A 57,671-nucleotide genomic window follows, 5' to 3' on the forward strand; every position below is an offset into this window, starting at 1 on the left:
ATGGCTGTTTACCACCTTGTTGCTGCCACACTCGATAGATTGCCACTGACGCAGCCAGCAGCACGGGCTGCGTTTGCCAGCTTTTGTTCAGCTCTTCAGCTGGTCCGTTGCTAACTAGTTGCCATAAATCATATCCCAGCACCTCAGAAGCTTCGCAGAAGGTCTTTTTCAGTTGTGGATACACTGCTGCTAGCTCTGCTAACATGCCTACGTTCTGTGAGCCCTGACCAGGAAAAACAAATGCAAATTTCGCCATTTTTAGCCTGTGCATTAAAAACGAATCAATGCGGAACCCCAGGTGAATCCACCTCCGAAAGCTTCCAGCAGAATTAATTGTCCAGGTTTAATACGTCCGTCACGGATGGCCTCATCCATTGCGCTGGGCACTGATGCCGCCGAAGTATTTCCGTAACGCTCGAGCGTAACTACTACTTTGTCCATGTCCATACCGAGCTTTTTCGCCGTAGCGCTGATAATGCGCAAGTTAGCCTGATGTGGTACTAGCCAGTCGAGCATTTTACGATCAAAGTTATTAGCTTGCAGGGTTTCGTCAACGATATGCGCTAGTTCAGTTACGGCCACTTTAAACACTTCATTGCCTGACATAGTCAGATAGGAGGGTTCACTATGATTGGCGCGATCCTGATATGGCAGTGTTAACTGATGACCATAACGGCCGTCGGCATGCAGATGAGTGGAGATAATGCCCTGCTCTTTGCTCGCGCGCAATACAACTGCGCCTGCGCCGTCACCAAACAGAATAATAGTACCCCGATCCTTCGGGTTAAGAGTACGTGCTAGCACGTCGGAACCAATCATTAGAGCATGCTTCACTGCTCCGTTTTTAATATACTGGTCCGCTACGCTCAAAGCATAGGTGAAACCCGCACAGGCGGCTGCAAGGTCAAATGCAGCACAATCGTTGATACCTAGCATCTGCTGTATCATGCAAGCCGAGCTGGGAAAGGCGTGGCTAGATGATGTAGTTGCGACGATAATGAGCTCAATCTTGCTGGCCTCAACGTCCGCCATCTCCAACGCGCGCTGCGCAGCAGTGCATCCCATGCTGGCCACAGTTTCATTAGGTGCGGCAATGCGTCGCTCTCGGATGCCAGTTCGGGTGACAATCCACTCATCTGAAGTCTCTACCATTTTTTCCAGATCCGCATTCGTACGTACCTGGCTAGGCAAATAGCTGCCAGTACCGATAATTTTGGTAAACATCTAGGCTTTGTCACTCCTGCCTAATACAGTATTAAGGCGTGCAGCGATTCGTGCAGGAATCTGCCGCTGTACCGTTTGCGCTGCCTGCTCTATCGCCATAGTAAACGCGCTTTGATTTGCTGCGCCGTGGCTTTTGATAACTGTTTCTCGTAATCCTAACAAACAAGCGCCATTATATTGGTCGGGGTTGAGATGCCTGAAGTACTGCGCCAGATGTCTCTGGATCCATCCTCTAAAAAATTTCAGCCACCACGAATGTTTTTCTCTTTCTTCTGAGAACGGTAAGAGAGAAAGAAACATCTTTACCACTCCTTCCATGGTTTTTAGTGTGATATTTCCGACGAACCCGTCACACACTAGTACATCTGTCTTGCCAGTCAGTAAATCACTTCCTTCTAGGTAACCAATATAGTTAATGTGAGCAGATTTTTTCAGAATACTGGCAGCCGTTCGAATGCTCTCCAGTCCTTTAGTTTCTTCGTGACCAATATTTAGTAGAGCAACACGTGGATTAATAATCTCTAGTACCTCTTCCGCTATGACCGCGCCCATCATAGCAAACTGTACAAGCATATCACTGTCAGAATCTACGTTACCGCCCAAATCGATCATTACCGTTTTCCCGCGCTGCTGATTTGGTAGTAATGTCATCAATGCCGGACGCTTAATTCCGTCCAACGGTTTTAACATTAATTGCGCTAGCCCCATCAGAGCGCCTGTATTGCCAGCACTAATACAGGCCTGAGCTCGCCCCTCTTTTACTAGCTCTAATGCAAGACGCATCGAGGTACCGTGGCTATTGCGAAGTAGTTGAAAGGGACGTAAATCACTTGCAATAACCGATTTTGCAGGAATAACTTGCACACAACCTAGTAAAGAGGAATTTGTTTTAGCAAGCCATGGAGTTATAGTATCGGGAATACCGACGAGAAGAAGATCTAGATGCGATCGAGAACTGAGCGCCCGTAGAGCCGCAGGCACTGTCACACGAGGACCGAAATCCCCGCCCATGACATCAATTGCTAAAGTCAAACGTGCCAAGGTACCGGTTGATAAACCTAAGTTATTACTTGGTAATAACCTTACGACCTCGATAATAACCATCAGCGGTAATATGGTGACGCAGATGCGTTTCGCCAGAAACTTTATCTACTGACAGGTTTATACTTGTTAGTGCGTCGTGTGAACGACGCATGCCACGTTTAGAACGTGTGGGTTTATTCTGTTGCACGGCCATAATAAATTTACTCCTTTAATTTTTAACTTTCTACACTAGTTTATTTAATAAAATATATTGATTTCTTCTTGGGAAATTTGCCAAAGGCTATGTCAATGTATCTGAGACTTCAGTGTGTTCAGAGTAATGCACTGGTACCTCATTGATTATGATAGGATATTATACTAGGCATAGCCAGTATGGCAATTTTTCCAAAGGGATATCTAGTTGCAACATTAAGATTAAAATTAAGAAGTGAGAACTTAACTATCAATCGCAAATGAAATAATACATTCTACACTACAGGGCGCTTTGAAAACTTAAGACCCTCCTAATGGTTACTAAAATTTAGTATTAGGGAAGATTTCACATTCTGTATATAGCTTGTATACTAATTTTGTGAGGTGACGGAGTCAAAGACAAGAGTTCATTTTACAACATTTTCACCCGTTAGTCACTAGCCTATTGCCATCCTGATTTCCTAGTTTAGATCTGAATGCTCGACGGCGAGATTGCCGATAAATTTACATATTACCTTTACCATTCTGTAGCTACAGAATGGTAAAGTCTATTACTTTTTATACTACGTTACCTTTCTATACACCCACGGAGGAGGATGCGGTCGTGCGTTAAGCTTTTTATCATACGCTTTAGCTTACGTTGACAACAATATATCTACTGTTATACGTAGATACGTAAGGAGTAGTGTAATAAGTAGCAATTTGCATTACGCGAAAATTTTAAAAGTAACGACCGATGATATATATAATGTATTATGCTAAGAGAACTACCCCATAAAACTTGGGACTGTTAGTAGCAGCAGAACTAATCTATTTTATTTTTTCTCTGTCGTAGCACCTTTATACAGCGGTTGAGTGCATCATCAAGTGGCGCCTCTAAGCGAAGGGTTTTACCGCTATTGGGATGGGTAAAGACTAGTGCAGCGGCGTGTAAAAAAAGACGACGTAAGCCCGTATTTTCTAGTTGGCTATCGAAGTCACGTTCACCGCAGCGGCCATCAAACGCTATAGGGTGTCCAGCATGTAGGGCATGAACACGGATCTGATGTGTACGCCCTGTAACTGGACTCGCTTTCACTAGCGTAGCAAAAGAAAAACGCTCCTCAACTTTAAAGAGCGTCTCTGACGGTTTACCTTCGCTGCTGACGCGTACTACACGCTCACCGCTGTGTAGAATTTTCTTCAACAAAGGCGCCTGCACCACTTTTAAATTCGACGGCCAGCTACCGCGTACCAATATCAGATAATCCTTTTGCATAGATCTTTTGCGCAGCTGTTCGTGTAGAGTAAGCAGTGCCGAACGCTTCTTCGCTACTAGTAACACACCAGAAGTATCGCGATCAAGGCGATGCACAAGCTCAAGGAAACGCGCCTCTGGTCGAAGTGCGCGTAGCCCTTCTATGATACCGAAACTTAGCCCGCTGCCACCGTGTACTGCCGTACCAGAAGGTTTATTTAGTACCAGGATGTAATCATCTTCATAAAGGATGGCTTCATTCAATGAAGCCACCTTCTCTAGCTTTGGTGACACTGTCTGATTAGTACTCTTAGCTATGTGCACCGGAGGAAGGCGTATCTGATCACCCTCTTCAAGTTTGTAGTCAGGCTTAATGCGCTTTTTATTCACCCGTATCTTACCTTTGCGCATAATGCAATAAATCATGCTTTTCGGCACGTGCTTAAGTTGGCGATTGCATAAAAAATTATCAATACGCTGTCCGGCATTTTCAGCAGAAACATTAATGAATTGTACACTTAAATTCTCATTCTTCATGTTGATAATTCTAAATGGAATTCTGAAATAGTGCTATCCTTTTTTCTCTGCTTATTTTCTGTGATTAATTTTTTACTGATTTATTTCGTAAGAAAGTACATCTGGCGTCTACTTTTCAGCATTCCATTCAATATTAGGCAATATTTAAAACATTAAACATCACTAATCTTAATCAAGCTATAAAAGTCGCCTTGCTATATCAAGGTTAGCAATGGAATAATACTTGCATTTCTCACCTAATCTCCTTCAGGAGATAAATAGAGAAAATTAATCCTTTTGCCGAATAAAACAGACATGCATCAATAACGTAAGATAGAATGTTAATTCAGGAAGTTCTCAGGATGCATGTTACATGTATTGAGGGAATTTTGGAATGCAGGGGGGGGTTTTAAATATCTCTTAGGCATTTCAGCATAACAGCGCTGTTTTTTCTTATAAAAAACAGGCCAACGACGTTATTTCTCTCCTCGCACAGTTGATAACCGGAAGGTTAACGTAAAACATTTAAGCAAAGTGACCATCGATAAACATTCGTACATGGTAACTACGCCCCAGCTTTGTCACTCATGTGAGAATAACGAGTCAGAAACGATGAAAAGAATGTTAATTAATGCAACTCAGCAGGAGGAGTTGCGCGTTGCCCTTGTTGATGGGCAACGCTTGTACGATCTTGATATTGAAAGATTTGGACACGAGCAGAAAAAAGCTAATATATATAAAGGTAAAATTACACGTATTGAACCCAGCCTTGAAGCTGCATTTGTTGATTACGGCGCCGAACGTCAAGGTTTTCTTCCCCTTAAAGAAATTTCTAGTGAATATTTTGCAACCGACTCCAATGCGACCGGGCGTCAGAATATTAAAGACTTGCTGCGTGAAGGCCAGGAAGTAATAGTGCAAATTGATAAAGAGGAACGCGGTAATAAAGGTGCAGCACTGACTACTTTTATCTCCCTAGCAGGTAGCTATTTAGTGCTGATGCCAAATAACCCACGTGCAGGCGGCATTTCTCGCCGTATTGAAGGCGATGAACGAACGGAGCTAAAAGAAGCTCTTTCCTCACTAGAGCTGCCAGATGGCATGGGCTTAATAGTACGTACTGCTGGAGTCGGTAAATCTGCGGAAGCACTGCAATGGGATCTGAGCTTCCGTCTAAAACACTGGGAAGAAATCAAGAAAGCAGCAGAAAATCGTCCGGTAGTGCCTTTCTTAATATATCAGGAAAGCAACGTAATCGTTCGTGCCTTCCGAGACTACTTACGCCAGGATATCGGTGAAATTCTAGTCGATAACCCGAAAGTACTTGAGCTGGCGCGTCAACATATTATTGCTCTCGGGCGTCCAGATTTCATCAGTAAAATGAAACTTTATACAGGGGAAATTCCGCTATTCAGCCATTACCAGATAGAATCACAAATTGAGTCTGCCTTCCAACGTGAAGTACGTCTACCCTCTGGAGGTTCTATTGTGGTCGATACTACTGAGGCTCTAACCGCTATTGATATAAACTCAGCGCGCGCTACGCGCGGTGGTGATATTGAAGAGACGGCGTTCAACACTAACCTTGAAGCTGCTGATGAGATTGCACGTCAACTGCGGTTACGCGACCTTGGGGGGTTGATTGTGATCGATTTTATCGACATGACACCGATGCGTCACCAGCGTGCAGTGGAAAATCGCTTACGTGAAGTGGTACGTCAGGATCGAGCACACATCCAGATGAGTCATATATCGCGATTTGGACTACTGGAAATGTCGCGACAGCGTCTTAGATCTTCGTTAGGGGAGTCTAGCCATCATGTCTGTCCGCGTTGTAGAGGTAGTGGCACTATTCGCGACAATGAATCGTTATCATTATCGATTCTACGTTTGATTGAAGAAGAAGCGTTAAAAGACAACACTAAAGAGGTACATGCAATTGTCCCAGTGCAGATTGCTTCTTACCTCCTGAATGAAAAACGTGAAGCAGTAAACGCAATTGAGAAGCGACAAGGTGGTGTTCGCGCGATTATTGTACCGGACGACACCATGGAAACTCCGCACTACTCTGTAGTGCGTTTGCGTAAAGGCGAAGAAGTGCAAACTTTTAGTTACCTTCTACCGAAACTTCATGAAGCGGAAATAGCTCTACTATCAGAAGAAGAAAATGCCGAGCGTCGTAATCCAGAGCAACCTGGGCCGGGCTTTGCTATACCTGACTCATTTTCGTTACAGTCAAAACCCTCGGTGGAGCAATCCACTGCTATCGTGCCTACTATCGTAAACGGTAGCGGGTTCTTTAATCGCCTGTGGAAAAAACTGTTCAGTAACAGTGAATCCAAGCCGGTTCCAGTTAGCGCAGATAAGATACCACACAAAGAAATTCTTGAAGAGAGTGGAATCAAAAAAGATCGCAGCAACCATCTTAAACACTCCAACAACTGGCGTAATAATAATCTTTACGAGCATATAGCGCGTGAAAAAAGCGAATCTTCTTGCGACAATAGCAACTTGCGTGACAATAAGGGTCATCTTCCCCAGAACGAGACATGTGTAGAACACGGAGATATTATTTTAACCAACGTCACTAGTCAGAAACGAGAACAACACCATCAGTGTCATCGTGAGGAAAAGAAACGAACACAACAACAAAAAGTGAGTCAGCTTGTTGAACAAACTATCTCTGAAATTGTCGAAACAACACAAAAAAGGGAAGAAGGGCGCGTTCAGGTAATGCTGAGACGTAAAAGTCGTCAGCTAACGCAAAAAGTGCGTCACGTCGATGAGAGCGAGCAACAATCGGCAACAGAAGATGTCGAGGTAATGCTAGAGCTTGCATGTAGCACACTACAAAATAAAGAACTTTTGATTGAACAGAAGAAAGTACAAAACTGCGACGACAGCAACGTGCCGTGCCGTTCTCCTTATCATCTACGCGCCGGTGGCCAACGTCGCCGTCGTTACCACCGTGCCCGCTACCCTGCCAAGTCTACAATACCCTTGGCAGCTGCTTTTACTTCACCAGAGATAGAATCTGGTGAAGTTTGGGAACATCCTATCCCTAAATTAATTAAGGCGAAAAATACACAAAAAACGCTGGAATATAGACATGAAGGGGCCTGCAGAGCTATAAGGACACAGACCACCGACAACGAATATCAAGGTAAAATGCCATTAAGGCTCATTACTGATGACGCTATGCATTTTGATATTCTGGTCAACCACGATAATCATGCGGACATTCCAGATGATCAGTCAGGAGAAGAAACACAAGCAGTAGTGCCCGAAATAACTGCTGAATCCGCGCCGAAAGTTCCATCAGAGACAAGAACACAGATTAAGAAAGTGCTAAACACGCCGGTTAGCAACCTGTATGTATCACAGGATTTTATCACCCGCTGTTTCAAGAATCACGCTTTTGCACCAATAACTAAAGTGCCAGTGCCTAAATGGCAACCAGAACCAATACGCAACAGCGACTGGACACGTTCACCCTTCACTTTTGAAGGCAAAGGTGCGGCAGGAGGTCACAGCGCTACTCATCATGCAACCGCCCCAGTGACCCAACCTGAAACCGTTTAATCGGCCAGAGTAACAGACTTACATCTTTTTATATTTTTTTACATAAAAAACATTGCTTTAAAGCTGCATTTTTTAAACTATGATTTTTAAGTTATATGAAAAGGGTATATGTAAGTGGGTGTTGTTAACTTATATCCACAAACTTAGCAAGGCACGATTAAATACTCAGATTATTTTAGAACGGTCTTAATGAGTCCACCAAAATTTTATTTTAGTTATGAGCTGTGCTTATAAAGCATAAAATAGTCTGGATGAGAGAAGTAATGAACAATGGATAGAATAGCTCATTAGGATGAAAAAAATCCTGCGTGAAATGGGATATTTTCAGGTAAATCTTTTTTAAGATTTCTCAAAATCAAAAACTGCCTCATAGCCTAAAGAATAAATTAGTTTATAACATGAAAAAAGAAAGCATCATAGATCCGTCTGTTTCGCGAAATCACACAGCCGAAATCCAAGTAGTACTAACATTAAAAAATAGGCACTTCCTCCGGCTGCTAATACTTCCACTAGACGTAGCAGACGCCACAGCATGTTGCCCGTTTCCCAAGCCAACATCCTATAGAGGACGCTAAGCGTTGTAGCCATAACTCCAACAGCGATTAGCAGGCGTAAAAGAAAGCTCGCCCAGCCAGGCTGAGGTTGAAAAATTCGCTTTTTACGCATTTGCCAATAGAGTAGTGCAGCATTCAAACAGGCACCGAAGCCGATTGAGAGCGACAGACCAGCATGTTTCAGTGGGCCAATGAAAGTTAGATTCATCAGTTGTGTCATTACTAGAGTAATTATAGCGATCTTTACTGGTGTCTTAATATCCTGGCGTGAGTAGAAGCCTGGAGCCAATACTTTTACTATGATGAGTCCCATCAGCCCCACCGAGTAGGCAATGAGCGCATGCTGTGTCATTAAAGCATCAAAGGAAGTAAATTTGCCGTACTTAAACAGAACGATTGTTAAAGGACCAGAAAGAATACCCATAGCCACTGCGCTTGGCAGCGCTAGAAGGAAGCAGACACGTAGTCCCCAGTCCATCAAGCGAGAATATTCATCATTATTTCCACTGGTAAAATTCTTTGCTAGAGACGGTAGTAAAATAGTGCTGAGTGTCACACCCAGTACTCCAGACGGAAACTCCATAAGACGATCAGCGTAATACATCCAAGAAACTGATCCGGAGACGAGGAAAGATGCGAAAATAGTATTAATGATCAGCGAAATCTGGCTGACGGAGACACCGAGGATCGCCGGTCCCATCTGATGTAGTACTCGCCAAATACCTACGTTCTTCAGGTTAAGACGCGGCAACACTAACATACCAATTTTCTTCAGATACGGCAACTGATAGCAAAGTTGCAACACGCCGCCAACTAGAACTGCCCATGCTAGCGCCATCACAGGTGGATGAAAATACTGTGCGGCGAAAAGAGAAAAGCTGATTATACTGATGTTCAACAAAGTTGGTCCAAAAGCTGGAAGGGTAAAACAATTCCAAGTGTTAAGAATTGCGCCTGCCAACGACGCTAGAGAAATCAGTACAATATAGGGAAAAGTCACACGTAGCAGCGCGCTAGTCAATGCGACTTTATCGGAGGAAAAACCAGGTGCAGTCACTAATATCACCCAAGGTGCAGCAATTATTCCAAGTATTGTCACCAGTGCTAGCACCAGCGTTAATAAACCAGAAACATAGGATATAAAACGCCGTGTCGTTTCATCACTTTGCTGACTTTTGTACTGTGCAAGAATTGGCACAAATGCCTGAGAAAATGCTCCTTCCGCAAAAATACGGCGCAACAGGTTAGGTAACTTAAAGGCAACGAAAAAAGAGTCTGTGGACATTCCAGCACCGAATACCCATGCGACAATGGTGTCGCGGACAAAACCCAATACACGAGAAAGTAAGGTGACAGAACTAATTGCTACCAGTGATTTTAATAGATTCATAATTGGCGCACCTCCTAAAAAATTAGAAAATCAGCTAATTTAGAAAGAGCAGCCAACAGTACAGCTAATGGTCTGCTACCACAGCGAAAAATAATCATCACAGAACGTTACAGAGCGTGATGCTCTTGCATAATTGTACCACACTTTTCCACCAGAGGCTACATCAAGTAATTCTATAGTTCCGCTAGGCACCTGATACTTCACTCTTTCTGACAAGATCAGATCTCTAGTACAATAGTACACTAGTAATTACCAAATAGACTGGGTTTTTATACTGAATGTTTCACAGAAAAACCAGTGTACGTATATGAATTTTAGTTTTAAATTTGCAGCGTCTCCCAAGAAAAAAATTTATACTAGCTACATTAGTACTGTTCATATTATCATTTAAGGATTTATGAAAAAGGATTGGAATAGTACTGCTTACATACGCAGTGCCCCAGAGTTACTTAAAATGTCATGCACTTAAAATGTCCAGTACAACTGGAATAACCCTAATTCTTATTTACACCCCCTATCGCTTTGATAGTAATCTGCTGGATTGCTGGATTTGCCCTAATATATATATTTTCCCATTCTTCCAGCAATGTTCTAATTGGAATTAACTCAATTCATTTTAAATATGAAAAGGATACTAGAATGAAACTCTATATCTACGATCACTGCCCCTTTTGTGTCAAAGCAAGAATGATTTTTGGCCTAAAAAATTTACCAGTGGAGCTCATTATAATGCGTAACGATGATGAAGAGACGCCAACTATGCTCATTGGCCAAAAGATGGTGCCTATTTTGCAAAAAAATGACGGTAGCGTGATGCCTGAAAGTCTTGATATTGTGCGCTTTATTGATAAAAGTGACGGCAAACCATTACTGATAGGTAAAACTAACCCAGAGATAAACGCCTGGTTAGCACATGTAAATAGCTATATTAATAAACTTCTGTTTCCGTGTTTTGCTAAAGCCTCTTTCGTCGAATTTGCCAATCCAGAGGCAAGAGATTATTTTCGCAGGAAAAAAGAAGCGTCGGCCGGCAATTTCTTCGACCTAGAGAGACAAAAAATCCATTTGATTAAAAATATTAGCAATGATCTAAAACAACTTGACAAGATAATCGTAAAACCTAATGCAGTAAACAGCGAGTTATCGGAAGATGATATTCACCTCTTCCCGTTACTACGCTCGTTAACGCTGGTGGCAAGCATTGACTGGCCTAACCGCGTGGCGGAATACCGCGACAATATGGCTGTATTAACTCAGATTAACCTATTATTTAATTCTATTAATAGTAATGAGAAACCGTCATGAAAAGTACGAGGTTGATTCTCATAATCCTTGCTTATAATAAGTGCGGCATGGACCTAACATTCAGATACCATCAACCTATAGATACCTATCTTAGCTGATAAGCTCATAATATAATAGAGAATGCATCATCAGATTTTGATGGGCCTCTTTTTTCATTCTAATGTATTATTATAGTCAATGTACGGTAGTACAGCATTAGCAAACAAGTAATGCAGAAAATACTAGAAAGGTAAAGAGAGAGGGCAACGAATATAAAAATATATTAGTTAACTGTTCTAATTAACATTCATATTTCATCTAACTAATCTTAACTTAAAGAAGTCATAAAGAGCCTGTTCAGACCACGCTTTTTGATAAGAGCTAAGATCAATATTAGCCTTGCTGCTTCTTATACAGGACAGGTAGGAAGTATGAATATACAGCTAAAATGCAATATTAATAGGACATTATTAGCATAATATATACTAAAATTAGTAAAAAATTGACGTTCGTTCCATTACATTTATTAAAAATTTCATTTCCCCAGAAGTCTGCTAATATGCTGAACGAGCGTTGACCGGAGTAAAAAGGTTAAGAGCTTGTAAAAAAAATTCCTAAAGAAACTGAAACGGAAGTAAGAAGCCTGTCCAGATAACCATCCTTATACTAACTATGAAATACTTATAGAATAGGACTGAAACACAACTTCCTACTTTTTACACACTTAACTACATCCCATCTATGCATATTTTTTCTATAAGAAAAAATGTAAAGAAACATCCAATGCTTTATGCTTTGGAACCTACTTATCCTATCCCTTTGCATCTCCTAAAGAGTCGGAACTTCACTGATGACTGCACATTCTCAGCAACTTATCATTCGCCGCCCTGACGACTGGCATGTTCATCTTCGTGACGGCGTAATACTTAATACGGTTCTACCTTATACTAGTGCATTCAATGGACGTGCTATAGTAATGCCTAATTTAGTGCCGCCGGTAACCAGCATCGCCGCTGCATTGGATTATCGCAAACGTATTCTTTCTGCACTACCAGTTGAGCATCGCTTTACGCCTCTAATGACATGCTATTTAACTGATTTTTCAGATCCTGATGAGATTGAAAAAGGCGCTAGCACTGGCGTCTTTATAGCTGCAAAACTCTATCCCATGCACGCCACTACAAACTCTAACCATGGAGTTACCAGCATTACCGCTATCAGTAATGTTCTTGAACGTATGCAAAAGATTGGCATGCCGTTATTAATTCATGGCGAAGTAACCAACACAGCAATCGATATCTTTGATCGTGAAGCACGTTTTATAGAGAGTGTATTAGAACCGATGCGCAAGCAATTTCCAGAATTGAAAGTAGTACTAGAACACATCACCACACAGGAAGCAGCACAGTATATAGAAGCAGGCGACGAAAAACTTGGTGCTACGATTACACCACAACATTTAATGTTTAATAGAAACCACATGTTAGTAGGTGGCGTGCGACCACACTTCTACTGCTTGCCGATTCTCAAACGCAACGTACATCAGAAAGCATTGCGTAAAGTAATCGCCAGCGGCAATGTACGCTTTTTTCTCGGCACTGACACTGCACCGCACTTACGTCATCTTAAAGAAACAAGCTGCGGTTGCGCGGGTGTTTTCAACGCACCTATTGCGCTCTCTGCTTACGCAACAGTATTTGAAGAAATAGATGCTCTACACCATTTGGAAGCTTTTTGTTCAGAGAATGGACCGCGCTTTTATGGTCTACCATTTAATGAAAATTTTATCACTCTAGTACGTGAGCCTTGGAAGGTTGAAAAAGTCATTAGTATAGAAGAACATACACTTGTGCCTTTTCTAGCAGGAAAGACATTTCACTGGCGAGTGAAAATTTAATCTACGTTTCCATTAGATCTCCGACATAGTTATTACATAGAAGTGTGTAGTAGTTTACATTAATTCTTCTACGCACATATGAATCTTCTTATATTTAAGCTCATCTCTCCGGATAATCGGAGAGATGAGCTTACTGGCGTAGGAGGGTGTTTTTCTCTCTGTAGTACTGGAGATGCTTTTTCTTTAAAACTAGAAAATGATGTAAAGGCAGCTAACTCTCTGATGAACTAAAAGCTCAAACAAAGAGAAATTTGCAAGTATCAGAGGTATTTTTAGTGGCTCGAGAAAGCTCTAAGACCAAGTTCAGCACAGATAAAGTCATCAAGCAAAATTTCATTTTTAAGTCGCAAAATTCGTACTTATCGACCTAACATCAAACTTATACTAGAGAACTATTTTGATTTAGTACACTTCTCGATATTTTTTGAAATTTTTGAACCCATTAATAATAGTTAACGCAGTGACTTTAAGTATTTTGTTGCTTTCACTTCTCTACATAATAACTCAAACAACGCGATTTATTAAAAAACTTGTTGAAATTTACGGAATCAACACAATGCACTGGACTCGTCTTTCTTATCCGACAATAAATGCAATTTATCCATACAAAATACGGTACAGCACTTGTGATACTTTACTGCACAGTTTGAACACTGAATAAAGAGCGAATGACAGCTGTCATTGAAGCAATTTTTGTGTGTATCGCAAGGTGTACCACACTGATGGCAGTACGATAATACATCGTTAGAGATACGTTCACCCATACGTTCGTCGAATACGAAGTTTTTACCTTTAAAATGTACCGGTAACCTCTCTTCACGGGCACGCCGCACATATTCGATAATGCCGCCTTCAATGTGATAGATTTTTTTAAAACCATTGTGACGCATCCAAGCACTCGCTTTCTCGCAGCGGATACCGCCAGTGCAATACATGACTATTTTTTTCTGTTTCTGTTGCTGTAGCATCTCTACTACCATTGACAGCTGATCACGGAAAGTATTAGCGGGGATTGATATTGCGTTATCAAACCGACCTACTTCATATTCATAGTAGTTACGCATATCCACAAATACTGTATCTGGATCGCATAGCATGGCATTAACTTCTGCCGCTTTAAGGTAAGTACCAACATTATGGGCGTTAAAGCTAGCATCTTTGATTCCGTCTGCAACAATACTATCACGGACTTTCAGTCGCAACACCCAGAAAGATTTGCCATCGTCTAGCGCAATATTCATCCGCAGTTTATCAAGCTCTGGAGAAAAACCGTACAAAAAAGTTTTCATCTTTTTATAGAGTTTAGTCGGGACGCTAATTTGCGCATTAATGCCTTCATGAGCTACGTAGATGCGACCAAAGACCTTAAGTTCGTATAGGCTGAGATAGAGCATATCGCGAAAAGCTTTAGGATCAGCAATATAGAAATATTTATAGAATGAAACAGTAGTGCGTGGTTCGATCTCCGTCAACATACGCGCCTTTAATTCTTTATTATTAACAATGTTATATAACACTGGCATGGTATTCATTCCTATTTTTAAGAGAATTTCAACTCTAGATATGATACAGAAGTACACTAAGGCGCAAAGAAAATTTATATGGATATGATTTATTCATATAATAACTTCTTGACTTTCCTTTTTTAGTTTTTAATAGCATTTCGTTTATTTTATAGTAGGGGCAAGTAACTAAAGTTAGAAAATTAATAAGATACTTGTACTTGATCGGTGCAATATGTGAGGTAAAATTTTTACATAATCCTATAATTACGAATTTTATGATAAAGTTCTCTATACAATAATTTTTAGACTTGGCCTAGTACTTCTTTCCTTCATTTTCTGATCCTTACCCGTAAGATATATATGTTGGATTACGTTTGAGCTATCCACCCACTATGCGATTTCTGAAATGCTGAATGACTGCCCCTATCACAACTTAGAATATTAATTAATATAGAGTTAATTGAAATTAATATCACACAGTGTTAATGTCACCAACATATTTAAAGTTAATCTAAATACTTATAGATGGAGAATCTTCAGAAAGATAAAAACACATAGTAAATCTGCTTGTAAGAAGAGTATGCCTCCTAACACCGGAGTTATGTAATATACGTAAGCATATATCTCTTTGTAGAATATCCATCAGCTAATTTTAAGATAGGAACAATATGTTTATAAAAAACCGCACTTTTTAGTATCTACATACTATATATTTCCTTTAGCATCTTAAAAGTCACCAGAGGTACATTATGAAAGATGTAATGAATATTTAGTCGTTGCAACATTACAATCTTAACCGATGTTTAAGATTGTTATCAGATACACCTGACCTTAATAATTGCATAGATATCAAGGTGAGGTGGTGTGCCTTATTTCAAAATTAATGATCTACTTAGTATAGATTAGATTAATTGTAATCGTAAAAAGGAAGTAGTGTAGTAGCAATCTTAACAAGTAGATATTATAGAGCAAAAAGCACCACACCGAATACTAGTACTAAACTAAAAATAAAGAACCAACAATAAAGCTCCCGTGTATTTTACAAATAAGTGATGTTAACAGATGGTGTATTATATTATCTTTAAATAAAGAAATAGTATGTTATAAACCCACATAAGAAATTAATTTCAATTAAAGTTGTTAACGATGAGACCTTTTTATTGGTATTTAATATAAAGTAACTTACGTTAGGTGTAGAAATTATTATTATTTAAGAGAGTAGAAATTATGATGGTTTCTAACAGAGTGTGTCTGTTATTTTACTTTTTAGATTAGATCATACCATGTATGTTACATACATGGTATGATCTTTCTGACTATCCCAAAATTAGGGGGGATAATACTAAAATTAATCAGTTTATTTTATAAACGTATTGAATATAAACTAGAAATATAATGTAGAAACTCAGATAGAGTTGTTAGGATAGAAAGACGACAGTAGTTAATTTATAGTATTTTTGATCCACAGCGGTAAGGTAGTACAAACTTTGTTTTTAACTAAAGTCATGATGGAAGTAAGTACACTGCACATCAAGAGTGGTTAACAGAAAATATTTTGTAGAAAAAGAATAAAAGCGAATGGAGGTTTAATCCTCTGCTCAAAAACGAAAAGAACGAAACAGCAGAATGCTAAGGAAGAATAAGATTGCTTACTGTACATACTTACTCATAAGTAAGGCCCATATTGAGCATCAACCGGGAAAATCATAGTATTAACTATCATAAACATAGGCAAATCAAGTATAGTCAGCATCCTCCATAAGCCATCACCATGGACATCGCACTGTAAGCCAAAATAATATTTACGACCATGTCCTCCTCGTCCAGTCAGGCTGCGTCTGATAATACTGCCGTATCCACTTAGTGTCAGTGCAATTAACACTGCCCCAGTTTTTCATTAGATTTTTCACATGTGATACTCACTTTTAAGAGTTGCTATTGTCATTAATGTGCTTGGAATTTTTTCGCTCTTTTAAGTTAATAAAACGTATGAAGTTGTGAAAGTTACCAAACTTAACTAGCTTGTGGCGGTAGTGCTAATGGGTTAAGCTTCAGCTTTTGATAGTTTTCTAACCATTGATGATATTTATCACCGTCTTCCCACAAACGTGTGTGTAATCGTGCTAGTACCACTGGATCGTTAATCAATTGTAAACGTTGCTCAAGATTTAGCTTCTCTGGAGCGTTGCTCAGCGCTTGCTCAATACAACGATCTCGCGCGTAATCCAGTAACTGGCTCCGCTTATGACGAGATGTTGCTAGCGCCGTAGCTAGCGCATTGAACGCTGGATGGAATAGCGCATGCATAAAGCCGTGTTTCAGCGCACGTTCACGATTTATCTGCAGATAGCGATCGGTATCCAACAGCTCTTTTGGCGGATCGTGTTCTTCTGGTATCAGAAATAGCCTAGCACGCTTACTTTTTAAGCCTACCGTTGCACGGCTTGACATGACTGATATGAAGGGCGACAGAATCAGCGAAAAGACAATCGGAGCTAGCCACCACAGGAAGTTGATATACAGTGCACCTATACTAACCGCCCAGATGATGCCTAATAGCATTTGAAAGCCGTGACGACAGAATGCTTCGCTCCACGGCGTGGCGTAATCATCGCGCTGCGGAGAACTCCACACCACCTCCCAGCCCCAAAAGGCACCTATCACAAATACCGTATGGAATAGCATGCGCACCGGTGCCAGTAGCACGGAGAAAAGCATCTCTAACATCAATGAAATAAAGAGACGAAAAGCACCACCATAAGGCTGTGGACCCTTTAACCAAATCAGTACTACGCTAAGTAGCTTAGGCAGAAATAAAAGGAACATAGTGGTAGAGAAAAGTGCGATGGCTTGTTCGGGCCGCCAATGCGGCCCGAACAAGAATAGTTGTCTTGGCTGCAGAAAGTATGTTGGTTCTATCAGAGTATATACAACTTGTAATGCCGTAGAAAGCGTAAGGAACATGAACCAAAGTGGCGCCGAAAGATAGGACATCACTCCCGTCAAAAATACTGCACGATGAACTGGGTGCATATCTTTAACTAAGAACAGTCGGAAATTCATCAGATTACCGTGGCACCAGCGGCGATCGCGTTTCAACTCGTCTAATAAGTTAGGTGGTAATTCTTCATAGGATCCCGGTAAATCGTAAGCGATCCAGACTCCCCATCCAGCGCGGCGCATCAACGCTGCTTCAACGAAGTCGTGGGAGAGGATAGAACCAGCAAAAGATCCCTCTCCCGGAAGTGGAGCCAGTGCACAGTATTGAATAAAGGGCTTGACACGGATAATTGCATTATGCCCCCAGTAGTGGGACTCGCCAAGCTGCCAGAAGTGGAGACCGGCGGTAAATAGCGGACCATACACGCGCGTTGCGAACTGCTGGCAACGAGCATAGAGTGTATCCATTCCTGATGCTTTCGGCGAAGATTGGATTATCCCGGCATTTGGGTTCGCTTCCATCATGCGTACCAAACCAGTGATACACTCACCACTCATTACGCTGTCTGCATCGAGTACGACCATATAGCTATAGTTTCTACCCCAGCGACGGCAGAAGTCATCGATGTTACCACTCTTACGTTTCACGCGTCTCCGGCGGCGACGATAGAAAATTTTACCAGCGCCAATAACGTCTTGCACTAGCTCCATCCACGCTTTTTGTTCTGCAATGGCAATGTCAGGATCACAGCTATCGCTCAGCACGTAAACATCAAAATGTTCCTTGTTACCAGTACGTACAACCGATTCCCAAGTCGCACGTAGGCCAGCGAAAACGCGCTCTACATCTTCATTGCAAATTGGCATAATCAACGCAGTACGGTGTTCTGGATTCAGCGGCTCTTTGCTAATAGTCAAATATGTAATGCTATATTTACTACGCCCAATTAGTAATTGTAAAAAACCCATCAATGCGGTCCAGAAACCTGCAGAGACCCAGCAGAACAAAATCGCAAAAAGAAAGAGAATGATGGTCTGTAAAATATACGGCAGTATCTGAGTTACCGATTGCTGCCATTTCTGATCAAAAATCTCCATAAGAGAAAATAACTTCCAGCCTTGATAAGGCAGAATAGTTTTCATATACCAAGTTGCGACTACCGTCTGAAAAACAGTCAAAACCAAGAGCACGTAACGTCTTATTAAGCCAACATTACGCCACCTTTCTTCAGAGCTCTGCTCTTCTGCATTCGCGTAGCGATGTTTCAATTTTTTACCGCGTATCGAGTTCCATGCACGTACTATCGGATTAGTTCGCCAAGCTTCCGGAAACATTAGTGAACGTTTTACCTCAGGTGTCGCTTTCAGAGTAGTGCGATCCAGGTAATCTTTACCAAATTGCGCTCCGTTAGCCAACGAATCTGGCCATGCCATTTTAACCCGTGCTGACACGGACTTAAGCGGCGCATCATCAAGACGATCGCTGGCGGCTACATCCTGACCTAGCGTATTGTGTAGAAAGTGAAATGTCTCAGTATGCTGCAGCGAAGCTTTTAAATGTGCTTTACCTGCCGTATTCAGCGGTAAAGCTTCCACATAATTTTGAGAAATAAATGTCGGCTTATTCATTGGCAGGTAACTCATCGCTCCAAGTTTCCGTCAATGTCTTATATCCGCACACTAGTGCGGTGTATATTTTAGTAAACTGCTTTTTATTTATAACACTCAGAAGATGCAGCAGCACTAAACTCCAGCTTTTAGTAGCCTGGTTATAGTGCATGATTTTGCTCCATTAATTCACCGTTGTTGCCTACTCCGACTCTAGTTATAATCTGAGTATTCCCCTTATTGCTTGGCCTACGTAGTCAATGATAAAAGCAATAAGTCTGTTCAATTGACGTACTAGATTGGATTTCTTGACAGTTTTCGCCAAAAGCAGCGTATTTTTTATCCATGCGGTATAGTCATAATAAAGTTTTTTTTTCCGTCATGTGTAGAGTGTAAAAGGTAACTAAAGTACATCTCTTTCCCGAGATACAGTAATTTTTTTGGCGTCCAAAAGACAACAATATTAATCTTTGATTGAGTATATTGTCGGAATTTTAATCTGTGCCACACTGTCTTTACCCCAGTTGCTCGAAGGTACAACAACCCGCTAGAGCTAGAAGCCGTATAACATGCCTATCATAAAAATCCTGATAGTGGCTACAATAGCGGCTAATCTACAACAGCCCAAAAGCTTTTGGGATTTCAATTGTATAATCGCTCAATAAAACATTTTAAAATCTGTAAAATATAAATTTTAAATTGATTAATCATTATATTAAAAGTGATACAGATGAAATAGTCAGGGCTGTATTTAATTTTAGTACTCTATGATTAGCCGTCACTTCGCTGAATTTTACTAGCGTATCAAAATACATGTCCTGATGGTAGCACTCTCAATCTTTAACTGCATAAGTAGTCCACTCCAGTAAGCTTTATCGTGGTTAAACTTGATCTGCGGATAATCAACCAATGTTAATTTACGAAACTGATAGGGTAAATTGCTCTTATACGACTCAGAACTTTTCTCTGCTAGCATCTCAGATTTTTTTTTGCTATTGCTATATAGTTAAAGGTAAACATCGAGCTATTAAGGCACATAAAGTTAACAAAATTGGAGCATCACCCCAGTGCATCTTCATTTGTTCACCCTTATTTTTCACTGTAATTAGTAAATTTTCACTTTTATGTGCCAAATGTAACATTGTTTATGTTAAAGGATAATTCGATTTTCGAATAGCGTATCCTAAAGAATATTTCATGGTTTTATAAGGGCTATTTTTTCTTTTAGGAAAATTAAATGTTCTAGAATCAAATGGTAGTATACGCTGCTTATAATGAGTAAAAGTTTTCTTTTAGCAAAAAATCCGGTTAAGGAGAAAAATTGATAAAAAGTGCTAAAAACTGCAAGTATATATTTTCTCAATTCCATTCGCGCATATTTGATATTGCTTAAATTTATGTTTCACATCTTCCTAATTGACTCCACAAAAAAATGGGCTACTAACAGTCAGGGATACTTGCTTTAGTGAACTGCACTGAATAATTTTATTAATTCATTTCATGTGCAGTAAGACTGATTACCCCTCCGCAATTTTTTACATTAGGCACTTTCTCAAAGAGGATAAAGAACTAAACAAACCCTTACTTCTTACAGCAGATTCAATAATCTAATATGGAAATTAATTTCTTATGTTTCTTGTCGTACTAATCATATTGATCGTTCTTGGTATGGTTACTTTCAACTATCTATAGCAGTGGAACTGTTATTGATTACATCATGAAAGGATAGTATGGGCTCAGTTTGATATTGGTAGTGTTAAGTTATTTGCTGTTGTGGGATACTTTTTAGTAAGCGGTATATATTTTCATGAGCTACTGAGGGAGAACTTGTCTAGTATTCTACTGAATCAGACACTTTTTTGCCCTTTTTTATGCTTCGTGTACTGGCTTGGTAATCACACTTGACTCAATAGAATATTAATGAGCTTGCATCCGTTAATGTACTTCGGCACAATTCTGGCCTTTTTCACTTTAAAACATAAGCTAGTTTTATAAAAACGGCAGAGTCTCTTCTATGAGGTTGATGTATGTATTTCTCCTGATAGGGCCCTGCATGTTTAATGGCTACTGTATCTTTAAGTATCGTCTGAGTAACTCATATTCACAGTGTATTATCTAGCCGATGTCTCTTTATTTATCTAGTACATGTACATGGCTGCTCTACGGCATTTTATTACGCTACTGATATAAAAAATACTGGGTTTTCTCATTGTTTTGATGATTGTATTGGGTGTGATATTTATACTCTATAAGATAGATCTATTGAAATTATCGCTATGCTTTCTTTTCTATTTATTCTTCTTTAGATAAATAGATAAACCGTTAGTTTTGGAGAATTTTGGATATCTATAAAAACGAGCAGCGCTAAACTTTAAAAGTTATTTAATCACAGTAACCACTAAACTAGACGCGCCTTTTATGTTTGAGAGAACATAATATTAGTTAGCATCATTAAGAAAGATATGGATATAAGAACTAGTACCCGGAGCGGGACTTGAACCCGCACAACCTAATGGCCGAGGGATTTTAAATCCCTTGTGTCTACCGATTTCACCACCCGGGCAACGGAGGCGCGTCCCGGAATCGAACCGAGATAGACGGATTTGCAATCCGCTGCATGACCACTCTGCCAACGCGCCTTTATTCTTTGTGCCAATCAGGATAACCCTCCTGACCTGCTAACCTGGAGCGGGAAACGAGATTCGAACTCGCGACCCCGACCTTGGCAAGGTCGTGCTCTACCAACTGAGCTATTCCCGCGTTATTCAGCAAATACAGTACCTACTGCTTCTTATCCTATAGAAGCATTGCTGCCATTTGATAGCGACATATTCTACTGACTTGACGCGCTGAGTCAATAAAATAATTATCTGCACAGATTATCCATTGGATGTTTTTTTAAATTTGATTGATCAGCTATCGAACAAATCGCTATGTGCGGCACTTAAGTATTGATACATCGACCAAAATGTAAGCATAGCAGCAACATAAAGCGCCACAACACCAACAGAAATGACCAGAGTATTAGGTCTCCACAATAGCGCAACCAACGACACCATCTGTGCTGTAGTCTTTATTTTACCGATAGAAGAAACAGCGATGCTACTGCGTTTTCCTATTTCAGCCATCCACTCGCGTAGTGCTGATATAATGATTTCTCGGGCAATCATAGCGGTAGCCGGCAAAGTGATCCACCAAGCATGAAAATATTCTGCTACTAGCACTAGCACAATCACCACCATAACTTTATCAGCCACTGGATCAAGGAAGGCACCAAAGCGTGTGGTTTGTTTCCATCGCCTCGCAAGAAAACCGTCAAACCAGTCGGTTGCGGCGGCAATAATAAACACTAATGCGGTAACGCATGGCGCCCAATGGAACGGGAGATAGAAAGCTAGAACGAAAAAAGGTATAAGCACAACTCGAAATAGGGTGAGACATGTCGGAATATTAAATTGCATATGCTAGTCACTGTTTGGAATAGGTATGATTTATTACCCTATATCCCTACATTATCCCCCCTATTTAAATGCTAATGTTTTAGTGAATGATATATTTTTTCAGCTAGAGTAAACGAAATACTAGGTACATTGGCAATTTCTTCCACTGTAGCGTTCATTAGCGGCCGTAGTCCCCCCATATAATTTAGTAATTGCTGGCGGCGTTTAGGTCCGATGCCTTCAATATTCTCCAATGTGCTTGTATGCTTTACTATTGCTCGTTTTTTACGGTGCCCAGAAAGAGCATGATTATGAGCTTCATCACGAATATACTGAATAATGTGCAATGCGTCGCAGTCTGGCGGCAGCATAATGCCATCGCCTTTAGATTCAAAAAAAAGTGTTTCAAATCCTGCTTTACGAGCATTATTTTTCGCAATGCCCAACATAATTGGTTTAGATTTATCCCAGTCGACTTTTAGTTCTGAAAAAACCTGTTGCACCTGAGAAAGATGACCTTTACCTCCATCAATCAAAATAACATCAGGGATTTCATCCTCATTCAATGCCTTGCAGTAATGACGCTGTATCACCTGGCTCATGGCCGCGTAATCATCACCAGGTGTAATATTTTCAATATTATAACGACGATAATTACTACGTAGCGGTCCATTGGCATTAAATACTACACAGGAAGCTATAGTCTGTTCACCCATAGTGTGGCTGATGTCAAAACATTCCATGCGGTTAATGTCATGTAGATCCAGAAACTGAGCCAACGCTTTTAGCCGCTTCTGAATAGTCGAGTGATGAGATAGCCGCATAGTTAAAGCAGTCATTGCGTTAGTGCGTGCTAACTTGAGATAACAAGAACGATCACCGCGCGGCTTCTTGCTTTGAATAATAACATGGCGTCTTGCCAGTTGGCTTATAGAAGTAGAAAGTAGTTCATATCCAGGCAATTTGCGGTCTAGTAAAATTTCCCCTGGAAAACTACGCACTTCGCTACCTTCTTTTAGGTAAAATTGTCCGATGAAATTCAGAATAATTTCACTAAGATCAGTGTTAGGCGGCACCTTTGGGAAGTAGCTGCGACTGCCTAGAACTGTGCCATGGCGCATAAAGAGCACATGTATGCACGCTATTCCATTATTGTACGCTGTACCTACTACATCCAGATCATCCACTTGATTGGATATAAACTGTTTTTCAGTGATACGGCGTACTGCCTGAATTTGATCGCGAAGATGTGCTGCCTCTTCAAAGCGTAACGATATGCTTGCCTCCTCCATGCGTTTTATTAGCATATTCAACAAATAATCGTTTTTACCAGAGAGAAAAAGGCGCACATATTCCGTCTGCTGCTCATACTCTTTTTTACAACTGAAACTGGGCATACATGGACCGAGGCAGCGTTTCATCTGATATTCAAGGCAGGGTCTAGAGCGATTGCGATAGACACTATTTTCACACTGACGTATCGGAAAGACTTTTTTTATTGCCGCTAATGTTTCGCGTACAGCATAACTACTAGGAAATGGACCAAAATATTTGCCTTGAGCACATTTAGCTCCGCGATGATAGGAAAGACGCGGACAGGGGTCTCCGCTAAGAAAGATAAATGGGTATGATTTATCATCACGCATTAGCACATTATAGCGTGGTCGGTAGAGCTTGATATAATTAAGCTCCAGTAATAAAGCTTCAGTTTCCGTATGCGTGATAGTCACATCTATACGTTGGATGCTACCCACCAGCGCCTTAGTTTTTCGACTTCCTATGTTTTTGCGAAAATAGCTACTAAGGCGCTTTTTAAGATCTTTGGCTTTTCCGACATAGATTACAGTATTTGTCGCATCATACATACGGTAGACGCCTGGTTGACTGGTCACTGTACTGAGAAAGGCTTTAGAATTAAAAATTTCACTCACTACTAACTTAAAGTCTCCATGTTGCATACTACCATATTGAAAGATCAAAAGTGCTCACTTTACATTACGGCTAGTATTTAGTTTGTTAAATAGGCAACAATAATAGATTCTAGCAGTTTTTAGGACCGATATTCCTTAGGTTGAGGATTCCTGTTATATTTTGTCATTTTAATCATTATCAGTATCCGTAATTGGCTTTCCTACAAACGACTAAAGGGAGAATATTCATTTTTTATTAGGTTACCTGATGCGTAATATTTAACTCAACACTACGAAGACTCTACCTACATGCACAAGCCTGTTACATTGACCAATTAATCCCCCCCCCAAGAAGTATTACTTTTATGAGCGTCTCTACCAGACTTTGCTGAATAACTTATGATAAAGTTTATCAAATAATTTTAATATTGAATTGAAGGATACGCTTTCCTAAGCTGTCCGGTTTATTCATAATTCTGAAGACTCCACAAGAACTATCCTGCACTTTTTTTAAAAAAAAGTGAATAATAAAATTATTAATTGATTTTATATTTAAAAAATATTTCATTAAGTATGAAATAAATTTCAGAAAATATATAGGAAAAATAGAAGATGTTAAAATATTTCATATAATAAGAAACCATTATTCCTTTTAATATAATCGTAGTTTACTTTGATTATTTTTTATCTTGATTAACCGTATGATGTATGGAATTTAATTATTAAATCAAAAATTTTATAAGAGGATCTTATGCGATTTTTATAATACATAGCAAATGTTTTACTGCTTTACTAGAAGTAGAGTTCAGAAAAATATAGCCGCAAGAAAATAGATTTATACAAAGACAAAGCCAGAATAATATTCTGGCTATTTCCGAAATATGGCGGAGGAAGAGAGATTCGAACTCTCGGATGGTTTCCCATCGGCGGTTTTCAAGACCGCTGCCTTAAGCCCCTCGGCCATTCCTCCCTGATAAAACACATTCTAAACTTCCGCTAGAATGATGTAAAGCTTTGTAGCATGCATTTGCCTTGCCTGAAATGCAGCCAAAAGGAGTGATGTGTTGAAGAAAGCACTATTCTATTAAGAAAAATAGCGATTAATTTTATTTTAAAAAGAGAGGTAGGGGAGAGAAGAGAGGGAGATGTCTTTCCATTTTTTTTGAATTATAGGTCTTCAAAAAGTAGTGGTCTTTATTTCCTATATTTGCTACCTAATCTGAGGCTAATTTTTTTCTTTAACCTCGTAGGCACAGCAAATTACTGCAGCCTAGCTGAGCTAATTTTATTCTGATGTTAGTGTGTTTCTATTAACTGGTGAGCGTTCTTAACCTAATAAAATGCTAGTGGCTAGACTTATAGAAATTCTGGTTACATCTTCCCTATATAGAAAAATGGTAATTTTTTTATTTACTTCCCAAGTAGCCTCCTGGTTCTTTTTAACTACAGGCATGGGAAAAACTCGCTTCACCACTAGAATGAAGGAGGGACAGCAAACAGTACTGTACTGATATTATGTTGCCGTTTAGTTTATGTGCTTATTATTCCCTTTAATTGTCCACGCAATTTTACAGAAAAGAAAATATTAACATTATTCAGAGGGACTAAATACATCATATTTGTGTTATTGTTAGGCTATGTATCTTTCTTTACAACATATTTGTCAGCATATTGCAGCTGTTAGGACTTTGCAAACAACGATTAATAAAAAAATAAGGCAGTAGAGCAAGTTTTAATCAGTATGATTTTTCTCGTTTCGGTGAAAAAACTCATAACTACGACCAGAATCGGTAACAGAATATATATAGGAATAGTGATAGGAGTAGTAATAAAGATGGAAATTAACGGTAAAAAAATTTACCTCGATCGTGAAGGGTATTTAAAAAATCGTGATGATTGGAATGAGGCTGTAGCAAAAAAGATAGCTCAAAATGAAGACATTGAGATGAGCGAGGCGCACTGGGAAATAGTACATTTTGTACGATCGTTCTACCTGCAGTTTAACACGTCTCCTGGAATTCGTATGTTATTAAAAGCAACACTTAAAAAGTATGGTGAAGAGAAAGGCAACAGCCGTTACCTTTTCCGTCTTTTCCCAAACGGTCCGGCTCAACAGGCAACGAAAATTGCTGGCATGCCGAAACCAGCTAAATGCCTTTAGCTAATAGGTTACCAACCTCACATGCTAATACGTCTTTAGAAGAACCTGATATACACAGATAGCGTGCGACCTAAGTTATATAACCACTTATAGGGTTATCGTCGTCACTTTTGATGAGAGCGTTTTAATTTTGTAAAGCAAGTTTGCATATAAATAAAATGTTAGGCATATCCTAGCAAAAGATCCTTTTTAGTTTGATATGCATATTATTACATTTATTCCAATTAATTAAAGTGCAGAAAACGATCTTACTAACACGAGCGTTTAAATAGTGTCCAGCTAACAGAGACAACCATAAGCGGATGGTAGTGCCAACATTTTATTGTACTTACTCTGCTAGTATAGAGCGGTATTTTATGGTAAGAATGTACTTCAATGCTTTTATTGAAGTCGAAGTTTAACTGCTGACGTTAGTTATAGATAAGAAATGCGTATCGTGTGCCTACTTGGCTACTCCCCAGTAGCTGAGAATTATTTTTTCTTGCTATCTTTTGAGAAAATTACGAAATGCCCATGCATGAACACGCTACGCATCTGAATTTTCTTCACACGAAAGCTAAGCTAAAATTTAAAGTAATATCTTACTCTGTGAAATTGTCATAAGATGTTCTCTTAGGAGGATTTCGTGCATGGGGCATATACAGGAGAATATTTCGCTATTTCTATAAGCGAATAATAACTGTAACACAGAGGATAAATTAATTACTTATGATACAAAAAAACAGATTGGCACAGTGTAATATCGCTGCTAATGATACTATAGTCGTTTAGAAGATCGTCTCGCTGGTAGTGTGGTCCTCATACCTACACAGTTTTAGTATATTACTGTCGTGGATCCCTTTTGAAATTAATGAGAAAAGTACTATGAACTAGATTAAGTGGCAGAAGAGCATTAATTTTTATTTTTTCATGAAAACTCACCCAATCTTCCATTGAGACCAGTTTTTCTAAAATAGTAACAAAAATTTGATCAGATTTACTTCTTTAAGTAAAGTTAAGAACTTTTCTGGTCATTTTGTTTTACATATTAGCTAATATGATTATTTTTTTGTATTTTACAGGATATTATTTATTTTTTCTGCTAAAATAATGAGGTGTTCAAGACCTCAATAAATATCAGAATTTATGTAAGATACCCTGTTTTTTTTTGTAGTATCCCTCACAATACTTGTAAGTTTTCAATCTCGTTGTAGACTCTACTTCGCTAGGGGCTCAATAATCTCTTCTTTTATAGATAGAGTCATAAGCGAGTGTGTTAACCCAGGAAGAATTACAACCAAGAGCATCCTTTTGCTCATTGTCTATTTTAGATGATAACGAGGCGCAACATGAAAAAGACAGCTGTCGCAATTGCAGTGGCATTAGTTGGTTTCGCCACTGTAGCGCAGGCCGCTCCGAAAGATGACACTTGGTATACTGGAGCTAAACTGGGCTGGTCTCAATACCACGATTTTGGTTACTACGGTAACGGTTACGGCAACAGCGATGGCCCAGTCCGTCATTCTCAGCTAGGCGCTGGTGCTTTCTTAGGTTACCAAGTTCATCGGTACGTAGGAGTAGAGTTGGGTTACGACTGGTTAGGTCGTATGCCTAATAAAGGCACTTTAAACAACGGTGCATTGAAGTCACGAAGCTTTCAGTTATCTACTAAACTAAGTTACCCACTTGCCGATGATCTAGACATCTATACCCGTCTTGGTGGGACGCTATGGCGTGCTGACGTGAATCAGGAAAAATTCATAGGCGGCCGCATTAGTGACCATGATACGGGGGTGTCGCTGCTTGCAGCGTTGGGTGTTGAGTTTAATTTAAGTCGGCACTGGGCCACCCGAGTGGACTATCAATTTGCGGGTGCTAGCGGCAATGTACACACAATGGGTACAGAACCGAATAACACCATGCTGAGCCTGTCTGTATCTTACCGTTTCGGTGATCAGAAGAAAAAACATGCTCCGCCAGTTATAACGCCAGCTTCAGTTGTTGAAGCCAAGCGGTTCACCCTAAAATCTGAGGTTCTATTCAACTTTGATAAATCTACTCTGAAGCCAGAAGGGCAGAAAATTCTGGATCAGCTGTACAATCAGCTGAGCTCAATGGATCCGAAAGAGAGCTCTATTATAGTTCTAGGCTTTACTGATCGCATTGGCTCAAACATGTACAACCAGAAATTGTCTGAGAAACGTGTTCAATCGGTGATTGACTACCTAGTATCTAAGGGTATTTTGTCTAAGAACATTTCTGCACGTGGCATGGGTAAATCTAATCCAGTTACCGGAAGTTCCTGTGACAACATAAAAAACCGTGAGAATCTGATTGAATGTTTAGCTCCTGATCGCCGCGTGGAAATCGAGGTGAAAGGTGTTGAAAACGTTACGACTCAGCCTCAGTCTTAATTTAGACGACATAATCAACCCCGTTTTGCGGGGTTGATCGTGTATCATACCTTTGACTTCAATTGCGTATATTGTCGTTCATCATTCATTTTAATTTGCCGAGGAGAAACAACTGTAAACTACGCTATAAAACAGATAGTTAAATGTAATAGATTTCTTTAGATCCCATATTTTTAAGGCATTGTCTCTGAATGATAATTTAGAAGAGCTTGTAAGTTGCTCGCTGTGACTTTTGTTATTGAAGCATCGTGTGATTAACTCGATTCCCAATGTTTTTTTAGCAGATATCTTCTTCGAGTATCTACTTTTAAAATTTTCTAGTTATTCTAATTTCATCAGAAATATGACCTTAATTATACAAGAAATCCAAGGGATACAGTAAGGAAAAAGGATGAATGCCGATAGGGGATGGCTGTGCTACATAACCGTACTTAACAAAAGAGTTCCCTGTATAAACTTGCTTTTTTTTAACTGAAAAAAATAATTATTTTGAGCAGCTCTCAACTTTCCTGGCAAGACCTACAGCCAAATATAAGCGGATATTCTTCAGTTTTCTCGCTTATTGCTGAAGAAAAGACCGATAGCTTGGCAAAGGTGCAACCACGTTTACTAAATGCTCTTAAGTATATCCATCAGCAGACCGAAGGCTTTCCGCTATTACTAGTATGTAGTCAGGAAAATGTTGATTACCTAAAGTTGATTGCACATCAGATGCAGCTTATTGCCAGTGAACCGTGTAACCTATATGGTGGGCACTATCATATTAATACAGATTACGTGACACTCCATCCACCAAGCGATCCATCTCATCCTTTTACCGTTACGGGTCAGGTCCACTTCGCCGAATGGATTGAAAATAATCAGCTCTTTGGTTATGTACGGCTGCGTCACGATGGGATTCAACTTGAACCTGGACTGATACATCGAGCTAATGGCAGTACCCTAGTACTCTCACTGCATACCCTGCAGACACAACCCCTATTATGGTTACGTCTAAAGCGCGCTATTCAGCTAGGAAGTATCGAATGGCAATCGACCGATGAACGCTCTCCTTTGCCAGTTTCCATCCCACCTCTCCCTCTAAACCTGAAATTAGTGCTGTGCGGAAATCGTAACACTCTAGCAGCTTTTCAAGAGAACGATCCAGAACTGTATGAGCTAGCTACGTATACCGAATTCGAAGAGAATTTGCAAATCGTCGACGAGCATGATCTGCTTGCTTGGTGCCGCTGGACTCAGCATCTAGCGCTAGAGGCCAATTTTCCTATTCCCCAAATGAATTTTTGGCCTCCATTAATCAGAGAAGCTGTGCGCTATACCTACGATCAAAAAGTACTACCGCTGTGCCCACGCTGGCTACTACGTCAGATACGTGAAGCTTTTATGCAGGGACACACTCTAAGTGAAGCGACATTATTGAGCGCCCTTAAGCTACGGAACTGGAGAGAAGCATTCCTTGCTGAACGTATGCACGATGAAATTTTGCTGAAACAGATCATCATTGAAACCAATGGTGAACTTGTAGGCCAAGTCAACGGACTTTCTGTAGTCGAAGTCCCTGGTCATCCACGTCCTTGGGGTGAACCCTCGCGCATCACCTGCGTAACATATCCGGGTGACGGCGAATTTACTGACGTTGAACGCAAAGTCGAGCTAGGTGGCAAGATACACGCCAAGGGCATAATGATTATGCAGGCCTATTTGATTGCTGAATTAGAACTAGAGCAGCAGCTGCCTTTTTCTGCCTCGTTGGTCTTTGAGCAATCTTATTCTGAAGTTGACGGCGATAGCGCCTCGCTTGCCGAGCTTTGTGCGTTAATCAGCGCGCTTGCTAACCAACCTGTTAATCAGCAAATCGCTGTTACAGGCTCAGTAGATCAGTTTGGCAACATTCAACCAGTAGGAGGTTTAAATGAAAAAATTGAAGGTTTTTTCACTATCTGTAATGCACGTAAATTGACCAGCCAGCAGGGCGTGATTATTCCTGCTTGTAATGTTCGAAACTTGAGCCTAAACCAAGATGTAGTAGATGCTGTTGAACAAGGACTCTTTCATATATGGGCTATCAATCGAGCTGATGAAGCGCTACCCTTACTAACTCGTGTCGCATGGCGTAGCGAAAAGGAGAATGGCGACTGCCTCTTGAGTAGAATTCAAGAGCGTATTATCCAGTTCAATAATCATGAGGCTAGTTATCGCCCATGGCCATTTAGTTGGCTGAACTGGTTTAAATAGAACTGATTAAATTTTCTATAAAAATACTTTATACCAAATTTCGCGCTTAAATAAAAGTAAAGTAAGGTTTATTATATATATGGTTGATAAACGCCAATACTATAGCAAAGAAGACTTGATTGCATCGGGTTGCGGTGAACTTTTTGGCAAGAACGGTCCACCTCTTCCTTCAGGTAATATGTTAATGATGGACCGCGTAGTTACGATGATGGAAGATGGTGGTAAATACCATAAAGGCTTTGTTGAAGCAGAACTGGATATTAATCCGAATTTATGGTTCTTTGCTTGTCACTTTATCAGCGATCCCGTGATGCCAGGTTGCCTCGGCCTCGACGCTATGTGGCAGTTAGTTGGTTTTTATTTAGGCTGGTTAGGTGCAGAAGGCAAAGGTCGTGCGCTAGGTGTAGGAGAAGTAAAATTTATCGGACAAGTTCTACCTACAACAAAAAAAGTGACTTACCGCATTCATTTTAAACGTATCATTAACCGTAAGCTAGTGATGGGCGTCGCTGATGGAGAAGTATTCGCTGATGGTAACATTATTTATTTAGCTAATGATCTAAAAGTTGGTTTGTTCAAAAAACAGAACGCTTTTTAATATTAAGAATAATAATTCTTGTTAGATTAAAGGTTTATTTTTCTTTCTATTTCCTATCACACTATATTCAGACTCTTTTCTGCTCATCTCTTACCCAATTAAATTCAGCATTTTTCCCCGATACTGAGAGATCTCTTTTATTTTTTAATGTCGACCCTCAATGGCATTCATATGATCAAAAGAGTTCACGGCAATTATTTGAATCTCTTCGTACTTTGTATTAAGTGTGGTAAACTCAATTGGAAAGAAACGGAGAGAATAAATAATACTTACTCGTCACATCAGAGATGATTAATATATAAATTGTATACTCTATAGTCATTCATTTTCCGCCTTAAATGACTATAAATCTATTCATAGCAATTTTACTCATTACTTAGACGAGAAATGTGGAGAAAATAAAATCATTATATACTTTTATTGTAATGATATCGCTGCATTAGCAAATAGCTGCTGATCAAGTGGGTTGGCCCAAAAATTATTAGAAGAGGTAACGTATTTTACATCCTGATCTGATAGACCAAACCGTTGCTCAATAGATAATCTGGAACCACAACCTGTTACACCCATAACTCCGGCATCGGCGCTTTTCTGTTGCTACGAATCTGTACGGTTCCTACTTTTGATGGCAGCTGGTAGTAGGTATTATAAAAGCTGCTTCCGCACGCGCTTATTAGCACTACTGTGCAAAACATAATGATTTTTTTTATTATTTCCCCCTCTTTGGGTTTGGATTCTGACTATTTTTAGCATTAAATATTAGAGCGTTGCTCTTGATATTTAGAGTTTTTAAGACTGGCTGAAGTTCACGTAATACCTGATCAAGACGTTGCATATCTGTCACTAGCTTAGTATATATCTGTGATCCTGTTTGTAGCCCTTTCATACTTCTATTAAGTTCTTACAAAGTTTTTCGTATGTCTTCTGGTAGAATTTTTATCGTTTTACTGGAAGTGATTTGATGAAGATTATTCAACGTGCCATACATTTCTTGTAATGCGCGCTGACTTTCTTTCAGAGTGTGGGTCGCCTCCATTAGCATGTTAGTTAGTGGTAAAGAATTGATCTTATCTAACCCCCGCCACCAGCTTTTGCTGGATCTGGCTCAAACTACTCCTGATTGTCGGAATAGTTTCATAACCTGAAATTTTATCCTGGACTTTGTAAACGGGCACATTGTTATAAAAATCAAGATCTATATAGAGAGAACCAGAGAGTAAGTTGCCTATTTTCAGAGAAGCGCACAGTCCGTACTTTCTGTTATCCTTTAGATTTTGTTTTATATTAAAATACTGTCCTAAACGGTTAACAAAGCGCTCGGGTTCGATGCGGATTAGCACAGGCACGCGATAGTCGTTATTCAGTGTCTGATTCAGGCCTTCTATTATAAAGGTATAAAGGGTACTTCTGCGACAGTTCCTAGACGTATACCGTGAAATTCTACCGGTGCACCAACTTGTAGTCCCCAAATTGAGTCGCTAAAAAAAACTAAGAAATCAATATGATTAGTGTAAGGTGAGTCTTGAATGTTGCGCTGATCTTCGAACAGATGATACACCGTATTATTAGCTACAGTCTCCCCTAACTTCCAATTATTAGGAACTTCAAAGCTAACGCCACACGCTAAATAGCGTGGTCAACGACGCTTTCATCTTTTACAGCAAGATTGTTCCAGTTCAAGCTCCAGGGTATAAGTATAATGTACTCTACAGTATTTGGCAGAATCACCTTTCAGGATAGCTGAATAACATAGAAAATTAACTGTTTTTTAAAATGCCTGTCTGCATATTAGGTGACATTATACTGACTAATAAAACTGCTAATTTCTTAATCATCTCCACTTTCAAAAAATAGCATTATCTCTGTTTTTAAACATCTAGTAGAGATCCGCGAATTGATATTTTTAGCAGAATTGCTGTTAAAAGGTAAAGGAAGTAATATTGTAGAGTTTTCAAAAATACTGACTGAATCCCTATTTATTAAAGATGTCTATTCAACTAATAAGGTTTTACAGGAAACATGATAGCGAAAAGTATATCTTGAGTTAAATTGAGTACCGTCCGTTAATTATGGACAGTGTCCAAAAATACCATTGATACTTACTATTAGCCTTCCATTAACCACCTTATTTTACTATGCACACTCAGCAACATCTCTTTTTTTAGGAAAAAAGGTATTTATATGAGACAGAAATACAAAAACTACAAAGTAGAGAATAAATTCCTAACGATATTTTTTGAAAGCATCTTAAAGATGCGTCACGATATCTTTTATTAAATTTGGTCCTTTATAAATAAACCCGGAGTAAATTTGCACAAGCGTAGCGCCAGCAACTATTTTTTCGCGCGCTGCTGTTAATGAATCAATACCACCAACGCCAATAATCGGCAGTGCGCCTTTCAGCTCCTGTGCTAAGATCTTAATTACCGCCGTGCTACGCGACTGCAACGGACGACCGCTCAGACCGCCGGGTTCAGTGCTGTATTTCAGGCCGCTCACCAAAGATCGGTCTAGCGTGGTGTTTGTAGCGATAACGCCGTCAATATTATACCGTACTAAACTATCAGCAATCTGAATTAGTTCCTGCTCAGAAAGATCTGGTGCAATTTTCACCGCTACTGGAACGTATTTTAAATGATATTGTTCTAGCTTTTTTTGTTTTGCTTTAATCGATGCTAGAAGATCTTCCAGAGCCTCTCCATATTGTAGAGCACGTAATCCTGGTGTATTTGGTGAGGAAATATTTACTACGATATAACTGGCATGAGCATACACTTTCTCCATACAAATTAAGTAATCTTCTTTTCCTTGTTCCACTACTGTGTCTTTATTTTTACCGATATTAATACCAAGAACTCCTTTAAAACGGGACTTTTTGATATTTTCAATTAGGTAATTGACGCCGAAATTATTAAACCCCATGCGATTGATAATGCCCTCAGCCTCTACCAACCGGAATATGCGGGGCTTTTCATTACCTGCCTGCGCGCGTGGTGTGACAGTGCCAACTTCAACAAAACCGAAGCCCATCGCACTAAAAACGTCAATGCACTCTGCATTTTTATCCAACCCGGCTGCCAACCCCACAGGGTTTTTAAACTGTAATCCCATACAGGTTACTGGACATGCAGGAAACGACTGATGGATCAACGCCTCTAGAAATGTTCCGCCAATGAAGTGTAGTTGCTGAAAAATGAGTTCATGAGCGTGCTCGGGATCGAGCTTGAACAGCACATGTCGCAAGATACGATAGAGCATATATCCTCCTAGATAAAGGAAGCAATGAATTATCAAGATGTAAGGAATAGATACATCAGAATGGTAAGAGTGCTATCACCAGAGTAAACTTCTATTAGAAGAAGACTATTTAGCATAAATCACTATTACTTGCATAGGGTAATAGCAAAAGAAAATCTTATATTCACCATATGTAAGAGCAAATAACACAGTCTTATTAACATGAAAATTTCATTTGTGACTTATCGCGTAAGATAAAAACACAGGTGATATCCACTCATCATTTTAATCTAACAACAGCGCCTGTTATGCTACACATAATTGCGCCTTAGTAAACGACAGTAAGGGCTACAACCTGCCTTAGTTGGCAGCTTTCCCAAAGTCGTTGTGCATATTGAGAAGTATTTAATATAGGCGGTATACAATTTATCAAGATTATCAGCCTGCTGTATCTCACCTGTCTCCTTACAGAGACTATTTAAAATTCAATTCCTGCAAATGATGCAAGACTTTAATAAGTATATTATTGAATAAAAAAGTAAAACATGAGGTTAATTCCTTACTCGTAAGTTATTCGTTGTATAATCTTTACCTATAAAGAGCTTAAATTATTCATAGGAAGTCAGAACATTATTATTCCATTTATAAAAAAATCATGGTCGAGCACTTCTTAAATATTAAGATGATTTTTGTCTGTCATTATTTCTCTTGTATGGCAAGCACATATTTCAAGTTAAAGATAATCAGACCTTTATTTTCTATCGTGGCTATATTAAAATATAAAAAGAAAAGATTATAAAATCTCAATATTGTATCTTAAGACGCAAAGATATTCATTCCACTATATTCTATTTTTTAATGAGGGTATTACTCAGCAAGTATAATTTAAGTTGCCAAAAACAATAAAGGTTTATGGCGCTACATTATATTCAAAATGTATCTTGCAACTATCATACAGTAAACCAATACTATTACTTTAAAGTAGTTTTTAATCCTAGTTTATTTTTCCAACGTTGCTATATTCGTCAGCAAGCAAGTAAATAAGCATAATATTCTTCTTTAGCGATAATATTAATTAATGATAAACTAGTTATCATGCTGGGATGATCACGATAACATATGAGATAATAGAATATTTGCAGCTTTGTATTATATTCACTGCGCCTCTCTGGACTAATAAAAATATTCCGGCTACAGTGTTTTTATTAGAATGACTATAATTCACAATTCTAAGTTAAAATTATATAAGCAGCCGGCTGCTCAGCACCAGTACACCCTCGTTAATTTGAGACATGCTCTAATACTTTTATCCTATTCAATAGAATATCAAGAAAGGATAATGCTTCTCTATTAAGACATAACCCAGTCCACTTTAGATAGACTCACCATAGTAATGTTTGATTTAGAATTTATTATAAGCTTTTTTATTGCCATTCAGCGTACCAGCAAGGCCTAGACATAGTAGGCATAGTTTATTTCGAATAAAAATTGCTTAATTTTATAAAAACAGGTATTAATATACGCACTAAAACCTTAGTTTTTTGCAAAACTGCCGTAGTGTTTAGCATCGTTATAATCCCTACTTACCTGCAAGATTTCAAGCGTTATACTTAATAATATCTTTTTATTGGACAGTGCAGAGTACAGCAGTAAGTTGTACTGCGATATTTTCCTAAAGTTCAAGTAGAAAAACCTTCTAGGATGAGTCTTTTGTGAAAAATATTTGATTTTCTGGTTACCAAAAAAACTAACCCCTTCCTACTCGTCGTGTGGTTAAAGTTCTACATCTTTACTGAAAAATCTACTATTTCGCCTGATTTTTCTTGTTTTCTTGCAACTTGCAAGTAACATGACAGAGTCATAGATTCATGAGATTTATAACTTCACTTCTTCAAAAATAGAGAGATCTTTAATGAGCGTGGTGCCTATAACGGATATATTGCAGGGTCGCGTCGCAGTTAATAGTGAAGTCACAGTGCGTGGTTGGGTACGTACCCGAAGAAATTCAAAACTCGGTCTTTCCTTCGTCACGGTTTATGATGGTTCCTGCTTTAATTCAGTTCAAACTATAGTCAATAAATCTCTAAATAACTATCAGGATGAAGTTCTACACCTTACTACGGGCTGTTCAGTTATCGTTACCGGTACGGTAGTTGTGTCACCTGGACAGGGTCAGATGTTTGAGATACAAGCGAACCAAGTGAAAATCATCGGCTGGGTCGACGACCCCGATATCTATCCGATGACGGCAAAGCGTCATAGCATCGAATATTTACGTGAAATGGCACATCTGCGTCCACGCACTAACTTGATCGGCGCCGTGGCACGTGTGCGTCACACTCTAGCACAAGCTCTACATCGCTTCTTTCATGAAAATGGTTATTTTTGGGTTTCCACACCGCTTATCACCGCCTTGGATACCGAAGGCTCCGGTGAAATGTTCCGTGTTTCGACTCTGGATTTAGAAAACTTGCCGCGTACTCCGCAGGGCTCTATCGACTTCAACAAAGATTTTTTCGGTAGGGAGGCATTTCTTACTGTTTCTGGTCAGCTAACAGGTGAAACTTACGCCTGTGCACTGTCAAAAATTTATACATTTGGTCCGACTTTCCGTGCGGAAAACTCCAACACTAGCCGCCATTTGGCGGAATTTTGGATGCTAGAACCTGAAATTGCTTTTGCCACATTGGATGACGCTGCTTCGCTCGCTGAAGGGATGCTGAAGTACGTATTTAAAGCAGTGCTAAATGAGTGTACCGATGATATCATGTTCTTTGAGAACGTTAATAAAGAGGTAATTGGACGCTTGCAAAGCTTTATTTCTACAAACTTCGTACAGGTAGATTACACAGATGCCATTACTATTCTTAAAAAATGTGGTAAAACCTTTGTAAACCCAGTTTCCTGGGGCATTGGTCTCGCCTCTGAACACGAGCGTTATCTTGCTGGGCAATACTTTAAGGCACCGGTAGTAGTAAAAAACTACCCGAAAGAAATTAAGGCATTTTATATGCGCCTTAATAAAGATGGTAAAACAGTAGCGGCGATGGATGTACTAGTGCCAAGTATGGGTGAAATTATTGGTGGTTCTCAACGCGAAGAACGTCTCGACGTACTAGAAGCACGTATGGAAGAAATGGGATTTAATAAAAAGGATTATTGGTGGTATAGTGACCTACGTCGTTACGGTACTGTACCGCATTCAGGCTTTGGTTTAGGGTTTGAACGCTTAATAGCTTATGTTACTGGGGTACAAAATATAAAAGACGTTATCCCTTTCCCACGTACACCCCGCAATGCTAATTTCTGAGGATAAATATTTATTAGAATAAATTCATACAGATAAAAAGTATAGCTCTGATGGTTTTCTTGTGTTTTAGCAAACTGCATTGCTTTAAAGAGTGCATGTATACTTGTATTGATTAATTTCTTTATAAAAAAGGAAAGAAAGATTACGAATTAATATCATTCCTAGGATAGAATGACTCGATTTGTTGTTCGTGATGGAAAGATGTGCATGTAACCACAAAAAAGACAGCAGACCTTTTTCCATGTTTTTTAATGGCAGTAGCACAGGCGTCCTAAATAAACTTCAATGAGGATAATAAATGATGAAGCTCAATATTATTGCATTTGCTATTCCCGCCTTATTAGCTGCTAATGCAGCGAATGCAGTCGAAATCTATAATAAGAATGGTAATAAGCTAGAGATATATGGGAAGGTTGCTGGGGTTAAGTATTTTCAAGATCAAAGTGGCCAGAACGATAAAACTTCTGTTAACTTCGGGTTCAAAAGTGAATCTAAGATTAAAGATCAACTGCTCGGGTACGGTCAGTGGGATTACAGTATTCAGGCCAATAACTCCGAATCATCTAACGCAAGTAGCAACAAGACCCATTTAGGTTTTGCTGGTCTTAAATTCGGTAAGATGGGTTCAATTGACTACGGTCGTAACTACGGCGTCGTGTATGATGCAATAAGCTGGACTGATGTGTTACCAGCATTCGGTGGCGACTCTAGCTACTCAGATAATTTTATGAACGGTCGGGGTACTGGACTGTTAACCTACCGCAATAAAAATTTCTTCGGCTTGATGGATGGCTGGGACTTCGCAATGCAGTATCAAGGTACCAATAATCGTGAAGACATACGATGTGCAAACGGCAAAGGTTGGGGTCTATCAACCTCTTATACCTCTCCGATTGGTTGGGGCATTGTTGGCGCATATAGCAATAGCAACCGTACTACCAGTCAAAATGCTGCTGCATTGCAAACTAAGGAAAATATAATCGGTGTCAGCCAAGAAGCAGAAAACTGGGCGGCAGCGATCAAATATGACGCTCATAATATTTATTTAGCTGCAATGTATGGTGAGAACCATAACTCTACTCCGATCACGGTAGCTACAGAAAAAAGTTCTACTAGTACGGCTTTTGCTAAAAGAGTATAGAATGTTGAGCTGGTTATGCAGTATAAATTTGATTTCGGTTTGAGTCCATCTATAGCTTATGTTCAATCTAAAGCTAAAGGCATCAAAGGCATGGACGACACTGAATGTACTAAATATATGGAGTTAGGTGCAAATTACTACTTCAATAAAAATATATCAGTATATGCTGACTACCAGCTTAACCAGTTGGAGGCGACTAATCCACTGAACCAGAATATCGGTAATACTTTAGCAATAGGCTTGGTTTACAAGTTTTAAGTTAATGGTTATAAAAAACGGAGCCTTGGTTCCGTTTTTTATTCCTAAAAGAATAGCACATTAGATATGGGATTCTTTTTTATTTTTATCAGAATTTAAAATAACAGTTACAGCTGACGATTTTTTGCTTAAATGTATTATTGGTAATGCACAATACTGCTATTAACCTCAGAGCTTATTCCCTCAATATAACACTACTTGGATAAGACTCATGTTTGAATTTATACCTGCGGCACCTGCCGATCCTATTCTTGGGCTGGCCGATCTCTTTTACGCTGACGATCGTCCGCAAAAAATTAATCTCGGCATCGGCATTTACAAAGATGAAATTGGAAATACACCGGTGCTAACGAGTGTTAAAAAAGCTGAGAAATACCTGCTAGAAAATGAAACTACGAAAAATTATCTGAGTATTGAAGGTCTGACCGATTTTGTTCACCATACTCAAGATCTGCTTTTTGGTGCAAAAAATCTCTTGATTACTTCTGGACGAGTTCGTACGGCACAGACGCCTGGCGGCACCAGCGCACTTCGTATTGCAGCTGATTTCCTTGCTACTCAAACTAGTGTAAAACGAGTCTGGATCAGCAATCCTAGCTGGCCAAACCATAAAAATGTATTTACTTCAGCATGTCTAGAAGTGTGTGAATACGCTTACTACGACGCGAAAAACCATATACTAAACTTCGATGGTATACTTGATGCACTACAAGAGGCTAAAGTAGGTGATGTAGTGCTTTTTCACGGCTGTTGTCATAATCCTACTGGTATCGATCCTACGGTAGATCAGTGGAATCAGCTAGCGCAGCTTTCTCATGCTAAAGGCTGGCTGCCACTATTTGATATCTCCTACCAAGGTTTTGCTAGAGGACTGCATGAAGATGCGGAAGGGCTACGTATCTTCGCTGCCTTGAACCAAGAACTAATTATTGCCAGCTCATACTCGAAAAATTTTAGCCTCTATAACGAACGTGTAGGGGCCATTACGCTAGTTGCCGCTGATGCAGCGACAGTTGATATTGCTTTCAGTCAAGTAAAATACATCATTCGAGCCAACTATTCTAACCCACCAGTGCATGGCGCAGCAATCGTCGCGACTATTCTCAGTAGTCAAGTACTACGCACCATCTGGGAGAAGGAGCTATCCGATATGCGCCTGCGTATTCAACATATGCGTCGGCTTTTTGTAAATACTCTGTCGGAAAAAGGATCGTTACACGATTTCAGTTTCATTATCCAGCAGAATGGCATGTTCTCATTCAGCGGACTGACCGAAAAACAGGTGATCCGGTTACGCAACGATTTTGGTATTTATGCCGTACATTCAGGGAGAATTAACATTGCTGGGATAACTCCTGACAATATCTCAATTCTGTGCAAAGCAATTATTGCGGTCATGAGATAAATATAAAAAGCAAAATACAGCGCTACTGTCAATTTTCATTGCAGGAAAGGATTGTTGGTACGTTCGTGTCCCAATGTCGATAGGGAGCCGTGTCCGGGAATAAATATAACATCATCGCCTAACGGAAGCAGTTTATTTTTAATCGATAGAATTAAATCCTGATGATTCCCTCGCGGGAAATCTGTGCGTCCTACTCCTCCATGGAATATGACATCACCAGAGATAAGTAGACGACCCATCCGATCAAAAAATACGATATGGCCCGGTGTATGGCCCGGTGTATGTAAAATTTCAAGCTTAATCTCTCCTACCTGAATGTTGTCACCTTCTTCCAGCCAGTGATCTGGTGTAAAGGGCACGCACTCCTCTAGACCAAACATGCGACTTTGCATTGGTAACTCTTCTAACAAAAATGCGTCCTGTTTCTGTGGTCCAAAGATGGATGCTTGATAGTGTACAGCCAATTCCGCCACTGCACCTACGTGATCAAGGTGGCCATGCGTTAGCAAAATTTTTGTGGGCACAATATTCAGCTGCTGGAGTTTCTTAATGATTTTACCCGCATCACCACCGGAATCGATCAAGGCGGCCTCATAGGTTGCTTCACACCAGATCACGGAACAATTTTGAGTAAACACGGTAACAGGGATAATATGGTATTTCATTAGTTTATTGCCTACATTACTACCAGTGCCGTACCGGCCCGGTATCTATATGAACGAAGTTGCTGCGAGGATAATATCCTACACCACCTGCGCACATTTTTAATGCTATCTTACGGATGTCACTTAACTTAACGCCCTCAATGTAAAAATCCATAGCTCGTCCTTTAGTATGATAGCTATGTTTCGCCACGCCGGAACTTCTATTATGTAGTATATTATTGGTAACCAGTGAGCGATAACCAGATATCAGCTGTATAGTCTTACGTGTCTCCAGTAGCGTTTGTAGAAGATAAATCTGGTCAAACAGAGATGGATCGATGCTTTTAGTTAGATTGGCGCGGTAGTCACGAAAAAAGTAATTTAAGCGAGTTAGCTCGTTTTGATCGTAATGTTTTCCATTAAAAAACTCAGTTCTAAGGGTCTCACCAGTATGAAGATTACTCATTGTCAAGGATCGAGGATGTGAGATTGTAAGTAAGGCTTTAGCTGTATTGGGTAGAAGTGCCATACTTAATGCAGCCGTCCCACCAATTAGTAATTTGCGACGTTTTAAGTTAAAACAGTCCATGAGAAAAACCTTTACCTGAGATAAAAGCCATGTGAAAACTATTATAGAAGATGAAACCATAACTGTCTGTCTGGTTCACAGTCACACTGTCGTAAAGAAGTTTACACAACTCACTCAGGTTATCTTTTCTTTTGTGGAAAAACTATCGAAGTGACTTGTCATAAAAAATAAAATTAGAAAATTAATGATTAGAGTAACAATTTACCAACGTGCTCCAGCAGTTGAACGTCGCAATGAGCAAGATTATCGTAATTGTAAATATCTGTTCTGAACTGTGGGTTGCCATCATCGGCAACCCAAGCAGTTAGATAGTATAAATTGACTGGAATACAATGCCTAATCTGCACATAGCGCGTTGAACCCTGTTTTAACTGATCTGAAATACGAGAAGTATCCCAGCCCACTTCTAGCAATAGAAGACTCGCTAACTCTGAAGCTTTATTAACTCGCACACATCCTGAACTCAGAGCTCGAATATCATTTTGGAAAAGATCATGGTTTGGCGTGTCATGTAAATAAATAGCGTCTGAGCTTGGCATATTAAACTTATAACGACCCAGAGCATTCATTTTGCCTGGTGCCTGACGCAAGCGATAAGGAAAAGAAGAAGCTGAGATTACATTCCAATCAATTATATTAGGATTAATGATCTTGGGATGAGTGCGCGAACCGGAAAATAGTGTATAACCGTGTTTATAGAGATACCCCGGGTCCTGCTTAAGTTTAGGAAGAATGTCTTTACGCACCAGCTTCCTCGGAACGTTCCATGGAGGGTTAAGCACCACATTGTTGATAGTGCTACGCATAAGAGGAGTTTTACGGTCTGGGCGACCAACAATTACTCGTGACGACAGAATTTTAATGCCATTATTGTAATAGGTCAAAGAGAAATTAGGGATGTTCACCATGATTCCATTATGCATATCTACTGGAAGTAGACGCAACCGTTGAATATTTAGGGCTAATAGCGCGGCGCGCATTTGTGGTGTAACATTAAGCCATTCACGGGTACGTCTACCAATAGTGCCGTCGCTACCCAGGCCCTGCCACCTCTGAAAACGTTTAACCGCTCTTACTAACTTAGGGTCATACAATATTTTGTTATAATTATTTCCAACCGTTCTGTTCATCATATCTTTTACTGCTGCTGAAGGTCTGTGCTCTAGTAAATTGTTGACGTCCACACTGGAGGACTCTACCAAAGGCAAAATATGGTCCATGGAAATTCTAGCTTTTGGTGGTACTACATCATCTGTGCGCTTAAGGCTCACTACTTGCGCAAAAAGCACGCCAGTTCTCCTTAAAATTTCACGCAATGCAGGAACGTCGTTGCTGATCTGACCAGGCCGCAGTGTTTCATGATTTTTCAATCTTGGCCAAGGGCGTGAATCAATCAGCAGCTGTCTAAGAGCATCGTGCATTGGTGGATACTGTGGATGCTGGGGTACTAGTGAGGAGAGAAAGGTTACAGAGGAACCAGAAGGCACCGCATTTTGCCACTTGTTTACTAGTGCTACTGATGGTTGTTCCAGTTTGTAGGGCACGTTGCCGTAAAGGCAGCGTTCACCTTGAATTGGTATGCTGGAGACAAACTGCAGGTAACCCAGCATGGCGTCACTGAATATTACATCACGTGCAAAATCGCTTAGGTTGGGATCGATTAGGCGATCGACCCAACGCGTGAATTGAGGTTGCACGCCAGACATTGCTACTTCCACTAACTGTTGCTGAAATTGCTGTACGGCTGCCCGATCCCTCCACATTGGCTGCATATTATGTGCTGCATAAAGTAAAGCAAGATATGCCAAATAGAAGGGAGGCTCTTTATCAGCAAACTCTTGGAGCAGTCGCTGCTTGCTTTCACTGATAGATATGGTGGTGTGTTCAGCGCACATCGCCTGCGTAAAATGTAGCGACGTAGAAAATATTTCTAACGCTAGTAGAACAAAGACACCATTATTATTTTTAATACTCAGCAACATCCCTGCCCCTCATTTTTTTACTGCTCAGAATTTCTTGGATTGCTGTAAATTAGCTACTACTCGTTTTCTAAGTATACAAAGAAAAATCGGTATTTTCCTTACAGTGCAAAATTCGTTATCAGGTTACTCGATACGAATATGGTAAATATTGATTCGATTGAACCTACAAGTTTTTCCCTTCCATACGGTTTTAGTAGTACTATAAGTAAGTTCCTAGTCTGTAGGAAAACAGTATATACAGACAACATTAACATATTTACGCATTAGTATTTTTATAGAGAAACTCCTCAAAAAACCTTCAGAGCGTCAATAGCTTGGTTATAAAACCTCATTAAAAAGACACACTCTTCATCCAGAAACGGAAAATTTGAGTAACTAAAATTACGATTAGCTAAATATGCAGTTGTATACCATCATTCAATACATTTCCAATAACTGTTAGAGATCGCTGTTCCGAGAAACAATCTTCAAATAGGGGCATTATTGCGGAGAGTATTGCAGATAATCGCTATGTGCGTGAATAGGTTATTCACCCTCACTTCCTTCTCAAGGATACTACCACCAAAACGTCTGGTTATATATTACGGCCTCGGCGGAGGCCTTATTGAAATAGATCATGAGCAAAATTGCATGCCCTGTATTTCTGGTATATTACAAAATTACAAGACATTGAAAAAACATACATATATCTATCCTCCAGCAACGCATTAATTTTTTATTGTTGTACAGTATTATAGTGTTTAAGAGGAGGAATATTTTCTTTACAAGAATCACATCAGAGAGGGTGTCGTAAAATATATATGAAAATTTCATAACTATTGACTGATGATTTTAAGTTGTCAGAGATAACCCGTTCTAAACAACTTAGCGCCAATTATAATTTCAAATTAAATATTCTTTCCTAAAGAATAATCACTCTATATTAGATAACGGATAACGCAGCGTGTAAAAATAGGGGAACGCCAATTGATAAAAATACCAAGATTATGGAAGATCCTTAGAAAATTTTAGCACTGTAGCAAAGCACGAACGCGCGCCAGATCTTCAGGTGTATCTATACCTATACTAGGCACTGTTTCCACTGTATCAACATATATTTTTTCGCCGTACCAGAGTACACGAAGCTGCTCTAAAAGTTCGATACGCTCCAAAGGACATGGTTCCCAAGAAACATAACGACGAATAAAACCGGCATAATAGGAGTAAATACCGATATGGCGCAGTAATCCACGTCCGATTATTTTATTAGAAGTTGCGTAGAGATCACGATCCCAAGGGATAGTGGCGCGAGAAAAATAAAGCGCATAACCTTGTGCATCTATCACTACTTTCACTGTGTTCTGATCAAATACCTCTTCCAAATCATGAATAGGCGCTGCTAGTGTAGTCATTCCTGCTTGTGTACTCTCAAGATTTTCCGCCACCCGATACACAATTTTTGATTGTATCAATGGTTCGTCACCCTGCACATTAACAATGATTTCATCATCGGCGAACCGGCAAATTTTGATTACCTCAGCTAGCCGATCAGTGCCTGACTGATGGTTGGCACATGTCATACAGACTTCACCACCTGCCTCTTCTACCGCTGCTTTCACGTCAAGGTGATCCGTGGCTACGATAACACGATTAGCACCTGATTCACGTGTACGCTCCATCACATGGATAACCATCGGCTTTCCGGCAAAATCGACCAACGGTTTGCCGGGTAAGCGCGTTGAAGCATAGCGCGCAGGAATAATTACTGTAAAATTCATGGATGGATTTCTTCAATAGATAGCATACGCGCTTCGGTTTCCAGAAGTACCGGTATACCTTCACGCACTGGAAATGCAAGCCTATCAGGTTTACAGATCATCTCCTGATGTACGTTATTGTAATAAAGCTTGCCATTGCATACCGGGCAGGCAACGATTTCAAGTAACCGGTGATCCATATATCCTCCATAATGGACCTATTACATAATAGCATGCAATGAAGACCGTAAAAATTAGTAATCAAGCTAAAAAAATTCTAGCCTATATTCAAAGAAGAGCATGAAACCAAACAACAGACTACTGTTCTACAAGTCCTAAAAGTAGACGATATATAGTATGAAGGAAACATACCTCTCAGCTTGTCAGCTTGCCTGTTGAGGATAAAGCGTCGGTTTCATTTCCTTACCGTACTTTTTGTCAATTTAGTTAGTTTAGCTACAATATTGCGACGCGCCAAGCTTTCTATGTCATCTAGCAACCTACCAACTACGCTGCCAATTAACTCAGCATCAATCGGCACATACCACCAGTTATGCTGGGGAAAATGACGACATTTAACAGCATCCTTTTCAGTCATCAATAAAATCTGTTCTTCAGACAGTAAACTTATTAGTTCATGCTCATTATAGATATGATGATCAGCAAAAGCAATTTCTGCTACTGGTATAACACCATGTTGTTTAAGCATATTAAAGAAGTGTGGTGGATAGCCAATGCCTGCTATCGCGACCACTCTTTTTAAGGTGGAAAGGGGCGCAGTCTGATATGTTTGTAGGTTAATTGCAGCACTGGGTCGCAGACTCATGGCAATTTCCCCATTTGCTGTAATACCACCATTCACGATAACGGCATCAACTTGATGCAACCGCGACGCGCGCTCGCGCATGGGACCAGCTGGCAGCCACCAGCCATTACCAAAACGACGTAACCCATCTACCACAACAATTTCCCGATCGCGTTGGAGCGCATAATGCTGGAGACCGTCGTCAGTAACGATAATATCAATCTCCTGGCTAGATAAAAGCAACTCAACAGCATCACAGCGTTTCGGTGCCACCGCTACTGGTGCACCAGTACGCTGGGATATGAGGATTGGCTCGTCACCAACCTGCTCTGTTAGAGTTTTTGTACTCACTAGTAGCGGATAGTGTTCTGATTTACCGCCATAGCCGCGTGAAACCACTCCTACCTTTAAGCCACGACGATGAAGCTGCTGTACTAGCCAAATAACTACTGGTGTCTTGCCATTACCACCAGTGGTAATATTACCTACCACGATAACGGGTACCGGAGCGCGCCAACTTTTTTGCCATCCATGTTGATAAATAAGTCGAATCAGAGTGGAGACTGTACCATAGAGAATGCTTAGTGGCCACAAGAGTAGCCATAGTACAGAACGCCCACTCCAAATTCTCTCTATCATCCGCTCGATCATCATTGCCCGAACTGCATTTTATGTAGCACGCCCTGCTGAGCAAGCAGTACAGCGTATGTACCGCGTTCAACAATGTGGCCATCTTCTACCACCACAACTTCATTTGCTTTTTCAATGGTTGAAAGGCGGTGAGCTATCACCAGTGAGGTGCGGTTTTTCTGCAATGCGTCCAGCGCCGATTGAATTGCACGCTCAGATTCTGTATCTAATGCGGACGTCGCTTCGTCAAGGATAAGAATCGGACAGTCTCGTAACAAGGCGCGTGCGATGGCAATACGTTGACGCTGACCACCTGAGAGCAGCACGCCATTTTCTCCAATTACTGTATCTAGGCCGCGATCCATTTTGTTAATAAAGTCCATGGCATGCGCCATGGTTGCAGCCTTCTCAATTTCTTCACGGCTGTATTGCTCATTACGCGCGTAGGCTATATTATTAGCGATAGTATCATTGAAAAGATGCACATGTTGAGACACTAATGCCACTTGGTTACGCAACGAACGAAGCCTATATTCACGCAGATCATAACCATCTAACAGAATTTCGCCTTGCTGAATATCATAAAAACGAGTGAGCAGACTAACAAGCGTTGATTTTCCTGAACCAGAACGTCCTACTAGCGCGATTGTTTTCCCTTCTGGTAATAACAAGTTAATATTATTTAGTGCAGGTATATTACGTCCTGGATAGGTAAAAGTAACATTGCGAAATTCAACTTCACCTCTAACCCTAGTAATTTCGCGTTCACCATTGTCTTTTTCTTGCTCACTATCCAGAATAGAAAAAAGAGTCTGACATGCTGCCATGCCCCGCTGGAACTGTGCATTAACGTTAGTCAGAGATTTTAAAGGTCGCATTAGCGCAATCATCGATGAAAAAACAACAGTAATAGTTCCTGCGGTAAGAGTTTCCATAACAGTAGGAAGACCAGCAGCATAAAGAACGAATGCTAGTGCCAGCGAAGCAATTAGTTGAATTACTGGATCTGAAATTGATGATGCCGATACTAGCTTCATACTTTGCTGTCTTATTCGATTACTGACACGGGCAAATCGCTCAGATTCAACTTCCTGACCTCCGAAGATCAGCACTTCTTTGTGCCCTTTTAGCATTTGCTCCGCGCTAGTGGTTACTTGTCCCATGGTGTTTTGCATAGTTTTACTGATATTACGGAAACGTTTAGAAACGGAACGCATAGCAAGCGAAACGATGGGAGCCAAGATAATAAGTATTAAAGATAGCTGCCAGCTATAATAAATCATCATAAGAAATAGGCCGACAATTGAGGCACTTTCGCGCACTACTGTAACCAAAGCGCTGGATGAAGAAGATGCAACTTGCTCAGAGTCGTAGGTAATACGCGACAATAGTGTACCTGTTGACTGTTGATCGAAAAAAGCAACTGGCATCCCCATCATATGACTAAATAGGCGGCGACGCATATCCATTACTACGTTACTAGATACCCATGAAATGCAGTAGCTAGAAATATAGCTGGTAACACCACGAACCAATATCAAACTAGTAACGGCCAGAGGCATCCATACTAGTACTGATTTATTTGCCTTTCCAAAACCATCATCCAGTAAAGGTTTCAATAGAGAGAGCATAAGAGCGTCACCAGCGGCGTTTAAAATCAAAGCCACAGATGATACAAATAAGCCTACTCTGTAAGGAGTAATCATCGGCCTAAGTCGACGAAATGTCTGCCACGTTGATAAATCTTTATCTTGATGCATTATTTATTCACGCTATTTACAATAGCTGCTCATTCTACCTAAATCCGAGTTTTACGCCAAACTGCTGATGATATCAATGGTGCCACATTTACTCTCTTAGTTCAGAGCCATGTATTTTTGCCCAGGCAATACTGATACTTCTCTAACTGGATTTTGCGATATCACGCTGAGGTAAAACTAGAACTTGAATATTTTTTAAATCCAAATTAGCGTTAGTGAATACTGCGTACGAATAGCTAGCTATCCTAGAGACAGAGTAGAGCTATCTATACATACAGTACTAGCGGCCAGCTGGCTAAATTTTTGTACTACCGATGAAAGAAGATAATCGGTAAAGGAAGCGCAGTGGGGACTCAGCAAGAATAGATAATCCTAACGATGAAAGGATTAACATCCTGTTATATATGTTATTATGATATAAAACAAAAGAAAGAGCAGGAAAATATTTCTTATATATAGACAGCCCTCAGTCCAGAAAAGAAATATTAGTGGATTTAACAAAATATAGGACTGGTTCATAAAAAGATCGCGGGTAAAAAACTAGTTTAATAAGACTTCGCATTGTTTATATTTTATGTTAAGTGCGTTTTAGGAGTAAATATTCGCACGATCACGTAACTCTTTACCTGGCTTAAAATGAGGAACGTATTTACCTTCTAGTGACACTTTTTCGCCTGTTTTCGGGTTCCGACCCGTACGAGGTGCACGGTAATGTAAAGAAAAACTGCCGAATCCCCTAATTTCAATTCGTTCTCCCTGGGCCAGGGTTATGGTCATGTGCTCAAGCATCTCTTTTACAGCATCCTCAACGATCTTCGCCATAATATGAGTTTGCTGGCTAGCAAGTTTTTCAATCAGTTCTGATTTGGTCATATAACCTCCGGTTAATCATTGTGGGAAAGGTACGACAGCCTGCTAGCATAACCGGACAGATTTTACCCTGCCCAGCACCTATTTATTCTCTTAAGGTAGATCACTCACATTTAGCTGCTTTGAACGCTTCAGCCATAGCATTTGAGAAGTTGCTTTCTTCTTGTTTATTAACGGTCGCGATAGCATCTTTTTCGTCAGCTTCGTCTTTTGCACGGACAGAGAGGCTAACAACGCGATTTTTACGATCGACTCCAGTAAATTTGGCTTCAATAGCGTCGCCAATATTTAGAACCAGAGTTGCATCTTCAACACGTTCACGTGAAGCTTCAGAAGCGCGTAAATAACCTTCAACACCATCTGCCAGCTTGATAGTAGCACCTTTAATATCAACAGCCGTGACTTTACCATTAACAATGGCACCCTTCTTGTTCAAGGTAATGTAATTGCTGAATGGATCTTCAGATAACTGTTTTACTCCTAGAGAGATACGTTCACGTTCCGCATCCACTTGTAGTACTACAGCAACAATTTCGTCGCCTTTCTTGTACTCACGAACTGCTTCCTCACCTGTTGCGTTCCAGGAAATGTCAGATAGGTGAACTAGACCATCGATTCCTCCGTCCAGGCCTATGAAGATACCAAAATCAGTAATTGACTTGATTTTACCTTCAACACGATCTCCTTTATTACGGTTCTCAGCGAATTGCTGCCACGGATTGGCTTTACACTGTTTCAGACCCAAGGAAATACGACGACGCTCTTCGTCGATGTCTAATACCATAACTTCAACGACGTCGCCCACATTAACAACTTTAGAAGGGTGGATATTTTTGTTAGTCCAGTCCATTTCAGAAACATGTACCAGACCTTCAACACCTTCTTCTATCTCAACAAAGCACCCATAATCAGTCAAATTAGTAACACGCCCGACTAAACGAACACCTTCTGGGTACCGCTTAGCAATAGCTACCCACGGATCTTCGCCGAGCTGTTTCAGGCCTAGAGATACACGAGTGCGCTCGCGGTCGAATTTCAACACCTTAATAGTAATTTCGTCGCCTACATTGACAATTTCATTCGGATGCTTAACGCGTTTCCATGCCATATCAGTAATATGTAGCAGACCGTCAACACCGCCCAGATCAACAAATGCGCCATAATCAGTGAGATTCTTAACAATACCTTTAACTTCTATGCCTTCCTGTAAATTTTCCAGTAGATGATCGCGTTCAGCGCTATTCTCAGATTCGATTACAGCCCTGCGTGAAACCACAACGTTGTTACGCTTCTGATCGAGCTTAATTACTTTAAATTCAAGCTCTTTTCCTTCTAAGTGCAGAGTGTCACGAACGGGGCGTACATCCACTAGTGAACCTGGTAAAAAAGCACGAATACCGTTCAGTTCAACTGTAAAGCCACCTTTAACTTTACCGTTGATAACACCGGTAACAGTTTCAGCATCTTCGTAAGCTTTTTCCAGCTTAATCCACGCTTCGTGACGTTTAGCTTTCTCACGGGACAGCAGAGTTTCACCGAAGCCGTCTTCCACTGCATCTAAGGCAACGTCAACTTCGTCACCAACCTGAAGTTCTAATTCGCCAGCTGCGTTCTTAAATTGCTCTACGGGAATAGCAGATTCAGATTTCAAACCTGCATCAACTAAAACGACATCTTTGTCAATAGCAACAACAATGCCACGAACAATAGAGCCTGGTCGTGTCTCGATTTCTTTCAGGGACTCTTCAAAGAGTCGAGCAAAAGATTCAGTCATATTGATAATCTTTGGATTCTTCAATTTAACGTCCATCTAACATCAGTGTCGAATGGGGTTGTTTCACATGCCCTACGCACTTTCCCTGGCACAGGGTTTCAGTAAAAAGATTAAACACCAAGCTGTAAACGTGTATATATTAATGCCTTTTCAATAATTTGCTTGATGGATAAATGTGTAGAATCAAGCATCAGCGCATCGGAAGCAGACACTAAAGGCGCGATCGCACGAGTACGATCGCGATCATCGCGCGCTCTTATATCAACTACAAGCTCATTAAACATAACATTAAAGCCGCTCTCTTGCAACTGTAGCATCCGACGATGCGCGCGTTCCTCAGGACTAGCATCCAGGAAAATTTTGACCAACGCATCGGGAAAAACCACTGTTCCCATATCACGGCCATCGGCGATTAAGCCAGGTTCATTGCGAAATGCGCGTTGACGACGTAATAGCTCCTCACGTACACGAGGGAAAGCAGCGATGCGTGATGCAACGTTACTCACTTCCTGAGTACGAATTTCGCCCGTTACCTCTTTACCTTCCAAAATAACCTGCATTTTGCTATTGCGCGAAAAAAAACGGACATCCAGTTGGGCGGCTAACGGCACTAACTCCCCTTCAGATTCAATATCTACTTGATGGTGCAATACAGCTAGCGCCAATGCACGATAAATAGCACCTGAATCAAGCAAATGCCACTGTAATACTTCAGCCATTACTTTACAGAGCGTACTTTTGCCTGCTCCGCTAGGTCCATCTATGGTTATAACCGGGGCAGTTGTCGTCATTGTTATCTCCTGTTACTGCGAGACACAGTTCAGCTTTCAAGCTATTCAACTAGGCTCCTTATACTCTCTCTGCAAGATATAGGAAACATTATATTGTATATGTAGACCACACTGAAAATTTCAACATATTTAAAGTAAATCTTGGTTAATAATGTCAAAAATAATAGAATACTGGGAAAGCCTATTTCCCAGCAAGGAGAACGGTAATCAAGCGTTTTGGCTGATTTTCGCCAATTGTTGGAAATAGTTAGGGAAAGTTTTATTAATACACTTGTAATCAAGGATGGTTACAGGTGTCTCAGATAATGCAACTAGCGAGAAGCACATCGCTATCCGGTGATCGTTGTAAGTACTAATCTCTGCATGAGATAATTTCTTTGGTGGAGTGATACGGATAAAATCATAGCCTTCTTCCACATCTGCTCCGACCTTACGCAACTCAGTCGCCATTGCTGCTAGACGATCAGTCTCTTTAACACGCCAGTTATAAATATTATTTATCAGTGTCGTACCTTTAGCAAATAAGGCTGCAGTTGCAATAGTCATGGCAGCATCTGGAATATGATTCATATCCATGGTAATAGCGTTGAGTGCTCCTGCACTACAAGAAATATAGTTGTTACCCCACTCAATAGTCGCACCCATTTTCTCAAGCACGTTAGCAAAAAGAACATCTCCCTGTATGCTATTACGGCCAATGCCTGTAACGCGTACTGTTCCACCCTTGATCGCAGCGGCTGCTAAAAAATAAGAGGCCGAAGAAGCGTCTCCCTCCACCCAATAGTCTCCTGGCGACTGATATTGCTGTCCCCCTTTGATAACAAAGTTACGATAATGCTGATTCGTAATTTCAACTCCAAAGCAACGCATTAAATGCAGAGTAATATCAATGTAAGGTTTCGATACCAGCTTGCCTTTAATTGTGATAGAGGTATCGCGTGCTGCAAGCGGTGCTGCCATTAATAATGCGGTAAGGAATTGGCTAGAAATTCTGCCATCAAGGCTGATTGTACCGCCGGTGAAGCCTCCTCTCAGATGCAGCGGCGGATAACCAATTTTTTCTAGATAATCAATCTGTGCACCGCACTGGTGAAGTGCATCTACTAGATGTTCTATCGGACGCTCTTTCATTCGCGGCTCGCCAGTTAGCACGATATTTTGAACACCCAGACATAATGCTGCTGCCAGCGGCCGCATTGCCGTACCGGCGTTGCCAAGAAAGAGTTCCAGTGGCTGAGAAGTGCTAAGAGGGCCCGCCTGTCCTACTACTTCACACACGGTATGTTCAGAGGAAAGAGTGAAATCTACACCTAATGTCTTTAGGGAGACTAGCATGTACTTGACATCATCGCTATCCAGTAGATTTCTCAGACGTGTGGTACCTCTTGCCAGTGCAGCCAGCAGCAATGCACGGTTAGAAACACTTTTTGAACCTGGTAAGTTAACGATGCCGTTAACACGTACAATCGGTTGTAAAGTCAGGGACTCATGCATGTGCAACTAAATCTCCAAGCAAGTATAAAACTTCGTAGCCGTGGTACGGGTAGGGTGTACAGTCAGCGAAGCGTCGTAATAAAACTAAAACTTAACCGTGGCGACGTGCAAAATCAGCCATAAAATCGGTTAGCACTGTTACGCTTTCCAGGGGCATCGCATTGTAGATCGATGCCCGCATTCCGCCCACTATACGATGGCCTTTAAGCGCATGCAGCCCAGCGTTGAAAGATTCTTCTAAGAAAAGCTTATCCATCGAGGAATCAATTAGCTGAAAAGGTACGTTCATACGTGACCTATTCTCCTCATAGACATTATTACGATAAAAATCATTTTTATCTATTAGGCTATAGAGCAGATTTGCTTTTATTTGGTTTACTTTATTGATTTCACTTACACCGCCCTTCTCTTTTAGCCATTTGAAAACTAAACCAGAAAGGTACCAGGCAAAAGTAGGAGGAGTGTTAAACATAGAGTTGTGCTCTGCTAGTACACGGTAATCCAAGATAGAAGGCATATAATGTCGGGATTTACTTAATAGATCATCACGTACAATAACAACTGTCAATCCTGATGGTCCGATGTTCTTCTGTGCACCGGCATATATCACACCATAGCGGTTGATGTCGAGAGGACGAGAGAGAATGGTAGATGAAAAGTCTGCGACGACGATCTTATCACCAAAATCTGGCTGTTCTTCAATGGCGATGCCATCAATAGTTTCATTAGGACAGTAGTGCACATAAGCAGCGTCGCTACTTAGTTTCCACTTATTCATCGGTAGTATGGCATTTTTACCATCATAGGTTATTTTGACATCTACCGTGTTGGGGGTACAATATTTTTTAGCTTCTTGAATAGCACTGTATGACCAGTATCCGCCGTCTACGTAGTCTGCCTTTATGACCTCTCCCAGCAGATTCCCTGGTACGGCCGCAAATTGTGCACGGGCTCCACCATGACAGAACAAAACTTTATAGTTTGCAGGAATTTTAAGAAGATCGCGAAAATCCTGAATCGCCTCTTCAGCTACTTTAACAAACTCTTTGCTACGATGGCTGATTTCCATAATGGAGGTCCCTAAACCTTGCCAGTTTGTTAGTTCTTGTTCTGCACGACGGAGTACTTCAACTGGTAACATTGCTGGACCAGAACTAAAATTATGAATCTGCATCATTTCCCTTCACCACGGTTATTTAGAACAAATATGAATTACTTACCGGGTTTATCACTGCCTAATAGCGAATACAATGATAAATTTGCAAGGCCTCACACTCCGAATAGGTCGCACATAACCAACTTAATTACATATACACATATATTTTATGTGTTTTTTTATAAAAAAAGTCTTTATTACCGCACGGATGTTATGAACAGTGGGGGAAAATTTTTGCCGTTCTTCATATGGAAAAGGGCAAGTCATGCATAATTCCTCTTATCGCAAGATAATTATCTCATGCTCTGCTTCACCGGCTTCAAAAATTACTATAATTTTTATGCATCTCCGATGATTTTAGAGGCTGATATTTGAGCATATCATTCCAAAACTTTTTTAGGACAGTAATCTGAATGACATTAAATTAACGTATTTACACTACGAATTTTTAATGAGGAAATACTCTCCCTCATGCACTCACTACAAAAAGCATTTTATCAATTCCAAGTCTCTGACTCTCTAACTAGCCAGTTATCTTAATCTAGAATCAATCTGAAAGATTGAGAATGGAGTTTAACTCAACTGTTTAGTGGTTTCGTCGAGACACACGAATGAATACTGCTCCATAAACATACGCCAGTTGCTAGCAATGGAGAAATCCTTCTTCAGTAGTAACTAAGCGGCAAACTCTTTTATAATGTGTCTTGTAACCTTCGATAGAGATTTTCACTCTCACTTCTCAGGCGCTGTTCATTATGAAAATAAGTAGCTAAACTCCTTTTTTTAAAGGATAAGTTTTCTTTTTAAGGTAGCGTGCTCATATAAAATAATATAGCATGAATAACGTTAGTACTATTTTTCTGTAGTATTACCGTGGCAATGATTAAATCGAACTTATCCTAATGTACTCGTACCTTCTTATTCAGCCAATAAACTTAAGGCCCTTCATGTAGGGAAGCAAAACTTTCGGTACTAGAATCCTACCATCGGCCTGCTGATAATTTTCTAATACAGCTGCTAGTGTACGACCTACAGCTAAGCCAGAACCATTAAGAGTATGCACTAAACGAGGCTTCTTATCGGTTTTGCTCCGACAGCGTACTTTCATGCGCCGTGCTTGAAAGTCCCACATATTTGAGCAAGATGAAATTTCACGATAGGTGTTCTGAGCAGGTAGCCAGACCTCTAGATCATAGGTTTTTGTTGAACTAAAACCCATATCGCCTGTGCAAAGTAGCATTTTACGGTATGGTAGATTGAGCAACTGTAGTACTTTTCCTGCATGAGTTATTAACTCTTCCAGTGCTTCCGTGGAGTTTTCTGGGGCAACGATCTGCACCATCTCCACCTTATCAAATTGATGCATACGGATCAATCCACGCGTATCTCGACCATAAGAACCTGCTTCAGAGCGAAAGCAAGGTGTATGTGCGGTCAATTTAATTGGTAAGCTCCCCTCTTCTACGATCTCATCACGTACTAAATTGGTTAAAGGGACCTCCGCCGTCGGAATTAGCGCATAATCTCTGCTCTCTAACTCATCTTCCAGAGGTCTCGTATGGAAAAGGTCCTCAGAGAACTTAGGTAGCTGGCCTGTACCGTATAATGTGGTATAATTGACTAGATAAGGCACATAGGTTTCTAAATAGCCATGCTGTTCAGTGTGCAAATCAATCATAAACTGGCTCAAAGCACGATGCAACCGCGCGATTTGTCCTTGCATAACAACAAAACGTGAACCGGCGATCTTAACCGCAGAAGAGAAATCGAGACCTTTTACTAACTCGCCTAGCTCCACATGATCTTTTACTTGAAAATCAAACTGACACGGTTCTCCCCAGCGGCTAATTTCCTGGTTTTCTCTATTGTCTTTGCCTAGTGGGACCTCATCCGCTGGCATGTTTGGTAGTTCTAACACGAAGTCACGAATTTTTTTTTGAAGGGCATCTAATTCTGCTTTAGCGACATTTAAGCGTTTGACTAGAACATTGACTACCTGACACATTGGCTCAATATTTTCCCCACGTACTTTGGCTTGACCGATGGATTTGGATTGGGAGTTACGTTCTGCCTGCAGCTTTTCTGTCTCGATCTGTAAGACTTTACGATGCTCTTCAAGGGAGCGAAATGTTTCTATATCTAGTTTAAAGCCTCGGCGTGCCAGTTTTTGTGCAACTGCGTCGGGTTTATCACGTAGCAGATTGGGATCAAGCATGCTTATCCTGTGAAATAAAAAATTGATAAAACAGGTGGTGTCCATTCCTAATGGAATGAATTGCAATCGTTACTCACCTTACCGTACTGTCGCTATCGGCAGTAGCATTTTCAGCTATTTTGATTCTGTGAATCCAATTCACTATTTTCATAGTGAAGCGCATT

The 57,671-nt window shown here is 40.3% G+C and carries 36 protein-coding genes, 4 tRNA genes and 2 pseudogenes (1 of these 42 cut by a window edge); 10 read left to right on the top strand and 32 right to left on the bottom strand.

Annotation, left to right across the window (positions count from 1 at the left end):
- The 5 genes from fabD to rluC all read right to left on the bottom strand — a co-directional run.
- Positions 1-256 carry the 5' end (the start) of an ACP S-malonyltransferase gene (fabD, locus tag FD729_RS00445; protein WP_159931339.1) on the bottom strand. The gene continues 677 nt to the left of window position 1, outside the view, so the window shows 256 of its 933 coding nt (coding positions 1-256); its start codon is at positions 254-256; its stop codon lies off the left edge, out of view.
- A gap of 14 nt (positions 257-270) precedes the next feature.
- A complete protein-coding gene (locus FD729_RS00450) occupies positions 271-1,224 on the bottom strand; it encodes a beta-ketoacyl-ACP synthase III (protein WP_159931340.1) in 954 nt (317 codons plus the stop codon).
- Positions 1,225-2,265, bottom strand: coding sequence for a phosphate acyltransferase PlsX (plsX, locus tag FD729_RS00455; RefSeq protein ID WP_159931341.1), 1,041 nt, complete (start codon positions 2,263-2,265; stop codon positions 1,225-1,227). It abuts the gene before it with no gap.
- Positions 2,266-2,290: 25 nt separating this feature from the next.
- Positions 2,291-2,461 (bottom strand): 50S ribosomal protein L32, encoded by a 171-nt coding sequence (rpmF, locus tag FD729_RS00460; RefSeq protein WP_159931342.1) that lies wholly within the window; start codon positions 2,459-2,461, stop codon positions 2,291-2,293.
- Between the two features lie 804 nt (positions 2,462-3,265).
- The gene (gene rluC, locus FD729_RS00465; protein ID WP_159931343.1) at positions 3,266-4,234 is read right to left on the bottom strand and encodes a 23S rRNA pseudouridine(955/2504/2580) synthase RluC; all 969 of its coding nucleotides are present in this window, start codon (positions 4,232-4,234) and stop codon (positions 3,266-3,268) included.
- Between the two features lie 591 nt (positions 4,235-4,825).
- On the opposite strand from rluC, the gene rne reads away from it, so the two are divergent.
- Entirely contained in the window at positions 4,826-7,795 is a 2,970-nt protein-coding gene (gene rne, locus FD729_RS00470; RefSeq protein ID WP_159931344.1) for a ribonuclease E, read from the top strand.
- A gap of 414 nt (positions 7,796-8,209) precedes the next feature.
- Here the strand turns inward: rne and murJ are convergent, their stop codons facing one another.
- Positions 8,210-9,739: a murein biosynthesis integral membrane protein MurJ gene (murJ, locus tag FD729_RS00475; RefSeq protein WP_159931345.1), complete on the bottom strand. Its 1,530-nt coding sequence runs from the start codon at positions 9,737-9,739 to the stop codon at positions 8,210-8,212.
- A 639-nt stretch (positions 9,740-10,378) separates the two neighbouring features.
- Between murJ and grxB the strand changes: the two genes are divergently transcribed.
- Positions 10,379-11,044: a glutaredoxin 2 gene (grxB, locus tag FD729_RS00480; RefSeq protein WP_159931346.1), complete on the top strand. Its 666-nt coding sequence runs from the start codon at positions 10,379-10,381 to the stop codon at positions 11,042-11,044.
- An 829-nt stretch (positions 11,045-11,873) separates the two neighbouring features.
- The gene (pyrC, locus tag FD729_RS00485) at positions 11,874-12,920 is read left to right on the top strand and encodes a dihydroorotase (protein ID WP_159931347.1); all 1,047 of its coding nucleotides are present in this window, start codon (positions 11,874-11,876) and stop codon (positions 12,918-12,920) included.
- A 548-nt stretch (positions 12,921-13,468) separates the two neighbouring features.
- On the opposite strand, the gene FD729_RS00490 is transcribed toward pyrC, so the two are convergent.
- The 10 genes from FD729_RS00490 to FD729_RS00535 all read right to left on the bottom strand — a co-directional run bounded on the left by FD729_RS00490 (position 13,469) and on the right by FD729_RS00535 (position 25,293).
- Positions 13,469-14,443: a rhodanese-related sulfurtransferase gene (locus FD729_RS00490; protein WP_159931348.1), complete on the bottom strand. Its 975-nt coding sequence runs from the start codon at positions 14,441-14,443 to the stop codon at positions 13,469-13,471.
- A gap of 1,648 nt (positions 14,444-16,091) precedes the next feature.
- Complete coding sequence (locus FD729_RS00495) at positions 16,092-16,307, bottom strand: YceK/YidQ family lipoprotein (RefSeq protein WP_159931349.1); 216 nt, start codon at positions 16,305-16,307, stop codon at positions 16,092-16,094.
- A gap of 131 nt (positions 16,308-16,438) precedes the next feature.
- Positions 16,439-18,994: a glucans biosynthesis glucosyltransferase MdoH gene (mdoH, locus tag FD729_RS00500; protein ID WP_159931600.1), complete on the bottom strand. Its 2,556-nt coding sequence runs from the start codon at positions 18,992-18,994 to the stop codon at positions 16,439-16,441.
- Positions 18,987-19,145, bottom strand: a complete 159-nt coding sequence (locus tag FD729_RS05265) for a hypothetical protein (RefSeq protein WP_236421722.1) — start codon at positions 19,143-19,145, stop codon at positions 18,987-18,989. The genes mdoH and FD729_RS05265 overlap by 8 nt, the downstream gene beginning before the upstream one ends.
- A 2,307-nt stretch (positions 19,146-21,452) precedes the next feature.
- Positions 21,453-21,536: transfer RNA gene (locus tag FD729_RS00510), tRNA-Leu, on the bottom strand.
- Between the two features lie 5 nt (positions 21,537-21,541).
- Positions 21,542-21,612 (bottom strand) — tRNA-Cys (locus FD729_RS00515).
- 45 nt (positions 21,613-21,657) lie between these two features.
- Positions 21,658-21,733 (bottom strand) — tRNA-Gly (locus FD729_RS00520).
- A gap of 152 nt (positions 21,734-21,885) precedes the next feature.
- Entirely contained in the window at positions 21,886-22,434 is a 549-nt protein-coding gene (pgsA, locus tag FD729_RS00525; RefSeq protein WP_159931350.1) for a CDP-diacylglycerol--glycerol-3-phosphate 3-phosphatidyltransferase, read from the bottom strand.
- Between the two features lie 71 nt (positions 22,435-22,505).
- On the bottom strand, positions 22,506-24,344 hold the full coding sequence (gene uvrC, locus FD729_RS00530) for an excinuclease ABC subunit UvrC (RefSeq protein ID WP_159931351.1): 1,839 nt from the start codon (positions 24,342-24,344) through the stop codon (positions 22,506-22,508).
- An 861-nt stretch (positions 24,345-25,205) separates the two neighbouring features.
- Positions 25,206-25,293, bottom strand: a tRNA-Ser gene (locus FD729_RS00535).
- Positions 25,294-26,157: 864 nt separating this feature from the next.
- Here FD729_RS00535 and FD729_RS00540 point away from each other — a divergent pair.
- The 4 genes from FD729_RS00540 to fabA all read left to right on the top strand — a co-directional run bounded on the left by FD729_RS00540 (position 26,158) and on the right by fabA (position 31,710).
- Positions 26,158-26,484 carry a TusE/DsrC/DsvC family sulfur relay protein gene (locus tag FD729_RS00540; protein ID WP_159931352.1) on the top strand — a complete coding sequence of 109 codons (327 nt, stop codon included), beginning with the start codon at positions 26,158-26,160 and terminating at the stop codon, positions 26,482-26,484.
- A gap of 1,328 nt (positions 26,485-27,812) precedes the next feature.
- Positions 27,813-28,877 (top strand): porin OmpA, encoded by a 1,065-nt coding sequence (ompA, locus tag FD729_RS00545; protein ID WP_159931353.1) that lies wholly within the window; start codon positions 27,813-27,815, stop codon positions 28,875-28,877.
- Between the two features lie 489 nt (positions 28,878-29,366).
- Positions 29,367-31,112 carry a Lon protease family protein gene (locus FD729_RS00550; protein WP_159931354.1) on the top strand — a complete coding sequence of 582 codons (1,746 nt, stop codon included), beginning with the start codon at positions 29,367-29,369 and terminating at the stop codon, positions 31,110-31,112.
- A 79-nt stretch (positions 31,113-31,191) separates the two neighbouring features.
- On the top strand, positions 31,192-31,710 hold the full coding sequence (gene fabA, locus FD729_RS00555; RefSeq protein WP_159931355.1) for a bifunctional 3-hydroxydecanoyl-ACP dehydratase/trans-2-decenoyl-ACP isomerase: 519 nt from the start codon (positions 31,192-31,194) through the stop codon (positions 31,708-31,710).
- Between the two features lie 417 nt (positions 31,711-32,127).
- On the opposite strand, the gene FD729_RS00560 is transcribed toward fabA, so the two are convergent.
- The 3 genes and pseudogenes from FD729_RS00560 to pyrD all read right to left on the bottom strand — a co-directional run bounded on the left by FD729_RS00560 (position 32,128) and on the right by pyrD (position 34,968).
- Entirely contained in the window at positions 32,128-32,280 is a 153-nt protein-coding gene (locus FD729_RS00560) for a hypothetical protein (RefSeq protein ID WP_159931356.1), read from the bottom strand.
- 139 nt (positions 32,281-32,419) lie between these two features.
- Positions 32,420-33,353: pseudogene (locus tag FD729_RS05270) on the bottom strand (MlaD family protein); the annotation flags it as partial.
- A gap of 604 nt (positions 33,354-33,957) precedes the next feature.
- A complete protein-coding gene (pyrD, locus tag FD729_RS00570) occupies positions 33,958-34,968 on the bottom strand; it encodes a quinone-dependent dihydroorotate dehydrogenase (RefSeq protein ID WP_159931358.1) in 1,011 nt (336 codons plus the stop codon).
- Between the two features lie 1,891 nt (positions 34,969-36,859).
- Between pyrD and asnS the strand changes: the two genes are divergently transcribed.
- The 3 genes and pseudogenes from asnS to FD729_RS00585 all read left to right on the top strand — a co-directional run bounded on the left by asnS (position 36,860) and on the right by FD729_RS00585 (position 41,061).
- Positions 36,860-38,257: an asparagine--tRNA ligase gene (gene asnS, locus FD729_RS00575; RefSeq protein WP_159931359.1), complete on the top strand. Its 1,398-nt coding sequence runs from the start codon at positions 36,860-36,862 to the stop codon at positions 38,255-38,257.
- Between the two features lie 301 nt (positions 38,258-38,558).
- Positions 38,559-39,656, top strand: a pseudogene (locus FD729_RS00580) (porin).
- A 211-nt stretch (positions 39,657-39,867) separates the two neighbouring features.
- Positions 39,868-41,061 (top strand): amino acid aminotransferase, encoded by a 1,194-nt coding sequence (locus FD729_RS00585; RefSeq protein ID WP_159931360.1) that lies wholly within the window; start codon positions 39,868-39,870, stop codon positions 41,059-41,061.
- Positions 41,062-41,096: 35 nt separating this feature from the next.
- Here FD729_RS00585 and FD729_RS00590 read toward each other — a convergent pair whose 3' ends face one another.
- The 13 genes from FD729_RS00590 to serS form a co-directional block, all read right to left on the bottom strand.
- Positions 41,097-41,726 carry an MBL fold metallo-hydrolase gene (locus tag FD729_RS00590; protein ID WP_159931361.1) on the bottom strand — a complete coding sequence of 210 codons (630 nt, stop codon included), beginning with the start codon at positions 41,724-41,726 and terminating at the stop codon, positions 41,097-41,099.
- A gap of 19 nt (positions 41,727-41,745) precedes the next feature.
- Positions 41,746-42,294 (bottom strand): YcbK family protein, encoded by a 549-nt coding sequence (locus tag FD729_RS00595; protein ID WP_159931362.1) that lies wholly within the window; start codon positions 42,292-42,294, stop codon positions 41,746-41,748.
- Positions 42,295-42,482: 188 nt separating this feature from the next.
- Positions 42,483-44,273, bottom strand: a complete 1,791-nt coding sequence (gene ldtD, locus FD729_RS00600) for a L,D-transpeptidase (RefSeq protein ID WP_370461856.1) — start codon at positions 44,271-44,273, stop codon at positions 42,483-42,485.
- 1,010 nt (positions 44,274-45,283) lie between these two features.
- The gene (gene kdsB, locus FD729_RS00605) at positions 45,284-46,033 is read right to left on the bottom strand and encodes a 3-deoxy-manno-octulosonate cytidylyltransferase (RefSeq protein ID WP_159931364.1); all 750 of its coding nucleotides are present in this window, start codon (positions 46,031-46,033) and stop codon (positions 45,284-45,286) included.
- Positions 46,030-46,212 (bottom strand): Trm112 family protein, encoded by a 183-nt coding sequence (locus FD729_RS00610; protein ID WP_159931365.1) that lies wholly within the window; start codon positions 46,210-46,212, stop codon positions 46,030-46,032. Before FD729_RS00610 ends, kdsB begins: the two co-directional genes overlap by 4 nt.
- A gap of 215 nt (positions 46,213-46,427) precedes the next feature.
- Positions 46,428-47,456, bottom strand: a complete 1,029-nt coding sequence (lpxK, locus tag FD729_RS00615) for a tetraacyldisaccharide 4'-kinase (protein ID WP_159931366.1) — start codon at positions 47,454-47,456, stop codon at positions 46,428-46,430.
- Between the two features lie 11 nt (positions 47,457-47,467).
- Positions 47,468-49,207 (bottom strand): lipid A ABC transporter ATP-binding protein/permease MsbA, encoded by a 1,740-nt coding sequence (gene msbA, locus FD729_RS00620; RefSeq protein ID WP_159931367.1) that lies wholly within the window; start codon positions 49,205-49,207, stop codon positions 47,468-47,470.
- A 588-nt stretch (positions 49,208-49,795) separates the two neighbouring features.
- The gene (ihfB, locus tag FD729_RS00625) at positions 49,796-50,080 is read right to left on the bottom strand and encodes an integration host factor subunit beta (protein ID WP_159931368.1); all 285 of its coding nucleotides are present in this window, start codon (positions 50,078-50,080) and stop codon (positions 49,796-49,798) included.
- 100 nt (positions 50,081-50,180) lie between these two features.
- Complete coding sequence (gene rpsA, locus FD729_RS00630) at positions 50,181-51,851, bottom strand: 30S ribosomal protein S1 (protein WP_159931369.1); 1,671 nt, start codon at positions 51,849-51,851, stop codon at positions 50,181-50,183.
- 110 nt (positions 51,852-51,961) lie between these two features.
- The gene (cmk, locus tag FD729_RS00635) at positions 51,962-52,642 is read right to left on the bottom strand and encodes a (d)CMP kinase (protein WP_159931370.1); all 681 of its coding nucleotides are present in this window, start codon (positions 52,640-52,642) and stop codon (positions 51,962-51,964) included.
- A gap of 207 nt (positions 52,643-52,849) precedes the next feature.
- On the bottom strand, positions 52,850-54,136 hold the full coding sequence (aroA, locus tag FD729_RS00640; RefSeq protein ID WP_159931371.1) for a 3-phosphoshikimate 1-carboxyvinyltransferase: 1,287 nt from the start codon (positions 54,134-54,136) through the stop codon (positions 52,850-52,852).
- A 91-nt stretch (positions 54,137-54,227) separates the two neighbouring features.
- Complete coding sequence (serC, locus tag FD729_RS00645; RefSeq protein ID WP_159931372.1) at positions 54,228-55,313, bottom strand: 3-phosphoserine/phosphohydroxythreonine transaminase; 1,086 nt, start codon at positions 55,311-55,313, stop codon at positions 54,228-54,230.
- A 901-nt stretch (positions 55,314-56,214) separates the two neighbouring features.
- Complete coding sequence (gene serS, locus FD729_RS00650) at positions 56,215-57,507, bottom strand: serine--tRNA ligase (RefSeq protein WP_159931373.1); 1,293 nt, start codon at positions 57,505-57,507, stop codon at positions 56,215-56,217.
- Positions 57,508-57,671: the final 164 nt, after the last annotated feature.

Source organism: Pantoea sp. Nvir, from assembly GCF_009829915.1.
Taxonomy (GTDB): Bacteria; Pseudomonadota; Gammaproteobacteria; order Enterobacterales; family Enterobacteriaceae; genus Pantoea.

Coding starts and splice junctions, on each gene's coding strand:
- FD729_RS00450 (WP_159931340.1), bottom strand. CDS start 1,224: ATGTTTACCAAAATTATCGGTACTGGCAGCTATTTGCCTAGCCAGGTA.
- rpmF (WP_159931342.1), bottom strand. CDS start 2,461: ATGGCCGTGCAACAGAATAAACCCACACGTTCTAAACGTGGCATGCGT.
- rluC (WP_159931343.1), bottom strand. CDS start 4,234: ATGAAGAATGAGAATTTAAGTGTACAATTCATTAATGTTTCTGCTGAA.
- rne (WP_159931344.1), top strand. CDS start 4,826: ATGAAAAGAATGTTAATTAATGCAACTCAGCAGGAGGAGTTGCGCGTT.
- murJ (WP_159931345.1), bottom strand. CDS start 9,739: ATGAATCTATTAAAATCACTGGTAGCAATTAGTTCTGTCACCTTACTT.
- grxB (WP_159931346.1), top strand. CDS start 10,379: ATGAAACTCTATATCTACGATCACTGCCCCTTTTGTGTCAAAGCAAGA.
- pyrC (WP_159931347.1), top strand. CDS start 11,874: ATGACTGCACATTCTCAGCAACTTATCATTCGCCGCCCTGACGACTGG.
- FD729_RS00490 (WP_159931348.1), bottom strand. CDS start 14,443: ATGCCAGTGTTATATAACATTGTTAATAATAAAGAATTAAAGGCGCGT.
- mdoH (WP_159931600.1), bottom strand. CDS start 18,994: ATGAATAAGCCGACATTTATTTCTCAAAATTATGTGGAAGCTTTACCG.
- FD729_RS05265 (WP_236421722.1), bottom strand. CDS start 19,145: ATGCACTATAACCAGGCTACTAAAAGCTGGAGTTTAGTGCTGCTGCAT.
- pgsA (WP_159931350.1), bottom strand. CDS start 22,434: ATGCAATTTAATATTCCGACATGTCTCACCCTATTTCGAGTTGTGCTT.
- FD729_RS00540 (WP_159931352.1), top strand. CDS start 26,158: ATGGAAATTAACGGTAAAAAAATTTACCTCGATCGTGAAGGGTATTTA.
- ompA (WP_159931353.1), top strand. CDS start 27,813: ATGAAAAAGACAGCTGTCGCAATTGCAGTGGCATTAGTTGGTTTCGCC.
- fabA (WP_159931355.1), top strand. CDS start 31,192: ATGGTTGATAAACGCCAATACTATAGCAAAGAAGACTTGATTGCATCG.
- FD729_RS00560 (WP_159931356.1), bottom strand. CDS start 32,280: ATGGGTGTAACAGGTTGTGGTTCCAGATTATCTATTGAGCAACGGTTT.
- pyrD (WP_159931358.1), bottom strand. CDS start 34,968: ATGCTCTATCGTATCTTGCGACATGTGCTGTTCAAGCTCGATCCCGAG.
- asnS (WP_159931359.1), top strand. CDS start 36,860: ATGAGCGTGGTGCCTATAACGGATATATTGCAGGGTCGCGTCGCAGTT.
- FD729_RS00585 (WP_159931360.1), top strand. CDS start 39,868: ATGTTTGAATTTATACCTGCGGCACCTGCCGATCCTATTCTTGGGCTG.
- FD729_RS00590 (WP_159931361.1), bottom strand. CDS start 41,726: ATGAAATACCATATTATCCCTGTTACCGTGTTTACTCAAAATTGTTCC.
- FD729_RS00595 (WP_159931362.1), bottom strand. CDS start 42,294: ATGGACTGTTTTAACTTAAAACGTCGCAAATTACTAATTGGTGGGACG.
- kdsB (WP_159931364.1), bottom strand. CDS start 46,033: ATGAATTTTACAGTAATTATTCCTGCGCGCTATGCTTCAACGCGCTTA.
- FD729_RS00610 (WP_159931365.1), bottom strand. CDS start 46,212: ATGGATCACCGGTTACTTGAAATCGTTGCCTGCCCGGTATGCAATGGC.
- lpxK (WP_159931366.1), bottom strand. CDS start 47,456: ATGATAGAGAGAATTTGGAGTGGGCGTTCTGTACTATGGCTACTCTTG.
- msbA (WP_159931367.1), bottom strand. CDS start 49,207: ATGCATCAAGATAAAGATTTATCAACGTGGCAGACATTTCGTCGACTT.
- ihfB (WP_159931368.1), bottom strand. CDS start 50,080: ATGACCAAATCAGAACTGATTGAAAAACTTGCTAGCCAGCAAACTCAT.
- rpsA (WP_159931369.1), bottom strand. CDS start 51,851: ATGACTGAATCTTTTGCTCGACTCTTTGAAGAGTCCCTGAAAGAAATC.
- cmk (WP_159931370.1), bottom strand. CDS start 52,642: ATGACGACAACTGCCCCGGTTATAACCATAGATGGACCTAGCGGAGCA.
- aroA (WP_159931371.1), bottom strand. CDS start 54,136: ATGCATGAGTCCCTGACTTTACAACCGATTGTACGTGTTAACGGCATC.
- serC (WP_159931372.1), bottom strand. CDS start 55,313: ATGATGCAGATTCATAATTTTAGTTCTGGTCCAGCAATGTTACCAGTT.
- serS (WP_159931373.1), bottom strand. CDS start 57,507: ATGCTTGATCCCAATCTGCTACGTGATAAACCCGACGCAGTTGCACAA.